We start from the raw sequence: 57,671 nt of genomic DNA, 5'->3' as shown, positions 1-57,671 counted from the left end.
TGATATTTGGTTGGCGAATAAAATCGTACGCGATAAATTATTACAAGCAGATATCGTCATCCAATTTGGCACGCGTTTCGTGAGCAAACGCATTAATCAATTTTTGGCGAGTTTTAAAGGCGAATATTGGGTTGTGGATGAAAGCGATCAACGTTTAGATCCTGAACATCATCAACAGACTCGTTATCATGTAAAACCACATCATTGGTTACGTGCCCATCCGCCATTACGCCAGAAAGCTTGGTTGGTTGAGCCTTTAGCATTATCTAATTTTTGCGCAGGATTTATTGAGCAAGCGGTTGGTGGCGGATTGAATGAAGCCTCATTGGCACATCATATCGATCGTATTTTACCGAAGAATTGTACGTTATTCTTAGGCAATAGCTTATTTGTTCGTTTGGTGGATGCTTTAGCCAAATTAACCAATAATTATCCTGTTTATACCAATCGTGGTGCTAGTGGCATTGATGGACTGTTAGCTACGGCTGCTGGCGTGGGTATTGGTTCAAATCAACCTATGGCGATTTTATTAGGGGATTTATCTGCGCTTTATGATATTAATTCGTTGGCATTATTTAAGAAAGTCTCTCAACCAACCATTATTTTTGTGATTAATAATAATGGCGGGGCGATTTTTGATATGCTACCAGTCGATAACCAAGTGAAAAATGCTTTCTATCGATTACCTCATCAAGCAGAATTTTCACAGGCAGCAGCCATGTTTGATTTGAAATATGCGAGACCTTATACATGGGCGGATCTTAGTTCGGTACTAAAACAAGCCTATTCTCGTAAAGAAACGACGGTTATTGAGATAAAAGTCAGTCCAAATGATGGGAGCAATTTGTATAAATATTTACTCGAACAAATTCGAGATGCAATGATTGGTACCAATTCTTGATTCGTGTTGAATAAAAAAGTGCGGTGGAAAATACCGCACTTTTTTGTTATTTTTACATCCAAGCATTGTTGCGGATAATACCTACTGCAATGCCTTCAACTTCAAATACTTCTTCACGTAAATTCACAACGATAGGTTCAAACTCTTCATTCTCTGCATGGAGATAAACAATATCGCCTTTGCGTTCTAAACGTTTTACGGTAACCTCATCTTCAATTCTTGCCACAATGACTTGTCCATTACGCACATCTTTGGTGCTGTGTACCGCAAGTAAATCGCCATCCAGAATACCAATATCTTTCATTGATTGGCCATCAACTTTTAATAAGAAATCAGCCTGTGGTTTAAACATTTCAGGATCCACTTTATAGGTGCCTTCAATATGTTGCTCTGCCAAAATTGGTTCACCCGCAGCAACGCGACCAATAAGTGGTAAACCTTCATATTCCTCTTCTTGTTCTGGTGAGGATAATAATAAGCGAATACCTCGAGACATACCAGGCACCATCTCAATTGCCCCTTTACGCGCAAGGGCTTTTAAATGTTCTTCCGCGGCATTAGGAGAACGAAATCCTAATTCTTGGGAAATTTCAGCTCGAGTCGGGGGAACGCCTGCGGTTTCAATATGATGTTTAAGAAAATCATATACTTGCTGTTGACGAGCGGTTAAGCTCTTACTCAATACTTTCATCGGTATTCCTCTTTTTTATTTGTTTTTCTGTACAGTTTGTATATGAAATTATATACAGACTGTTGAAAGTTGCAATAAAAAAGTGGATAAACATTGTCATTTATACAGTTATAGATGATTTTTACTGAAATATGAATAAATCTTTGTTAAAATTTACTCAAATTTTTAGTTATTGATAGAGGAAATATTATGTCTGTTTTAGGGCGTATTCACTCATTTGAGTCCTGCGGTACCGTTGATGGTCCAGGGATTCGTTTTATCCTATTTATGCAAGGCTGTTTAATGCGTTGTAAATATTGCCATAACCGCGATACTTGGGATCTTGATGGTGGTCGAGAAATCAGTGTTGATGAATTAATGAAAGAAGTGGTGACTTACAAGCATTTTATGAACGCGACTGGTGGCGGTGTAACAGCGTCGGGTGGAGAAGCGATTTTGCAAGCTGAATTTGTGCGTGATTGGTTCAGATCTTGTAAAGCGGAAGGTATTAATACTTGTTTAGATACCAATGGTTTTGTGCGTGCTTATACGCCAGTTATTGATGAATTATTAGATGTCACAGATTTAGTGTTGTTGGATTTAAAACAATTAAATGACAAAATCCATCAGAATTTAATTGGGGTACCTAATAAGCGTACACTTGAATTTGCTAAATATTTACATAAACGTAATCAACGCACGTGGATTCGCTATGTTGTTGTTCCAGGTCATACTGACGCGGATGAAGATATTCATTTGTTAGGCAAATTTATTGAAGGTATGACGAATATCGAAAAAGTGGAATTATTACCTTATCATCGTTTAGGTGCACATAAATGGAAAACCTTAGGTTTAGATTATGAGCTAGAAGATGTGGCACCACCAACTAGAGAAAGCTTAGAACATATTAAGCAAATTTTAGAAAGTTATGGTCATGATATAAAATTCTAATCGAAAAATACCGAGTTTATACTCGGTATTTTATTTTTCGATAAAACTAGAATTTTGTTTGAATACATCAAGGAATAGCCCTAATGGTGGACGCTCAGAAGATATTTTCTGATAACTGTGATCATATTTTTGATAATTCCCTTTGTTATCAATATGATACTGGGTTCCATTTGGTGTAATGATTACATTCCAACGGTGGTTGGAGGCCAATACCCATTCTGTCGCTCGTTCTTGTGAGAGCAGATTATGCCCTTGGCTATAATCAGTTTCCGCATTTTGAATGCCAAATAGCTGACTCATTAAAGTTGGTATAACATCAGCATGGCTGGTCAATCTATTTTCAACCTGAGGCTTGAGGTCTTTCCAATGAATGATCATCGGCACTTTTACCATTTCAGGCGCAAAATAATTCTCTAATTCCTTATCCTTGATATCAAAGGAATAGCCTTGTTCGCCTGTGATAATAAATAATGTATTGTCTAGGCTATTTGTTTCAGTTAGTGTATTGATAACATCCTTTAATAATTTGTCTAACTTGGTAACTTTTTGTAAATAAATGTTTTTTTCTTCATCAGATGATGAATTCTTCTCTACTAGGTTTTCTGTTGCATCTAAGTTTAGGTAACTGAACCAAGGTTGATGAGTTGGCTTTTGCTTAAACCAAACTTGCCATTTTTGCACCGCACTTTCATTGCCTAACGTTTGTTTATTAAGCTTGAATGGCTTGAATAATGCCTGCTTAAAAATACTTTCTTTAAAATTATTGGCAGAGAATAAACCAAATTGGTAGCTTTCTTGGCGTAATTTATCAATGAGAACAGAGGTTTTCTTATTATTTAATAAGCTATCGCTGTAATTTGCATTTAACCCATAGAATAAGCCAGTAATTGCGGCTTTAGTTGTATTTCCCGTTGTGTAATGGTTAGTAAATTGTGTAGATTGCTGAGCAAATTGGCTGAGCAATGGCATTGTTTCTGTTTGAACAGCATCTTGACGTAAACCTGATACGGTAATAATGAAAATATTGGTTAAATTATCCATTTTCATATAGCTAAGCGATTGTTTCGGATAATTAATAATCGGGGTTTCAGGACGTCCTTCTTGATTTAATTTATTAGCATATTCTTCTTTATCCAATAATCCATGTTTTTCTAAGAAGGTGCGCGCCGTCATTGGATAGGACAACGGAAAATTTGATTTTTGCATAGTGATAGGACGATAAATATAAGCATCCGCCCATGCATAAACTAAGTGGGTTGCCACAAATAAACAAGTAAACAAAATCCCTACTGGGCGTAACCATTTTTGGCGCTCTAGGCTACGTAATTTATACCAAGACCAGCGTGAAAACAGCATTTGTGCCAATAGCATCAACGGCATTGGAGCAAAGAAAATTTGCCAATCTCTTGATAACTCACCATTTTCTGGATTCACTAACAAATTCCATACGACACTGGAGAGATGTAAATTAAAGCGGGAGAAAACTTCTGTATCGACTAATAATAAGGTGCTACCAATAGTTGCAATAATCACAGTTACGCCACGAAAAGTGCGTTCATTTTTAATGATAAAACTCAGTGGGAAAATTAATAGTAAATAGGCAGCAAAACAGATGAAACTGAAATGGCCAAGTAGGCTGACGAAGAAATAGGATCTGCCTAATAGAGTATGAGGCCAATCAATTAAGAAAGCGTATCGAGAGCCAATGATGATTGCCCATAGAATATTAAAAAAAGCAAACCAATGCCCCCACGAAATTTTTTGCGAGGTCTGTTCTCGATATTGTCTGCCATTTTTAATCCAAAACATAATGCAGTCTTATTTTTCCACTGAATCCATTAACGCATCCGAAAATGCTTGAGCTAAAGCGATTTGTTGACTCTTGCCAACACTGCTGATCAGTAAATTTGACACCATATTTCCTAAAACAATCAGCGAAAGTTCGGTTGATGCTTGATGTTTTTCTAAAACGGCGATGATGTCGTTAGAAATGACATCAATTTGTTTATCTTGATATTTTGAATTGCTAGCCATAGATGAGAATAGTTTTGTATTTAATTTTTGAATACTACCACATTTTTACTTAAAGTGCGGTTATAATTAACCAGATTTTAAATTTTTGAAAATAGATGTGTAGAAAAAATGAGCATTACTGTTAATCAAGTTGTATTACACCAATTAATTAAACAAACAGATGAAGAAAATAACGTGCGATTAAGCACATTGTTGCGTGAAAATTTGCTAGAAATTAGCAATGATGTGGAACAATTGATGTTGGAATTACATCAAGCTTATCAAACAAAAGCCAAAGGCTATGGCATATTTCAAGAGCATTCCCTTTTTGCTCAGAATTTGAATCGTCTATTAGAAAATGAAACAGAATTTTTGCCGTTTAGTTATGATTCAGCGAAGTTATTGGCAACAGAGTTAGGCAAATATCCTTTTGCCGACAGTGGCACATTTGTTTTGTGTAAATATAATTTTCTGGCGACAGATTATTTGTTTATTTCGTTATTGGATAATCGTGCCAGCATGTTAGTGGATGAAAAATTAGAGATTCAACGTACCCAGTATTTGAATATTAATCAATTTGACATTGCTGCGCGTATCAATTTGACGGAATTACAACTTAACGCAAACTCAAATCGCTATTTGACTTTTATTAAGGGCAGAGTAGGACGCAAAATTGGTGATTTCTTTATGGATTTCTTAGGTGCTGAAGAAGGGTTAAACCCTCGAGTACAGAATCAATGTTTATTGCAAGCGGTGAGTGATTATTGTGATCAAGGCGAATTAGATCAAGTTCAAACCCAAGCAGTGAAAAAGCAAGTGTTTGAATATTGCAAAGGGCAAATTAATCAAGGTGAAGAGATAGCCTTGACGGAACTTTCTGCCGAATTACCTACTCTAAACGAAAGTCCTTTTATTGATTTTGTGCAACAACAAGATTATGCGTTGGAAGACAGTATTCCTCCCGTTAGCACAACATTAAAATCCTTGACGAAATTTTCCGGTTCTGGAAAAGGGGTAACCATTAGTTTTGATGCAGAATTGTTGAATCAGCGTATTATATGGGATGAAAATTCTGACAGTTTGATCATTAAAGGGTTACCTGCAAATTTACGTGACCAATTACAGCGTAATACAAAAAATCAGAATTAATTTGGAAATTTGTTCAACTTTAGGTATTATCACAACAGTTTCGACAGAATAGAAAGGTAGAAAAATGCAATTAAAACCTGTTATGGCAGTAATCGCACTTGCGTTAAGTGTGTCAGCTTGTTCTAGTGTGAACAAAATTGTTTATCGTATTGATGTGCCTCAGGGTAACTATTTGGAAGCCGCTAGCGTACAAAAAGTACAACCAGGTATGAATCATCAGCAAGTACAATATTTATTAGGTACGCCTGTATTAATTGATCCTTTTAGCAGACAAACTTGGTACTATGTGTATTTACAACAACATGCGTACGAAGATCCTGTACAACATACTTTCATTGTTAATTTTGATAACAATGGAATTGTGACTAGTACGGATTTAGATAAACCGCTGCCAGATGTAGAAAAACAAGAAGTCAACAATGCCATTATTGAGGCACCAGAAGCAACAAAATCTTGGTGGAAATTCTGGTAAAACAAATCATAAAAATACCCTGATGATTCAGGGTATTTTTCATTATTCACTTTTAATTTTTTCTAAGGCTTGATGTAATGAGGCCATTCTTTCGTCGGCGATAGCAAATCTTTCATTGCTATATTTTTCATTTACAATAAAGGTTCTCACATTTGCTGCTTTGGCGGCGATTAATCCCGTTACACTATCCTCGATAATAATACATTCTTTAGGAGTCGCTTTTAAGGCTTTGATCGCACTTAAATAAACCGCTGGATGCGGTTTAGCTAATTCTTCATCAGCAGCAGAGCATTGAATTGGGAAATAATCCCAGAGATTTAATCGATCAAATACCGCTTTAATCACTTGTCTATTGGAAGAGGTTGCTAGTGCGGTTGAAATTTGCTGAGTTTTTAGAAAATCGAGCAACTCAAATAAGCCTGGCATAGCTTGGCCTTGCTGACTGATCTTAGTGCAAACATTTTCTAAAATTTGCTGTTTTAATATCGCATTATCAACATCAATTTGGAACATATCGATCCAAATTTGCACCAATTCTTCTATTCTTGTTCCTCTGGTGTATTTTTCACAATCCGGCTCAGTGATGCTGACGCCATATTGCGCTAAACTTTCTATTTGAGCAGCAGCCCAAAAAGGCTCACTATCAATGAGAACGCCATCCATATCAAAAATAACGTTTTTTATTGCCATATCTTAATCCTTCTTCATTAAACTAAAATAATAATGCCAGTCAAAATATTGACCGGGATCGATTTTCCTGCCTGGTGATATATCTGAATGTCCAACAATATTGGCTAAAGTGATGGCAGGATATTCAGCCCTAATTTGATCTGTTACTTTGGCTAAAGTTTCATATTGTAATAGGGTAAAAGGTTTATTATTACTGCCTTCTAATTCAATGCCAATAGAAAAATCATTGCATTTTTCGCGTCCTTGAAAGCAAGATAAACCCGCATGCCAAGCACGATCATTGAAATTAACATATTGTGTAATTTCGCCATTTCGATTGATTAAACAATGGGCGGAAACACGAAGGTGTTGAATCTCTTGGAAATAAGGGTGCGCATTAGGATCTAATTTTCCTAAGAAAAAATCATCAATAAAATGTTGTCCAAACTGTTCGGGCGGCAAGCTAATGTAGTGAATTACTAATAGCGATATATCTTGCACATCAGGGCGCTGATCATAATGAGGTGAAGGGCATATTCGAGCCTGCTCGAGCCATCCAGAAGGTTTTTGGGTTGATGATTTTGTCATAAAAAATCTGTGTTTTGTGATGTTAATTCCAAAAATAAATGCATATTTTTGACGCTATAAGTTTCTTCCCACAAAGTAATCACAGTTTTTACTACTTGAGGAAAATAGGATGAAATTTAACCGCACTTCTTTATCTATTGTTGTTCAAAAAGGTTTCACTTTAATTGAACTGATGATTGTGATTGCCATCATTGCTATTTTAGCAACCATTGCCATTCCGTCTTATCAAAATTATACCAAAAAGGCTGCTGTATCAGAATTACTGCAAGCGTCCGCACCTTATCGTTCCGATGTGGAACTTTGTGTTTATAATCTTGGTGCTGTTACTGATTGTACGGCAGGTCAAAATGGGATTCAAGGAAATATCACTAGCCAAACGGGTAAATATGTGAAGTCAGTTAATGTGGCTTCTGGTGTAATTACCGTACAGGGTGCTGGTGCATTAGATGGCGTAAGTTATACCTTAACTGCATCAGGCACTGCGAAAACGGGGGTAACTTGGGCAGCGGCTTGTGGAACAAATGCGGATTTATTCCCTGCGGGTTTTTGTAGTGCTAGTAAGTAATTATGATGTCAGAGCAGAACTACTCAGTGGTTGCTGTTGATGGAAAAGTCTTTGAAATTCCACCGCACTTATGGTTGCAAAATCAACAGCAGCAAGCCTTATTACTGCGTTATTTAGCTTGTCCTTTGCAAGAAAATGAGCAGCAGTTATGGCTAGGTATTGATAATCTCAACAATTTGGCAGCCTGTGAAACCTTCTCTTTTTTAACTGGAAAAGTGATTGAGCCCATATTGTTGCAAACGGAAGCGTTGAAATCCTTATTGCAGCAATTATCTCCACAAGCGAATCAAATTGAAGAAAATGCCTTTATGTATTCAAGGTTGCCACATACGGAGAATACACAGGATACGGATATTGCCCAAAAAAGTGATGAGCCCATTATTCAATTGCTTGATAATATTTTTGAACAAGCATTAGTTTTAAAAGCCTCTGATATTCACTTTGAACCTCAGCCACAATGCTTGCAAGTGCGTTTTCGCATTGATGGTGTGTTACAAGTACAGCCATCAATTTCCTCTCGCTTTGCTAATCGGGTAGTTTCTCGTTTGAAACTCTTAGCTAAATTGGATATTAGCGAAACGCGTTTGCCTCAAGATGGGCGATTTCATTTTAAGACCACTTTTTCGGATCTATTAGATCTTCGTCTTTCAACCTTACCCACACCTTTGGGCGAAAAAGCGGTATTGCGTGTGCAACAAAATAAGCCCGTACAATTTTCTTTTGCCGAGTTGGGTATGAATGAGCGACAACTGCATCATTTTGAAAATGCCCTTAATCAACCGCAAGGATTAATTCTGGTTACAGGTCCAACGGGGAGTGGAAAAAGTATCTCACTTTACACCGCACTTTCTTATTTAAATCGCCCTGAAAAGCACATTATGACCGCAGAAGATCCTATCGAAATTGAATTGTCCGGCATTATTCAAACGCAAATTAATCCTCATATTGGCTTAGACTTCAGTCGTTTATTAAGAACATTTTTACGACAAGATCCCGATATTATTATGCTCGGCGAAATTCGTGATGAAGAGAGTGCCGAAATGGCACTACGCGCAGCACAAACAGGACATTTGGTGCTTTCAACTCTACATACCAATGATGCGCCTTCTGCAATTTCACGTTTATTGCAATTAGGCATCAAGCAACATGAAATTGATCATTCCTTATTATTAGTGATAGCTCAACGTTTAGTGCGGAAATGTTGCACTAAGTGCGGTGCAAAAAACGAGAGTTTTTGTGATTGTTATCAAGGTTATCGGGGACGGATTGGTTTATATCAATTCTTACGTCCAATAAAACAGGATGAAACTTGGCATTATGAATTGGACTTTCAAACCTTACACCAAGCGGGTTTAGAAAAAGTGCGGCAGGGGATAACAGATTTAGAAGAAGTGGAACGTGTATTGGGGCGGGAGGAATAATGACATTGAAAATGTATCGCTGGAAAGGTGTTAATTCATTCCAACAAGCTCAAAAAGGCATTTTAATTGGTGAAAATGAACATATTGTTAGACAACAATTGCTACAAAAAGGAATAAAACAACTTAAAATTCAACAGAATTGGCAATTGTCAACCAGGCCTCGTTCTAAGGAAATCTATGAGTTGTTATTACAGCTTTCTATTTTGCTCAAATCCTCACTTCCATTAAAGAATAGTTTATTAATATTATTAGAGAATTGTCATAATTTACAATTAAATCAATGGATAAGGAATTTATTACAAAGCATAGAAGCAGGGTTGTCTTTGTCTCAGGCTACGGAGCATTACCCGCAATTTTTGTCTTTTCAGGAAAGACAATTGATTTATGTGGGTGAGTTGAGTGGGAAACTAGTTGATGTGATGGCACAGATCGCGGCAAATCGTCAAAAGAGCATTGAGTTACAACAAAAGCTACAAAAAATTATGCTTTATCCCGCTATGGTGCTAGTCGTTTCTTTGTCGTTAACAGTGTTGCTATTGATTTTCGTGGTACCACAATTTGCCGAAATGTATGCCAATAATCAAGCAGAATTGCCATTTTTTACTCAAGTTTTATTAACTGCTTCTGATATTTTACGCCATTATTTTATTTTTATGTTTTTCTGCGTATTCATTTTTTTCATTGGCTTGAAATATCTGATGAATTCTTCTCCATGGCTCTATAAACAAAAAATTAAATTAAGCCAGCGTATGCCTGTATTAGGAAATGTAGTGTTTTTAGCAAGATTAGTGAATTTTAGTCGTGGATTACATGTCATGTTGTATTCTGGGGTTCCTTTAAATCAGGCATTGCAATCCTTTATTCCGCAAAAGAAAAGTTGGCAAAAGAAAACGAAGCAACAAGGCGATCCCGTATTAATTCAAGAAGTTCAGCAAATGCTACATTGGCTTACGCAAGGTTATCCTTTTTCTGTTGCAGTGGGCGCGACTTTATTTCCTGTACAAGCTCAACAAATGTTGCAAGTTGGCGAACAATCTGGGCAACTGACACAAATGCTCAAATACATTGAAGAAACTTATCAGCAACAGCTAGAGCATAAAATTGACTTACTTTCCCAAATGCTTGAGCCAATGTTAATGGTTATTATCGGTGGATTAATTGGCTTAATTATGCTTGGGATGTATATGCCAATTTTTAATATGGGAGCAGTGATTCAATGATTTGGGTGCTTGGGGCTATTTTGTCAGGTATTGGAGCGGTTGCTATTCGTTTCTATTTATTGCATTTTTCAAAAAATCTTGAGCAACAGGTTTATCACAATTTCTGTGAAATTTTCCCTCAAAATGCACCGCACTTTGCGCAGCTTCAATCCAGTTTGCAGCCTATAAAGTGCGGTCATTTTTCTTATTATTTTGTTGCTGGCGCATTTTATACGCTGCTTTGTTGTTATCTCATTGCTGATCCCACACTATTATTTTATTGGCTTTTGGTTAGTGGATTATTATTAGTTATTGCGAAAATCGACTGGCATTATCAACTGATTCCAATGGAATGTTGTCAGCTACTCTGCGCTTGTGGTGTTGCAAGCGCCTATTTCCAACTTTCTTCTCTTTCCTTGCCACAAAGTTTACAAAGTGCTTGCTGCGGTTTTATTGTCTTTTGGTTGATTTTTCAATTAGCAAAATATTATTACCGGCAAGAAGCGTTGGGGCGTGGCGATTATTGGCTAGTAGGCGCATTAGCCAGTTTTCATCCTTGGCAACGTTTGCCCTTAATGATTTTTTTAGCTTGTTTAAGTGCGCTAATTTTTACTTCCTTTCAGTATAAGAACAAACCTAAAATGTTGCCATTTGGCCCTTTTTTAATTATCGGACATATTTCGACTTTTATGTTAAACGTGCTAGCATAACGCCATAACCCATAGAATGAAGATAAATTATGACTTATGTTGTCGGTTTAACTGGTGGAATTGGCAGTGGTAAAAGCACAGTTGCCAATTTATTTGCCGAATTAGGCGTGCCTATTGTTGATGCGGATCTTGTCGCGCGTGAAGTGGTTGAAAAAGGTTCGCCATTACTTGAAAAAATCGCCGAACATTTTGGCAAGCAGATATTGAATGAAAGCGGAGAATTAAATCGAGCAGCCTTACGAGAAAAAGTGTTTAATCAAAAAGAAGAGAAAGCTTGGTTAGACGCTTTGCTCCATCCAGCCATTCGCGAAAGAATGTTAGCGCAACTTCATAAACAAACTGCACCTTACACTTTATTTGTCGTTCCCTTACTTATTGAAAACAACCTCACCACACTTTGTGATCGCATTTTGGTGGTGGATGTTTTACCAAAAACTCAATTATTACGTGCTAGTCAGCGTGATAGTAATAAAATTGAATTAATTCAACAGATTATGAATAACCAAGTGAGTCGAGAGCAACGTTTAGCTGCTGCGGATGATGTTATTAATAATGATCAAGATTTTAGTCAAAATTTAGTTGAACTGCGTGAAAAAGTGTTAAAATTGCACCGCACTTATTTAATGCTGAGTGAGAAAAAATATGAGTGAAATTTTTAGTGTTGCTTGCCCAACTTGCCAAAAAACAGTGGTTTGGTCGCCAGAAAGTCCATTTCGTCCTTTTTGTTGTGAACGCTGTAAATTAATTGATCTAGGCGAATGGGCAGCTGAAGAAAAAGCCATTCCTTGTGAAACTGCCGATTTTGCACAGGATCCTTTATTAGCAGAAGATTGGAGCCGTTAACATCATGAATATTCAACATCAACAAGATGAACATCAAGGTGAATTTTTTATTTTGGATGAAACAGGTAATAAAATTGCCAAATTAACCTACTTTTTTGTGGATGAAAATACCATTAATGCCAATCATACCTATGTTTCTGAAACTCTGAGAGGTCAAGGCGTGGCGGATAAACTGTATCAAGCCCTAGTTGAGTTAATTAAACAGCATAATCTCAAACTTATTCCAAGTTGTAGCTATATTGAAAGAAAATGGCAACGTAGTGGCATGTAATATATTAAAAAGTGCGGTTGAATTTTCATAAAACTTTGTTAAAATTGACCGCACTTTTTATCTGTATTTTATTATAAAAAGTCAAGTTCGGTTGAAGCTAGTTGGAGAATGGGGAATTGACTCCATACCGACGAGGTAAAATCTTTCAGGTGCAGAGCTAATCTGCGAGGACTGCTAGTGGACGAACCCTTGGAGAGATCCAATACATCATGTAATTGGACGCCGAAGGCGAAAGAGCGAGAAATTCGCTTCAAACGCTCAGGCAAAAGGACAGGGGCAGGGAGCATATTCGGTTTACGCTTTTGGCGTATTTTTCTTTTTTCCGTAACTCTTTTCGCCTCCTTGTAAATTTTATGTATTACGAGGAATCAATATGTCATTAACGGCAATTTTATCATCAATCGATTCGTTTATTTGGGGCCCGCCACTTCTTATTTTGTTATCGGGAACTGGATTATATTTAACTATTCGTCTTGGATTTATTCAATTTGCGCATTTGCCTTTGGCGTTACGCTATATGTTCAAACGTGAACAAAGCAATGGTCAAATGGGCGATGTATCAGCTTTTGCAGCACTTTGTACCGCACTTTCCGCAACCATTGGTACGGGGAATATTGTTGGGGTGGCGACAGCTATTCAAGCAGGCGGTCCTGGAGCGATGTTCTGGATGTGGCTTGTTGCGTTATTAGGAATGGCGACCAAATATGCTGAAGGCTTGCTTGCGGTCAAATACCGCGTTCGCGATAAAAACGGCTTTATGGCTGGTGGGCCAATGTACTATATCGAGCGAGGTTTAGGCATTAAATGGCTAGCCAAATTATTTGCTATCTTTGGTATTTTAGTGGCTTTCTTTGGTATTGGTACCTTTCCACAAATTAACGCTATTACGCAAGCTATGCACGATACATTCAATGTGCCAGTAATGATTTCTGCAGCAGTGGTCACCATTTTAGTAGCAGCGATTGTATTGGGTGGTGTAAAACGTATTGCGACGGTGTCCACATTTATTGTGCCTTTCATGGCTGTGTTATATGTGCTTACTTCTGCCATTATTTTATTATTAAATTTCGACAAAGTGCCTGCCGCGGTGGTGTTGATTGTGCATAGTGCTTTTGATCCGCAAGCCGCATTAGGTGGTGCTTTGGGGATTGGTGTGATGAAAGCCATTCAATCAGGTGTCGCTCGAGGCATTTTCTCTAATGAATCAGGTTTGGGTTCAGCGCCAATCGCAGCGGCTGCTGCACAAACGAAAGAGCCTGTTCGCCAAGGTTTAATCTCAATGACGGGGACGTTCCTAGATACTATTATCGTTTGTTCTATGACGGGATTAGTGCTTGTGATTACAGGCGTTTGGAGCGGTCCAGAAACGGGTGCTGCCGCAACAAACTTAGCATTTTCGCAAGGTTTAGGCACTAGCTTAGGGGCAACCATTGTTACCGTTGGGTTATTATTTTTCGCGTTTACCACCATTTTAGGTTGGTGCTATTATGGCGAGCGTTGTTTTGTTTACCTCTTTGATATTCGTGGCATTAAATTATACCGTAGCATTTTCATTCTGCTTGTCGCTTGTGGATCTTTCTTAAAATTAGATTTAATTTGGATTTTAGCGGATATTGTGAATGGTTTAATGGCTTTCCCAAATCTCGTTGCCTTAGTGGGATTACGTCACATTATTCTTAATGAAACGCGCGATTATTTCGCTCGTTTACGCAATGGCGAATTAGATGCTGACGAGGCAGAACATCGTCAAAGTGCGGTGAAATAATCATTAATTTTTACCTTAAACCACGCTATGATAGGCGTGGTTTTTTTATGGAGTGTATATGCCTATTTTGATTTTTTTACATGGCTTGCTAGGTACAAAAAATGATTGGCTAAAAGTCATGGAAAAATTACCGCACTTTAATTGTGTGGCGATTGATTTACCTTTTCATGGCGAAAATAAAGCGCTTTCAGTAGAGGATTTTTCGCAGACGACGCAATATCTGTCGCAAAAAATAGCAGAAATTACTAATGATAATCCCTATATTTTGATTGGCTATTCGCTGGGTGGGCGTTTGGCTTTGCACTATGCATTATCGCAACATGTGCGCAAAGGCAAGCTACAACGCCTGATTTTAGAAGGAGCCAATTTAGGATTGCAAACCGAGCAAGAACGACAACAGCGTTGGCAGAATGATTTACAATGGGCGCAGCGTTTTGCTAATGAAGATATTGAAAATGTGTTGCAAGATTGGTATCGCCAGCCGGTATTCTCTCATCTTTCACAACAACAAACAGCTGAGATCATTGCTCAACGTTCGTTAAATAGTGGGGAAAGTGTGGCTAAAATGTTGCTGGCCACTTCTTTAGCAAAACAACCTGATTTCCGCCCGTTGCTTGCACAGAATAAAGTGCCGATTGATTATGTCGTGGGCGAAAAAGATAAAAAATTTACCGCAATGGCAAAGCAATCCGCACTGAATTTTTACCAAATCGCTAACGCAGGGCATAATGCGCATAATGAAAACCCTGAGTCATTTGCCGAACTATTGGCGCAGATTTGTGTTTAAAAGTGGGAAAGCGCAAAAACTTTCGTTATAATGACCGCACTTTTTGCTTATTTGAAGGAATTTATCATGCAAAATCCAAAAGATGATGTACTTTATGCCCCAGTTGAATGGGCAGATCATAGCGCAGGCTATACGGATATTCTTTACCATAAATCTGCTGACGGCATTGCTAAAATTACCATTAACCGTCCAGAAGTGAGAAATGCCTTCCGTCCACAAACGGTAAAAGAAATGATCCAAGCTTTTTCAGATGCGCGTTTTGATGAAAAAATCGGCGTGATCGTGCTAACAGGACAAGGTGAAAAAGCCTTCTGTTCAGGTGGTGACCAAAAAGTGCGCGGTGATTACGGTGGCTATAAAGATGAAAGCGGTGTTCATCACTTAAATGTATTGGATTTCCAACGTGATATTCGCAGCTGTCCAAAACCTGTAGTGGCAATGGTGGCAGGTTATGCGATTGGTGGTGGTCATGTTCTTCATATGTTATGTGACTTAACCATTGCGGCAGAAAATGCGATTTTTGGTCAAACAGGTCCAAAAGTAGGCTCATTTGATGGTGGCTGGGGCGCAAGCTACATGGCTCGTATTGTTGGTCAGAAAAAAGCGCGCGAAATTTGGTTCCTATGTCGCCAATATGATGCTAAAGAAGCATTAGAAATGGGCTTAGTGAATACAGTTGTGCCTTATGCAGATTTAGAAAAAGAAACGGTACGTTGGTGTCGTGAAATGTTACGCAACAGTCCAATTGCATTACGTTGTTTGAAAGCAGCGTTAAATGCGGATTGTGATGGCCAAGCGGGTTTGCAAGAACTTGCAGGTAACGCGACCATGTTGTTCTATATGACAGAGGAAGGGCAGGAAGGTCGCAATGCGTTCAACGAAAAACGCGCACCAGACTTCAGCAAATTTAAGCGTAACCCTTAATTAATCAATTAAAGTGCGGTTAAAATCATAAAAGTTTTCACCGCACTTTTCATTTCTATAAGGACATTGTGATGATATCTTGGAAAAAGGGATTTATGGGTTTTCTGATGGTTTTACTGCTCATCACATTAATTTTATGTGCCGCTGTCTTTTTTATTTTTGATGCCAAAGATACCTGTTTAGATTATGGTGGCAGCTATAATGAAATCACCCAACAATGTGAAAAATAGCGATGACAATAAGAACCTTTCATTTATATCAATATAGTATTCCTGTCGATAGCCAATTGATTTTGCGTAATCGTTTTTTGAAAAAACGAGAAGGTCTTTTGGTGCAAATTCGTTGTGGTGAATCTGAAGGTTGGGGCGAAATTGCCCCTTTACCTGAGTTTAGTCAAGAAACCCTAGAACAAGCGAAAGAACAAGCAATAGCGTGGCTACAACAATGGGATGTGACACGCGCGCAAAATAAAAAGCTCAGTTTAGATGGGCTTTATCCATCTGTTGCTTTTGGTTTAAGTTGTGCTTTTGCTGAAATGAAAGGATTACTTGGAGAACAAGGTAATTATCAAGTTGCGCCCTTGTGTTATGGCGATCCTGATGAACTTTATGAGCCTTTAAGCCAAATGCAAGGCGAAAAAGTGGCCAAAATTAAAGTAGGCATGTACGAAGCTAATCGTGATGGCCTGATTGCTGATATGCTATTAGAAGCCATTCCTGATTTGCAGTTACGTCTTGACGCAAACCGTAGTTGGTCGCTTGAAAAAGCAGCTATGTTTGCTAAATATGTGAAACCAGAACATCGCGCTCGAATTCAATTTTTAGAAGAACCTTGCAAAACACCAGAACAAAGCTTGCAGTTTGCACAAGAAACCGAAATTGCAATTGCTTGGGATGAAACTGTTAGAGATGCGGGTTTTCAAGTTCAGCAACAACCGCATTTAGCAGCAATTGTCATTAAGCCAACACTAGTGGGCTCATTAGAAAAATGTGTGGATTTAATTCAGCAAGCCCATCAACTTGGTTTGAAGGCGGTGATTAGTTCTTCTATTGAAAGTAGTTTTGGACTGACACAATTAGCGCGTATTGCTCAACAATATACGCCGAATACGGTGCCAGGTTTGGATACCTTAGATTTGATGGATTATCAGGTTGTTCGTGCTTGGCAAGGTTCCTCATTGCCAATTGCGGAGTTAGATTCTGAATTTATTCAGCAAATTCGTTAATGGTTAGACCACCCATAAATTTAAAATACCGCATAATAGCGAGCCAAAAGGATAGCCTATGAAAATATTGCTTTTGAATGGTCCAAATCTCAATATGCTTGGCGCTCGTGAGCCTAAGCATTATGGCAGTTTGACCTTAGCAGAAATTGAGAAAAATTTAACCGCACTTGCAAGCCAAAAAGGGATAAAGTTAACTTGTTTCCAATCCAATAGCGAAGAAAAATTAATTGATAAAATTCATCAAAGTTTTCAACAAGTTGATTTTATTATTATCAATCCCGGAGCATTCACACATACGAGTGTCGCTTTGCGCGATGCTTTGCTTGCTGTGGCGATTCCCTTTGTTGAAGTGCATTTGTCTAATGTGCATAAACGTGAGCCATTTCGTCACCATTCGTATTTTAGTGATGTTGCTGAAGGGGTAATTTGTGGTTTTGGTGCAAAAGGCTATGAATATGCGTTAGATTTTGCACAACAATATTTAGCTAAATAGACGAAAAAGCATAAATTTGTATCAATTTTGCATAAAATTATCGCCAAAACACTGTTTTTCGGGTAATCTTGTGCAAACTTAAAAAATCCATTTTTTTAACCGCACTTTTGTGTAAATTTGTCGTCTAATAAAGTGTGATCTCATCTTTACTATTTAGGAAAACCAAATTATGGCAATGGATATTCGTAAAATTAAAAAACTTATCGAATTAGTTGAAGAATCAGGCATTATGGAATTAGAAATTTCTGAAGGAGAAGAGTCTGTTCGCATTAGTCGTGGTTCTGCAGCACCTAGTTCTGTTCAATATAATATTCCAGCAGCACCTGCGCCAGTTCAAGTTGCTGCTCCAGTTGCAACACCAGCAGCTGCGCCTGCTGCTCCTGCGCCAGCAGCTGATGATTTATCGGGACATGTGATTCGTTCGCCAATGGTTGGTACGTTCTACCGTAGTCCAAGCCCTGATGCAAAAGCGTTCGTTGAAGTTGGCCAATCCGTTAAAGTAGGCGATGCCCTTTGTATTGTTGAAGCAATGAAAATGATGAACCGCATTGAAGCAGATAAAGCTGGCGTTGTTAAAGCAATTTTAATCAACGATGGTAATGCGGTAGAGTTTGATGAACCATTAATTATCATCGAATAATTTGTTTCTATTTTGTAGTGGGGAATTTTCCCCACTCTTTCTATCTTATTAAATTGCAAAAAATTGGAATAATCTTATGTTAGAAAAAGTGGTTATTGCTAACCGAGGCGAAATTGCATTGCGTATTTTACGCGCTTGTAAAGAGCTTGGCATTAAAACCGTTGCCGTACATTCCACCGCAGATCGTGAATTGAAACACGTTTTATTAGCGGATGAAACCATTTGTATTGGTCCTGCACCTTCCGCAAAAAGTTATTTAAACATCCCTGCTATTATTGCAGCTGCAGAAGTAACTGGTGCTGATGCTATTCATCCTGGTTATGGCTTTTTATCTGAAAATGCAGATTTTGCGGAGCAAGTTGAACGTTCAGGTTTTATCTTTATTGGGCCTACTGCTGATGTTATTCGTTTAATGGGTGATAAAGTTTCAGCAATCCATGCAATGAAGAAAGCGGGAGTACCCTGTGTACCAGGTTCTGATGGTCCATTGGGCTCAGATATGGCGAAAAATAAAGAAATCGCAAAACGCATCGGTTTCCCTGTATTAATTAAAGCTTCAGGCGGCGGCGGTGGTCGTGGTATGCGTGTTGTGCGTAATGTTGAGACTTTAGAAGATAGCATTGCGATGACAAAAGCCGAAGCAAAAGCTGCTTTTAATAATGATATGGTGTATATGGAAAAATATTTGGAGAATCCACGTCATGTGGAGATCCAAGTATTAGCGGATACGCATGGTAATGCAGTTTATCTAGCAGAGCGTGATTGTTCTATGCAACGTCGTCACCAAAAAGTTGTCGAGGAAGCGCCTGCACCGGGAATTACTGAAGAAGTGCGTCGTGATATCGGTGAACGCTGTGCCAAAGCCTGTGTAGAAATTGGTTATCGTGGCGCGGGTACATTTGAATTCCTCTATGAAAATGGTGAATTCTACTTTATTGAAATGAATACACGTATTCAAGTTGAACACCCAATCACAGAAATGATTACAGGTGTTGACTTAGTAAAAGAGCAGTTACGTATTGCAGCGGGTTTACCGCTTTCAATTAAACAAGAAGATATTAAAGTGAAAGGTCATGCTATTGAATGTCGTATTAACGCAGAAGATCCTAAAACTTTCTTACCTTCTCCTGGAAAAGTGAGTCATTTACATTCTCCGGGTGGGTTAGGTGTTCGTTGGGATTCCCATGTTTACGCGGGCTATACAGTACCTCCACATTATGATTCTATGATTGCGAAATTAATTACCTATGCTGACAATCGTGAAGGGGCTATTCGTCGTATGCAAAATGCATTATCTGAGACGATTATTGATGGCATTAAGACCAACATACCATTGCATAATCTGATCTTGGAAGACGAAAATTTCCAAAAAGGCGGAACCAATATCCATTATTTAGAGAAAAAATTGGGTATCAGTTAATAGCCAAAAATCAAAATTTAAAGTGGATGATTATAATCCACTTTTTTTATAACTTTACTCGGAGGCTTATATGAACTTACAACAACGCTATAAACAAGCGACGAAAGAAGCGCGCTGGGCTTTGGGACTTACCATTCTATATATGCTCGGCTGGGCGATCTGCGCTTATTTACCAAAAGACAGCGTGGGTCCACTCGGTTTCCCACTTTGGTTTGAACTATCTTGTATTTATTTGCCAATCCTTTTTATCGTGGTGGCTTATTGGCTTATAAAAATTGTTTTTCAGGATATTGATTTGAATACAAAGTAGGAGTTGTAACATGAACCTTGGTATTTTAGTTCCCTTAGTTATTTATTTAGTCTTTGTTTTTGGTGCTGCTTTTTATGCCTACACTAAACGTCAAAAAGGTGATTTCCTCACTGAATACTATGTAGGTAATCGCTCAATGACGGGGTTTGTGCTAGCAATGACAACGGCAGCAACCTATGCTAGTGCTAGCTCTTTTGTGGGCGGTCCTGGTGCTGCTTATAAATTTGGATTAGGCTGGGTATTGTTAGCCATGATCCAAGTGCCAGCAGTTTGGTTAGCATTAGGGGCGTTAGGTAAAAAATTCGCCTTGCTTTCTCGTGAAAGTAAAGCTTTAACTATCAATGATTTATTGTTACATCGTTACAAAAATAAATATTTGGTTTGGATCGCCAGTATCGCATTATTAATCGCCTTTTTTGCCGCCATGATGACACAATTTATTGGTGGCGCGCGTTTATTAGAAACCACCATTGGCATTTCTTATACCAAAGCCTTATTAATTTTTGCAGTAACCGTAGGAATTTACACCTTCATCGGAGGCTTCAGAGCAGTGGTCTTGACAGATACCATCCAAGGAACTGTTATGATGATTGGTACGGTAATCCTACTAGGTGGCGTTATTTATGCGGCTGGCGGTGTTGAAAGTGCGGTGCAAAAACTCACAGAAATTGATCCGCACTTAGTGAGTCCGTACGGTCCTAATGATATGTTAGGTTTTCAATTTATGGCATCTTTCTGGGTGTTGGTTTGTTTTGGCGTAGTTGGTTTGCCGCACACCGCAGTACGTTGCATGGCATTCAAAGATACCAAAGCGCTGCATAGAGGTATGTTAATCGGTACGGTTATTTTAACAGTTGTTATGCTTGGCATGCATTTATCTGGTGCTTTAGGTCGCGCCATTTTACCAACCTTAACGGTACCAGATCAGGTCATTCCAACCTTAATGTTACAAGTGCTACCGCCAATTGTTGCAGGGATTTTCTTAGCTGCACCAATGTCAGCGATTATGTCGACTATCGATGCGCAGCTCATTCAATCTTCCTCTATTTTTGTGAAAGATTTGTACTTGTCAGTCAAACCAGAAATGGCAGATAACCAAAAGAAAATTAGTCTATTTTCATCCTTAATTACCCTGATTATTACTGTACTTTTAATTTGGGCAGCATTGAATCCACCGGATATGATCATTTGGCTTAATCTATTTGCTTTTGGTGGTTTAGAAGCGGCTTTCCTTTGGGTCATTGTGTTGGGTATTTATTGGGATAAAGCCAATGCTTATGGTGCAATCAGCTCAATGCTCGTTGGTTTAGGCTGCTATATTTTCCTTGTACAAATGAAAGGCGTTGATTTAAATACCTTAGCGCAACCGCTCAATTATTTGGTACAAACAGTTAAATTATTTAGCAAATTCCATGAAATTGTACCTTCATTAGTATGGGGATTAATCGCCTTTTTAGTCGGAAATAAATTTGGCGAAAAGGCGTAATTGAAGTCTTGTCTTAATATAAAAAGTGCGGTGAAAAATACCGCACTTTTTTTGCATTGAATTTGCTACGCAAACGTTTTCGTTTTCTGCTGATTTCCTTTATAATAAGCGCATTCATTTTCCCTATTTTTATTAAACAAGGTAGAATTCAATGTTACAAACTTTCCGTGGCTCACCTGCCCTTTCTGACTTCCGTTTATCTCAATTTCAACAAAAATTCGAACAAAATCAATTACCTGTTAAATCAGTCTATGCCGAATATGTGCATTTTATTGACCTAAACGCGGCTCTTTCAGCCGATCAAGAAAGCAAATTAAAAGAGCTTTTACATTATGGTCCAACCCTTGCGGAACACGATCCAGTGGGCTTTTGCTTAATAGTCACACCACGCCTTGGCACCATTTCTTCTTGGTCATCTAAAGCGACAGACATCGCCCACAACTGCGGTTTGAACGAAGTGAACCGCATTGAGCGTGGTTTGGCGTATTACTTTGAGTTTTCTGCCGAATTAACCGCTGAGCAATTAGCGACACTCAAAGGCTTATTGCACGACAGAATGTTAGAAACCGTATTAGATAATGCGGAGCAAGCCGATAAATTATTCGCTCAACAGGATCCGAAAGAATTTACCGTGGTGGACGTACTAGGTGGCGGTCGTAAAGCGTTAGAAGTCGCAAACGTGGAGTTAGGCTTGGCATTGGCGGAAGATGAAATCGACTATTTGGTGGAAAATTTCACCGCACTTGGTCGCAATCCGCACGATATTGAGTTGTATATGTTCGCCCAAGCGAACTCAGAACACTGTCGTCATAAAATTTTCAACGCCGACTGGACGATTGATGGCGAAAAACAGGACAAATCCTTGTTTAAAATGATCAAAAACACCTTCGAGAAAACCCCTGATTACGTGCTTTCTGCTTATAAAGATAATGCAGCGGTAATGGTGGGGTCTGAAGTGGGGCGTTTCTTCCCAGACCAAGACGGGCAATATCGCTATCACCAAGAAGATGCCCACATTTTAATGAAAGTGGAAACCCACAACCACCCGACTGCCATTTCGCCATTCCCTGGGGCGGCAACGGGTTCAGGCGGTGAAATCCGTGACGAAGGGGCAACAGGACGTGGGGCAAAACCAAAAGCAGGTTTAACGGGCTTTTCCGTGTCGAACTTGGTGATTCCGAACTTTGAACAGCCTTGGGAAAATCCACTTTCTAAGCCAAACCGTATTGCCTCGGCGTTAGATATTATGATTGAAGGCCCTCTCGGCGGTGCAGCGTTTAATAACGAATTTGGTCGCCCTGCGTTGTTGGGTTATTTCCGTACTTATGAAGAAAAAGTAAACAGTTTTGCAGGCGTCGAGACCCGTGGTTACCACAAACCGATTATGTTGGCAGGCGGTATCGGTAACATTCGTGGCGAACACGTGCAAAAAGGCGAAATTCCAGTGGGAGCTAAGTTGATCGTGCTGGGTGGCCCTGCGATGAACATCGGTTTGGGGGGCGGTGCGGCATCGTCAATGGCATCAGGCAAATCGAAAGAAGATTTGGATTTTGCCTCCGTTCAACGTGAAAACCCAGAAATGGAACGCCGTTGCCAAGAAGTGATCGACCGTTGCTGGCAGTTGGGCGAAGAGAACCCAATTTTATTTATTCACGACGTGGGGGCTGGCGGTTTATCGAACGCAATGCCTGAATTGGTACACGACGGTGACCGTGGCGGTAAGTTCGATTTGCGTTCGATTTTGTGCGATGAAAAAGGAATGTCCCCCCTTGAGATTTGGTGTAACGAATCGCAAGAGCGTTATGTGTTAGCGGTTGCACCTGAAAAACTCGAATTATTCACCGCACTTTGTGAGCGTGAGCGCGCACCGTTTGCGGTAATCGGTGAAGCCACCGAAGAGAAACATTTAACCTTGCACGACAGCCATTTCGACAATAACCCAATCGACTTGCCGATGAACGTGTTGCTCGGCAAAACCCCGAAAATGAGTCGCAATGCGGTGTCAAAAACCGTACAAAACCCACCGCTTGCCCAAGACGGCATTGAGTTAAAAGAAGCCTTGCACCGTGTGCTTCGCTTGCCAGCGGTTGCAGAAAAAACCTTCTTAATTACCATTGGCGACCGCTCGGTAACCGCAATGGTGGCGCGTGATCAAATGGTCGGCCCGTGGCAAATTCCTGTGGCTGACTGTGCGGTGACCACTGCAAGTTTAGACAGCTACCACGGCGAAGCGATGTCAATGGGCGAACGCACCCCAACTGCGTTATTAGATTTCGGGGCATCTGCTCGCTTGGCTGTTGCCGAAGCCATTACCAACATCGCCGCCACCGACATCGGCGACATCAAACGCATTAAACTGTCTGCCAACTGGATGTCCGCAGCCGGTCACGAAGGCGAAGACGCAGGCTTGTACGAAGCGGTGAAAGCCGTGGGCGAAGAACTCTGCCCAGCCTTAGGTATCACCATTCCAGTGGGCAAAGACTCAATGTCAATGAAAACCACTTGGGACGAAAATGGCGAACAAAAAACCGTTACCGCACCGCTTTCCTTGATTATTTCAGCCTTTGCTCGTGTGGAAGATGTTCGCAAAACCGTGACCCCACAACTTCGCACCGACAAAGGTCACTCACGCTTATTGCTTATCGACTTAGGCGAAGGCAAAAATCGCTTGGGGGCAACCGCACTGGCTCAAGTTTACAAACAACTGGGCGACAAACCAGCAGACGTTGTAAACGTTGAACAGTTGAAAAATTTCTTCAACGCAATGCAAGCCCTTGTTTCACAAGGAAAATTGTTGGCGTACCACGACCGTTCAGACGGTGGTTTAATCACGACCTTGGCGGAAATGGCGTTTGCAGGAAACTGTGGCGTGAACGTGGACATCAGTGCCTTGGGCGACAACGATTTAGCGGTGTTGTTCAACGAAGAATTGGGTGCAGTGATCCAAGTTGCCGACAGCGATTTCAACCAAGTGCGTGACATCTTAAACGCTCACGGCTTGCTCGGCTTAACCAAAGAACTTGGCTCTGTGGTGGACGGCGATTTATTTGAAATCAGCCGTGGCACACGCAAATTGCTCAGCGAAAAACGCTCTGAATTGCGTGGTATTTGGGCAGAACTCACACATCAAATCCAACGTTTGCGTGACAACCCAGCCTGTGCCGATCAAGAGTTTGAAACTAAAAAAGATCCAAATAACAAAGGCTTATCGGTTCATTTAACTTACGACATCAACGAAGACATCGCCGCACCGTTCATCAACAAAGGCGTGAAACCGAGTGTTGCTATCTTGCGTGAACAAGGCGTAAACAGCCATTACGAAATGGCGGCAGCCTTCGACCGTGCAGGCTTCAACGCCATTGACGTGCATATGAGTGATTTAATGTCAGGTCGCAGAAACTTGAAAGATTTCAATGCCTTAGTGGCGTGTGGCGGCTTCTCTTACGGTGACGTATTAGGTGCAGGCGGCGGCTGGGCGAAATCGATCCTATTCAACCCAATGTTGCGTGATCAATTCAGCCAATTCTTCGCCAACCCGAATACTCTCGCCCTTGGTGTGTGTAACGGTTGCCAAATGGTCTCTAACTTAGCGGAAATTATCCCAGGCACTGAAAACTGGCCTCGTTTCGTTCGCAACAAATCCGAACGCTTTGAAGCCCGTGTAGGCTTGGTGAAAATCAACGACACCAACAACCACTGGTTCGCTGGAATGGCAGGCTCTCATATGCCGATTGCCGTTTCCCACGGCGAAGGACAAGCGGAGTTCAAGGGGGCAGATCAGCTCCAAAATCTGCAAAATCAGAATTTGGTGATTGTTCAATACATCGACAACAACCTGCAACCAACGGAAGTCTACCCAGCCAACCCGAACGGCTCCCCATTTGGCATCACAGCTATCGGCAACGCCGACGGACGTGTGGCGATTATGATGCCACACCCAGAGCGTGTATTCCGAGCTGTCAGCAACTCGTGGTATCCAGAAGAGTGGCAAGAAGACGGCGCTTGGATGAGAATGTTTAGGAATGCACGTGTTACGTTGAAATAATTTAATACTCGCTTTAACTAAAGGCACTTGTATGAACACAAGTGCCTTTCTCATATCTCATTCAGTAAAGTGCTCATCATAGATGAGAGCTATCCTTTATTTTGGTTCTTAAAATTTTTATTTTTGTGAACTGTATCGAGAAATAAAATAAGATAACTATACAACTCAATATTTTTTGCTAAAGCCTCTTTATTTTCAGGCAAGAGAAATAAGATGAGCTGAAAATATAAAATGAATAATCTTGGTGGTGCTTATTTTGTGAGCTTTACAACGGTTTACTGGATAGATGTTTTTACACAAGAAATCTATTTTGAATCAATAATTCAATCTTTAGCATTTTGTCGTAAAGAAAAAGGAAAGGCAGGTATAGGGGGATATTATATTAATAGCGTCAATCCTTGACATATATTTAAATCACTCCAGAATTAAACGTGAATTCGCTATACCTGCGCAGTCAGTCTATAAAATAGATAAATATTTTTCAAGTTATTTAGATATTGAAGATATTTACCTTTAGTCCAATATTCCTATTTCTCTTAGAAGATAAAACCAGATCAACTTTGGTCTGAAATAAGGGCTGTATTTAACTATAAAAAAATCTGCTCCCCAATGAGTTGGTTGTTTAGTCCAACTTTGGGGTGGCAGATCACAGATAAGACTTTTTATTTGTTAAATGTTATGAACGTTTCATCACTTCAAAAAATTCTTCATTGGTTTTCGCAACCATTAATTTATCAATGAGGAATTCCATGGCTTCCACTTCGCCCATTGGGTTGAGGATTTTACGTAAAATCCACATTTTCTGTAGCTCGTCTGGCGTGGTGAGTAAGTCTTCTTTACGTGTACCAGAACGGTTAAAGTCAATGGCTGGGAACACGCGGCGTTCTGCAATTTTACGTGAAAGATGAAGTTCCATATTACCGGTACCTTTGAATTCCTCAAAAATAACTTCATCCATTTTTGATCCCGTATCCACAAGGGCTGTGGCGATGATGGTTAAGCTACCGCCTTCTTCTACGTTACGGGCTGCACCGAAGAAGCGTTTTGGACGATGTAATGCATTGGCGTCCACACCACCAGAAAGAATTTTACCTGAGGCAGGTGTCACCGTATTGTAAGCACGTGCTAAACGCGTAATAGAATCTAATAAAATCACGACGTCTTTTTTGTGTTCTACTAAACGTTTTGCTTTTTCAATAACCATTTCTGCCACTTGAACATGGCGTGTTGCTGGCTCATCAAATGTAGAAGCAATTACTTCGCCACGTACGGTACGTTGCATTTCCGTTACTTCTTCAGGGCGTTCATCAATTAAGAGAACAATGAGTTCACATTCTGGATAGTTATAAGTAATGCTTTGTGCAATATTTTGTAATAAAACCGTTTTCCCCGCTTTTGGTGGTGCGACGATCAAACCACGCTGTCCTTTACCAATTGGTGAGGCTAAATCAAGAATACGTGCAGTTAAATCTTCGGTTGAGCCATTGCCACGTTCCATACGTAAACGAGAGTTGGCATGTAATGGAGTTAAGTTTTCGAAAAGAATTTTACTGCGGGAAACTTCAGGACGGTCGTCATTGACTTGATCTACTTTTAATAAAGCAAAATAGCGTTCGCCTTCTTTTGGTGGTCGAATCTTGCCTTCTACTTTGTCCCCTGTTTGTAAGTTAAAACGACGAATTTGGCTTGGTGAAACATAAATATCGTCAGGGCCGGCTAAATAAGAACTATCTGCGGAACGTAAGAAGCCGAAACCATCAGGTAGAATTTCTAATACGCCGCCGCCGAAAATGTCTTCACCGCTTTTGGCGTGCTGTTTAAGAATAGCAAATACAATGTCTTGTTTACGCAAACGAGCAAGATTTTCTAAGCCCATTTGACCTTCGCCAAGCTCAACTAAGGTTGATACAGGCGTGTTTTTCAGTTCTGTTAAATGCATAGTTTATTTAGATTGGATAAATGAATTGTTAGACGTTGACTTGTGGTCTTTAGAATGGGCGTAAAGTTACCATTAATCCAAGGCTTTGTCTAGTTTTTGCTTGAAAAACCTTATAAAGTGCGGTGGATTTTTGGAAATTTTTCAGATTATGGTATGCTAAGCTGAATTTTATTAATAATGATCAATATATGAGCAATAACCATTTATCTCAGCAACGTTTTGCTGATCTTCCGCTTAATCCCAAAGTTTTATCTGCCTTACAAAGCAAAGGCTTTGAATATTGCACGCCGATTCAAGCGCTTTCCTTACCTATTTCTTTGCAAGGAAAAGATGTAGCGGGGCAAGCGCAAACTGGCACAGGGAAAACGATGGCGTTTTTAACGGCAACTTTTCATCATTTATTAGAGTATCCTCGTCCATTTGCCCATAATCAACCGCGCGCCTTAATTTTAGCGCCTACGCGAGAACTGGCGGTGCAAATTGCAAAAGATGCGGACATGCTCGTAAAAACAACGGGATTACGCACCGCACTTGCTTATGGTGGCGATGGTTATGATAAACAAATTAAAGCTATTGAGGCGGGTGTTGATATTCTTATTGGCACCACAGGGCGTGTGATTGATTATGTTAAGCAAAATGTGATTAATTTAAATGCGATTCAAGTTGTGGTGTTAGACGAAGCGGATCGCATGTTTGATTTAGGCTTTATCAAGGATATTCGTTATTTACTACGCAAATCGCCAAGTCCACAACAGCGCTTAACTATGCTATTTTCCGCTACTTTATCTTATAAAGTGCGAGAGCTTGCTTTTGAGGATATGAATGATCCTGAATATGTGGAAATTGAGCCTTTGCAAAAAACAGGGCACCGCATTAAAGAAGAATTATTTTACCCCTCCAATCAAGATAAAATGGCATTATTGCTGACATTATTGGAAGAAGAATGGCCAGAACGTTGCATTGTATTTGCTAATACGAAACATAAATGCGAAGAAATTTGGGGATATTTAGCTGCAGATGGACATCGTGTCGGCTTATTGACTGGCGATGTGGCTCAGAAAAAACGTCTTGCGTTATTGAAGCAATTCACTGATGGTGATCTTGATATTTTGGTTGCTACGGATGTTGCGGCACGAGGGTTACATATCTCAGACGTAACACATGTTTTTAACTATGATTTACCGGATGATCGTGAAGACTATGTACATCGTATTGGACGTACAGGGCGAGCTGGCGAAAGTGGTGTTTCCATTAGCTTTGCTTGTGAGCAATACGCGATGAATTTACCTGCTATTGAAGAATATATTGGTCATAGTATTCCGGTAAGCCAATATGATCCGAATGCATTAATAGATGAATTACCGAAACCAATGCGATTAAAAAACACCAATTTACACGCACAACGAACAACGCGTAAACCTTTTAAAAAAGCATATTAATTCAATTATCGAGGCGCAATTTGCGCCTTTAATTTTTTCTGCGTAGCGCCAGAATACAGCCTAAAACTACAATGATTGCGCCAATAGCTTGGCTGAAATTGATGGTTTCGCCTAATGTAAAATAGCCAATAACTGCGGTGGATAATGGCACAATTAATTGAATCAAATTAAACACAACAACGCCCTGTTTTTGCACAATATAGAACGCCATTAACATTCCCGTTAACATACCGTAAATACCCGCTAATGCTAAGCCAAAGAGTAAATTCAATTCAATATGTTGAAGTTGTGTGATTTTCCCTGTATAGCAAGCCAAGCTTAAATAGAGAATCCCAGATAGAGTAGCTGTAGAAGCACTAATCACAATGGCGTGCAATTTTTGTGCCACTTTTTTAACGATAAGATTTTGAATCGATTGGATAAAAATAGCGATAAATAAGAAAAAGGCACCTATTAAAAAATGGTCACTACCACTTGACTTATCACTATATAAAACGAACATTAAGGAACCAATAATCGCTAATAAACTGCCTAGGTAGAAATGTTTTTGTGTCGCTTTTGCTCTTTCATCAGGGAAGAAAATCGCCGCCATAATAACAGCCAGAGGCATAGCTAATATGCCAAAAATACTGCCAGCAAGTGCCGAAGTATATTGTAATCCCTTGATAAAGAAGTACATATTTACTGTCATAAATATGGCAAGGACAAGTAAATAAACCAGAAGCTGAGGCTCTGCGATAATTTTTTGTACTTCTGTTCTATATTTAATGGCACAAATTAAAATAAATAACAAACCTCCAGAAATAAAACGCACTGCATTATTATTTAGCGTTTCAAAGTGTAAACTCATAAAACGCATAATAGGAAATCCAAATCCCATCAATAATACATAGAGAATACGCGTGATTAATTCATTGTTCATTTCTATCGAAGAAAAGGTTGGTTAGCATTCAATAATGATACAAGAACTGTGATGAAAAGGAATAAAAAGTTGAAAAACTAAGGATGGCGGTGAGAGGGGGATTCGAACCCCCGATGCAGTTTCCCACATACACGCTTTCCAGGCGTGCTCCTTCAACCACTCGGACATCTCACCAACTTGATAAATGTATTGTACAATTTATCGACAATTGCTTTCCAGTTTGGAAAGTGGGCGTGATTATAAGAATTAACTTGCTTTTCGTCTAGTCTTTTTTCTATTTAATTGCGAAAACGCAAAGTATTTTGCCAAAATTCTATTTAAAATAACCGCACTTTTGTTTTCTAAGATCGATTTGAGTTATTGATATGTTAAATAAATGGTTTTTGACCAAACATGCTTTACTTGCTGTAAAACCTTTTAGCGCGTTGAAAGACAGTTTCCGTTTAGGTTATAGCAAGCAGCATTTGTTAAAAGATATTATTTCTGGTTTAACCGTTGGGATGATTGCCATTCCGCTTTCTATGGCTTTGGCCATTGCAAGTGGTGTTGCGCCCCAACATGGTTTATATACTGCGATTATTGCGGGCATTGTGATTGCATTGACGGGCGGTTCTCGTTTTAATATTTCAGGACCAACTGCCGCTTTTGTGGTGATTTTATATCCCGTTACCCAGCAGTTTGGTTTAAGCGGTTTGTTGATGGCGACCTTATTATCAGGATTGATCTTGGTTTTAATGGCGTTTTGCCGTTTAGGTCGTTTGATTGAATACATTCCTTTGCCCGTAACGCTAGGCTTCACTTGCGGTATTGGCATTACGATTGCTACTTTGCAGATTAAAGATTTCTTCGGCTTGCAAATTGAACAAATGCCAGCGCATTTCCTCGACAAAATTCAAGTGATTTTCACTGCACTTCCGACTGCAAACTGGGCTGATACCTTAGTTGGTGTAGTGACTTTAGTTGTGTTGTCGCAATGGTATCGTTTACGTTTGCCTTTTCCGGGTCATTTACCTGCGGTGATGATAGGCACTTTGCTTTCTTTATTGTTAATTCAGTTCGACTATTCAGTGCAGACAATTGGTTCTGCCTTTCAATATGCATTGCCTGATGGAAGTATAGGTCAGGGGATTCCCAATATTTTGCCTGAATTTGTGTTGCCTTGGACTTTGCTTGATGCCCAAGGGCATACATTGTCGTGGGATTTTGAAACCTTACGCGCGCTATTGCCAGCGGCTTTTTCTATGGCAATGTTAGGCGCAATTGAATCTTTATTATGTGCGGTGGTGTTGGATAATATGACTAACACAAAGCACCATTCAAATAATGAATTATTAGCACAAGGTTTAGGGAATATTATTGCACCGTTCTTTGGGGGGATTACCGCGACAGCAGCGATTGCACGTTCTGCAGCGAATGTTAAATCAGGGGCAGTTTCGCCTATTTCAAGTGTGGTGCATGGTCTTTTAGTGCTTTGTGCCTTGCTTTTCTTTGCAGGAATTTTGTCCTATTTGCCTCTTGCTTCCATGGCAGCATTGCTCTTTATGGTGGCATGGAATATGCTTGATTTACATAACATTATTTCCCTTGTGCGTCGTTCGGGTAAAAATGAAATCGCGGTGTTAATTACCTGTATTTTATTAACAGTGATTTTTGATATGGTGATTGCTATTACCGTTGGTGTGTTATTAGCGAGTTTGTTGTTTATCCGAACAATTGCGGAAATGACCAAGTCTATTGAACAATCTCATCCGGCAGATTTAGATGATGTCTTAGTGTATCGCATTAGCGGACCGCTATTCTTTGCTGCGGCAGATAATGTGTTTGCGGAGCTGCATGATAAAACTGTGCATACAGATCATGAAATTAAACATATTGTCTTACAATGCGATACGGTCACTGTGTTAGACACTGGGGGAATTCATGCTTTAACGCGTTTTGTACAGCATATGTTGCCTCATCAACAACTCTATATGTGCAATATGCAATTTCAGCCTTTGCGCATGATTGTCAAATCAAATGCTGTACCAGAATTGAAAAAAATTAATTTTAGTTCTGATCTTGAAGATGTTTATCACAAAATTCGCCATTTCCAACAGGTTTCAACCAATTAATAGTTGAATTTTAATCATTTTATTGCTAAAAAGTAAACGATTGCCTAGGTAAATGCCTAGGCAAAGTTTTCAGAATCTCGCCCAAAATCCACCGCACTTTTTTCGCAATGGAGATGATTATGCAACCAACCCTTTTTATCGACCGTGACGGCACTTTAATTGACGAACCGAAGACGGATTTTCAAATCGACAGCTTAGAAAAATTGCAATTTGAACCGAATGTGATCCCCGCATTGTTGAAACTCAAACCCTTTTACCGCTTTGTGATGGTCAGTAACCAAGATGGCTTGGGCACGCCATCTTTTCCGCAAGAAGATTTTGACAAACCGCACAATGCGATGATGGCATTATTTAAGTCACAGGGCATTGAGTTTGACGAAGTGTTAATTTGCCCACACAAACCCGAAGACGAGTGCGATTGCCGTAAGCCGAAAATCAAATTATTGAAAAAATACATTGATAAAAAATTGTTCGATCCTGACACCAGTTTTGTGATTGGCGATCGTGCCACTGATGTGCAACTGGCAGAAAATCTCGGCATTCGAGCCTTGCAATACGACCGAGAAAAACTTAACTGGGATCTGATTGCGGAAAAATTATTGCCAAAACAGACCGCACTTTTAGACCGTAAACCACGCTATGCGGAAGTGGTTCGCACCACCAAAGAAACGGACATTAAAGTGCAAGTGTGGCTAGACGAAACAGGGATGAATGACATCAAAACGGGGGTGGGCTTTTTCGATCATATGCTCGATCAAATCGCTACCCACGGCGGTTTTAGAATGAATGTGTACTGCAAAGGCGATTTGTGGATCGACGAACACCACACCGTGGAAGACACCGCCCTTGCCCTCGGCACTGCATTAAAACAAGCCCTCGGCGACAAACGGGGCATTCAACGCTTCGGCTTTGTGTTGCCGATGGACGAGTGCAAAGCAGAATGCACAATGGATTTATCGGGTCGCCCCTATTTCAAATTCAAAGCCAAATTTAAACGTGAAAAAGTGGGCGATTTCAGCACCGAAATGACGGAGCATTTTTTCCAATCACTCGCCTACACGCTCATGGCAACGCTACACCTGAAAACTAAAGGCGACAACGACCACCACAAAATCGAAAGCCTGTTTAAAGTGTTTGGACGGACGTTGAGACAGTGTATTAAAGTGGAAGGGAATGAATTGCCGAGTTCGAAAGGGGTGTTGTAACGATTATGTTTACATAACAAAGAGCGGTTGGATTTTGCTATTTTTTTGCGAAATGTAACCGATTGAAAATAAGGAGATAAAGAATGCAGATTTTCCATAAAAATAAAACGCATTTAACGAGTTTAACTGAAATTCCATTTAAATTAGAGCGAGATATACAACGTTTATTGGAAAATAATCTCACACTTACCACGGGATTAGTGTTGGTGAAATCTGAATTTTCCGTACAAAATCAACGAATTGATACGCTGGCGTTTGATCCTGAAAATAATGCCTTTGTGATTATTGAATATAAACGAAATCATAATTACAGTGTATTTGATCAAGGCGTGAGTTATTTAAATACGCTATTAAAACATAAAGCAGATTTTGTGCTGGAATATAATGAACAATTAGGTCGAAACCTGAGAAAGAACGAGGTGGATTGGTCTCAAAGCAAAGTGGTGTTTGTTGCACCTGTTTTTAACCAAACACAGAAACAAGCCGTTGATTTTAAAGATCTGAATATTGAACTTTGGGAAATAAAACAATTTGAAAAAGACATTATTGTGATCAACGGATTAAAAAAATCTGCTTATCAACCAAGTATTAAATATGCAGATGAAAAACAGAATGAAAATTTATCTGAAATCACCAAAATAATTAAAACCTACAGTGAAGAAGATCATTTAGCAGGTAAATCTGACGAAATCATAGAGCTTTATCAAGCCTTTAAATTGGCATTGTTAAACTTAAGCCCAGAAATTAGTTGTACTGCTAAAAAATTATATGTTTCATTTAAATTAAATCGCACAATTGCGGATATTGAAATTCAGAAATCAGGTTTGAAAATTGGGATCAATTTAAGAAAAGGACAACTTGATGATCCTAAAAATTTAACGAAAGATGTTTCTCAATTAGGGCATTGGGGAAATGGGGATTATCAAATTATTGTGAAAGATACTCAACATTTGGAATATATAATGAGCCTGATTAAACAAGCCCTATAAATAGGAAAATAAATGACCAACTTAATCATCATCAACACAGGCTGTGCAAACCTGTCATCTGTAAAATTTGCATTCGACCGTTTGGGCGTTCAGGCGGAAATTAGCCGTGATTTAGACCAAATTCAGTCCGCCGATAAGCTGATTTTACCCGGTGTGGGTACAGCGAGTGCGGCGATGAAAAATCTGGCGGAGTTAGGGTTAATCGACACCATTCGTAACCTGAAACAGCCTGTGTTAGGCATCTGTTTGGGTATGCAGCTGATGACTGAGTATTCCGAAGAAGGCAATGTGGAGCTACTGAAATTGATGTCGGGCAGAACAGAAAAACTGCCTGTGTGCGATTTGCCGTTGCCACATATGGGCTGGAATAAGGTGCATTATGCCGCCGATCACCCGTTATTTTCAGGCATTGAGCAAGATAGCTATTTCTATTTTGTGCATAGCTACGGTGTATTGCCCAATCCGCACACCGTCGCCACCTGCGATTACGGCGTGCCATTTTCCGCAGTCATTCAGCATAACAACTTCTACGGCGTACAATTCCACCCCGAGCGTTCTGGCAAGGCTGGAGAAAAGTTGTTGCGGAATTTTGTGGAGAATATTTAGTGCAGGCTGAAATTTTAGTGATCAAAATCGGCGGAATTGAAACTTTAACCTTTAACGACGGATCTATGTTAGAAACTGCCATACGCAAAAAGCCGGTGCCAATGGTAAAAGTGAATCAACTTGGTGCTGAAGGTAATGACGTGAGCTTAAAAGCGCATCATGGTGGCATAGATAAGGCATTATTTTTTATGTCCGATAAATCTTTCCAAAAATTAACCGCACTTATTGGCAAAGAATTTGATTATCAAGGCATTGCTACTTATGGGGAAAATTTTATTGTGTCTGGTTGGGATGAAAATAATGTTTGCGTAGGAGATCGTTATCAAATTGGCACTGCAATTGTGGAAGTTTCCCAGCCTCGTAAGCCTTGCGATCGCTTATCGAAAAATACAGGCAATAAAGATACCCATCATATTGTGCGACATTCAGGGTTATCTGGCTGGTATGTGCGAGTCATCAAAGAAGGGGTGATTCACGTTAAAGATTCAGTGCAACGGATTCAATGCCCTTATCCACAATTAACGATTCATCATTTAAATAGGCTACTTGCGAGTTCTGCAGAAGATCTCACGCAAGAGGTATTAGAAGCTGCAATCTGCTGTGATGCCTTAGCAGAGGCATTTAAACGCAGTTTGCGAAGTCAGTTACAACGGATTGCGAAAGTGCAAAAACCGTGATTTTTAACCGCACTTTTAACATAAATAATAGGAAACACTATGCAAACCTCTCAAATTATCCCTGCCCTTGATCTGATTGACGGTCAAGTGGTGCGTCTTTATCAAGGCGATTACGGCCAGAAAACCCTTTATTCCGACAACCCCATTGCACAATTTCAAGAGTATGTGGCACAGGGGGCGAAGCAGTTACACTTGGTGGATCTCACGGGGGCGAAAGATCCGAATAAACGCCAAACCCAACTGATTGGGGAGATGATTCGTGGGGTGAATTGCCCAGTTCAAGTGGGCGGTGGCATTCGTTGCGAGCAAGATGTGGCGGATTTATTGGCGGTGGGGGCAAATCGTGTGGTGATTGGTTCCACTGCGGTCAAACAGCCTGAAATGCTGAAAGGTTGGTTTAACAAATACGGTGCGGAAAAATTTGTGCTGGCATTAGATGTGAATATCAATGCACAAGGTGAAAAACACATTGCCATCAGTGGCTGGCAAGAAACTAGCTCCGTGACTTTAGAGCAAGTACTACAATCTTTCGAAACCGTCGGCTTACAACACGTTTTATGTACCGACATTTCCAAAGACGGCACTTTACAAGGCTCGAATGTGGCGTTGTATCAAGAAATATGCATCCAATTCCCAACCATTCAGTTCCAATCATCAGGCGGCATCGGCTCGCTTTCGGATATTCAAGCCTTAAAAGGCTCTGGCGTGGCTGGCGTGATTGTGGGGCGAGCATTGTTAGAAGGCAAATTTAACGTAGCGGAGGCGATCGAATGTTGGCAAAACGGATAATTCCTTGCTTAGACGTGCGAGACGGACAAGTAGTTAAAGGCGTGCAATTTCGCAATCACGAAATTATCGGCGACATCGTACCGCTTGCGGCACGTTATGCCCAAGAGGGGGCGGATGAACTGGTGTTCTACGATATTACGGCGTCCTCTGACGGCAGAACCATTGATAAAAGCTGGGTGGAACGTGTAGCACAAGTGATCGATATTCCATTCTGTGTGGCAGGCGGCATTAAAAGCGTGGAAGATGCGGAAAAATTGTTCGCTTTTGGGGCAGATAAAATCTCGATCAATTCCCCTGCCCTTGCGGATCCGAATTTAATCAATCGCTTAGCAGATCGCTTTGGCGTGCAAGCTATCGTGGTGGGCATAGATAGTTGGTTTGAAAAAGAAACAGGCAAATATTGGGTCAATCAATATACAGGCGATGAAAGCCGCACTCGCCAAACCAACTGGCAATTACTTGACTGGGTGGAAGAAGTGCAACGTCGTGGTGCGGGCGAAATTGTTCTGAATATGATGAACCAAGACGGCGTTCGTCAAGGCTACGACATCGCCCAATTAAAGCTCGTGCGTGAAGTGTGCAAGTTACCATTGATTGCCTCGGGTGGCGCAGGAGAAATGGTGCATTTCAGAGATGCTTTTGCTGAAGCTAATGTGGATGGCGCGTTAGCTGCTAGCGTGTTCCATAAACGGATCATTGATATTGGTGAATTAAAAGTCTACTTAAAACAAGAAAATATTGAGGTGAGATTGTGATACAACTAACCCAAATCAACTGGCAAAAAGTGGATAATTTACTGCCTGTGATTATTCAAAATGCAAGTACTTGCGAAGTGTTAATGCTGGGTTATATGAACCAAGAAGCCCTTGAAAAAACCGTAGCGGAAAAACGTGTGACCTTTTTTTCTCGCACCAAAAAACGCTTGTGGACGAAAGGCGAAACGTCGGGACATTTTTTAAACGTGGTGGATATGAGTCTGGATTGCGATAATGACACTTTGCTTATTTTAGCGAATCCCATTGGTGAAACTTGTCATACGGGAGCAGAAAGCTGTTTTCATCAATTTGAATATAATACTGAGCCTGATTGGATTTTCTTTAGTAAATTAGAACGCTTGATTGCAAATCGTAAAGGTGCAGATCCACAAAGTTCTTACACTGCAAAATTGTATGCTCAGGGAACAAAACGTATTGCACAAAAAGTGGGAGAAGAAGGGGTAGAAACAGTTTTAGCTGCAATGGCAAAGGATTCAGAAGAATTAGTTTCGGAGGCTGCTGACTTACTTTATCATTTAGGTGTGCTATTGCATGATGCGGATTTAGGTTGGTCTGACGTCATCGAAAAATTAAAGTTACGTCATCAAGGCATTGGGTTGCATCCAGAGGGTTCCAATAAGAAGTAATAGATATAAAAAAGTGCGGTGAAATTCACCGCACTTTTTTTACTGTTCCGTTTTCTTAAATAATAAGGCTAGGATATAACCTAATACTAACCCACCCAGAGCGAATGGCGCCCATTCCATTGAATAATCTTTTAATGGTAGGCCTGACATCGATTCTAAACCTAACACAGACAGAATGGATACAACGGTTACTAATGCTACTGAAATGCGTTGAGCAAGTAGTGGTAGTTTGACAAATAAATTCACTAATAAAAGGAAAATAATCGTCATTGAAATTGGATAAAGGACTAATAAAACAGGAACTGATTTACTGATTACCGCCCCTAAACCTTGGTTTGCGATCGCAAAACTAATGATGATAAATAAGAATACATAAGTTTTGTACGCAATTTTAGGGAAAATTTCATTGAAATATTCGCTGACAGATACGGCAAGACCAACAGTAGTGGTTAGACAAGCTAAGGATACGATTAAGCCTAATACAATGCGACCAGCTTCACCAAAGAATTGGCGTGTTGCATCGTTTAGAATGTAAGTACCGATATTTTGTCCTTTTGCATTGAGGTCTGCTAGTGTTTCAGGTGTAATCGGTAAATTATTACCAATCCAACCTAATGCAACATAGATCAGCCCTAATGCAATAGCTGCTACGAATCCAGCAAGGATGGTTTCTTTGATTAACGCAGATTGTTGTTTTACTTTGGATTTGATCGCATTTAACACAATAACTGAGAATGCAAGAGAGGCGAGAGCATCCATGGTTAAATAACCTTCCAAGATACCATTCACAAAGTAGTTTTTACTTGTATCAATTTGTTGATGAACTGGATTATCTGAGAGTGTGAAGTAAGCTGAAATAACCAATGCCGCAATAGCGATTAGCAATGCAGGTGTGAGAATTGAGCCAATACGGTCAACCATTTTGGACGGATTTAAGCTTAACCATAGTGCGATAGAAAAATAAATAGCAGTGAAAATTAATAAAGATAAGCTACTTGATTCATCTAAAAACGGTACGATTGCCATTTCATAAGCGGTTGCGCCTGTACGTGGACCCGCAAAGAAAGGACCGATAGCAAGATAAATCACCATTAAAAAGATCACAGAAAACCAAGGATGAATACGATTTAATGCCTGTTTATAACCGCCTTCATAGAAAGAGGCGACGATAATACCTAATAATGGCAATCCAACGCCGGTAACCACAAAGCCTGAAATTGCAGACCAGAATTCTGTTCCACTGTCTAAGCCTAATTTCGGTGGGAAAATGAGGTTTCCTGCGCCAAAAAAGATAGCAAATAGCATAAAGCCAACAATAAAAGTGTTTTTATTCATTATTATTTTTTTCCTTGATGAAATAAAAAGTTAAAGTTTATTTGAGTAAGTCTTCATTTTTAGCATGATTCCATTTGCCACGTTTTTTATCCATATATTGAAAATATTCATTTGTGAAGGAGCCTTGAATACAAGTGAGTTTATCTGATCTTGTATTTACCGTTTTGCCTTCAAGGGCTCTATTTAAACAAACAGGGCCTGTTAATGTGAATACTCCTTGATCAACCCGACGTTGTTCAATGTTATCAATGATGATATCTAATGTATCCTGTAGAAATTGATTGCCTTTTTCCGAGGCTAAGAAGAAGTTGGTATATAAATTGCGACGAGTAATAACGACTTCGCTATCTTCAGGTTGAATAATATGAGATAAATTCCATACGATATGCCCGTCAATATCAAGGTAAACACCGCCTTCATTATATAGGGTGAAAATGCGCCAAAAATCTGCTTGTGCAGCACCATCTGTTAATTGGCTGTAGGCTTTGAATGTACGTTCATCCGCATGTGTTTTGATATATTCTTCGCGTTGTTCTGTACTGACATAACGATAATTATATTCAGGGGAAAGCAGTCTATTGACTAAGTAATTACAGTACACAGGCAAGGTAACAAGATTACTATAATTAGTTTGCCAAATAGTGCGGTTAATTTTTTGATTGTTTTGGGCTACTTTCCTTGCTGGACTAAATTCAGGAATAACAAAGCGCTTTTTAGGGAAAATAGCATGGAATGGGTAACTTAAGGTTTTGACGATATTGCCAGTCAAACGTAATAAAATGACAGATAGTTTAATAAGTATTGGACTATTCATAATAAATTTTTACAAAAATGAAAACCGGACATACTCTACCATTTTATTTGTTAAGAATAAAATAGAATTAATCATTTAATTGATGAAAGTGGTGGGCGATACCGGTCTCGAACCAGTGACCCCCTCCTTGTAAGGGAGGTGCTCTCCCAACTGAGCTAATCGCCCTACGATACAGTATTAACTGTTTGTAGATTGGGTTGTTTAAGTGGTGGGCGATACCGGTCTCGAACCAGTGACCCCCTCCTTGTAAGGGAGGTGCTCTCCCAACTGAGCTAATCGCCCACTTAAACAATAGGAGAACACATAAACGAGGACAAGATACTTATCAATGTTGAAAAGTGGTGGGCGATACCGGTCTCGAACCAGTGACCCCCTCCTTGTAAGGGAGGTGCTCTCCCAACTGAGCTAATCGCCCTTGTCATCGCTGTTTGCGTTGTGGAGTGCATTATAATTATTCTTCTCTTTCAGTCAACTTATTTTTGCAAAAATAAACTTGATTGGTCTAAAAATAAGCATAAAAAGGAAAATTTAGTTAAGAAAAAGCAGAAAAAAAGGTACAATGGAGCACAATTTTTTGTGATAGAGAAAAGGTTATCCGATGAAAATCGATGCATTATTTAATTTAGATCCTAATGTTAAAGTTCGTACGCGTTTTGCACCTAGCCCAACAGGTTATTTACATGTGGGAGGCGCGAGAACAGCCTTATATTCTTGGTTATATGCAAAACATAATCAAGGCGAATTTGTGTTACGTATTGAAGATACAGATTTAGAACGTTCCACGCCAGAAGCGACACAAGCTATTTTAGAAGGAATGGAATGGTTAAATTTAGCTTGGGAACATGGCCCTTATTTCCAAACCAAACGTTTCGATCGTTATAATCAAGTGATTGATCAAATGATTGAGCAAGGTTTGGCTTATCGTTGTTATTGTTCAAAAGAACGCTTAGAAGAACTACGTCATACACAAGAACAAAATAAAGAAAAACCACGCTATGATCGCCATTGTTTACATCATCATGATCATACGCCAGACCAACCTCATGTTGTACGTTTTAAAAATCCAACAGAAGGTTCAGTTGTATTTGATGATGCGGTGCGTGGTCGAATTGAAATCAGTAATAGCGAATTAGATGATTTAATTATTCGCCGTACAGATGGTTCTCCTACTTATAATTTCTGTGTAGTGGTGGATGACTGGGATATGGGCATTACGCATGTGGTGCGTGGCGAAGATCACATTAATAACACTCCTCGTCAAATTAATATCTTAAAAGCACTTGGTGCGCCGATTCCTGAATATGCTCATGTGTCTATGATTAATGGTGATGATGGTCAGAAATTATCTAAACGTCATGGTGCAGTAAGTGTGATGCAATATCGTGATGATGGTTATTTACCTGAAGCATTAATTAATTATTTAGTGCGTCTAGGCTGGGGGCATGGCGACCAAGAAATTTTCTCACGTGAAGAAATGATTGAATTATTTGATATTCATTCAGTAAGTAAGTCAGCGAGTGCATTTAATACGGATAAATTGCAATGGTTGAACCAACATTATATCCGTACGTTGCCAGCAAGCCATGTAGCCAAATATCTTGACTGGCATATGAAAGACCAAGGCATTGATTATAGCCAAGGGCCTTCATTAGAAGAGATTATTCCTGTTTTAGGTGAACGAGCTAAAACCTTGAAAGAACTTGCGGCTCAAAGTCGTTATTTTTATGAAGAATTTAGTGGTTACGATGAAAAAGCGGCAGCTAAAAATTTCAAAGTGGAAGCGGCTGAACCATTAGCAAAATTATTAGAAAAATTAACCGCACTTTCTGATTGGTCTGTGGAAAATATTCATGATGCGATGAATCAAACTGCCGCTGATCTTGAAATTGGTATGGGTAAAGTGGGCATGCCTTTCCGTTTGGCTGTCACTGGTTCAGGGCAATCACCATCAATGGATATTACTGCTAAATTAGTGGGTAAAACACGCACTTTAGCACGTATTGAAAAAGCCATTGCATTTATTAAAGCGCAAGCCTAAGCAAAAGTGCGGTAATTTTCACCGCACTTTTATGTCGGCTAAATAATTACTTGACAGCTAATTTTGCTGAATTTATTATAGCCAACGCAAACGGGGATATAGCTCAGTTGGGAGAGCGCTTGAATGGCATTCAAGAGGTCGTCGGTTCGATCCCGATTATCTCCACCAAATTTATTAGCCTTATCAATCAGTTAGTGATTGGTAAGGCTTTCTTGTTTTTGGTGTTGTGCCAATTTTGTGCCAAATAATTGCACATTGTCAGCATAAGTTTTGAGGTGTTTAGATGATAAGTGAGCATATTTGCGGACGGTGTCTGCCTTGCTCCATCCTCCAAGCTCTTGTAACACATATAAAGGCGTGTCAGACATTACGTGTCTTGTAGCCCAAGTGTGCCGCAAGTCGTGAAAGCGGAAGTTTTCAATTCCGGCTCTTTTTAATGCCGATCTAAATTCCCTTTTTGTTTTCTTAGATTGGATTAATCTAATTAAATTCTGATCTATCTCAATTAATTTCTTATCACCAAGATATTTACCCAGTCAATGTAGGCCATATATCATCACAAAATAAAAGCTGATGCTCTATCCTTATAAATTTATCATCCATAGTAAACGAAGCAAAAAATTCACAAACTCAGTTTGCTTAAAATTGAGAAGGAAGTATTATTTAAATCAAATATTCAATTTTGCATACTTGAGCGTAAATAGGTGAACAATGAAATCCACATTACGATGGAGGAAATTTAAAATGCCAGATCTTATAAACCCTTATGCAGATCTAGGGAGACCACTAACTAAGATAGAGGTTGTTGAAGGGTGGTTATGGGAACTGAAACATAATCCTGCAACTGAAGCTGTAATGTATCGAATCAGAAAACGTTACGGTCAAGATTGCACAACAAAGGAACAAGGTCTTGCCAAACTTGAACAAGAACTTGAAAAACTTAAAAAAGAGGAATAAGGAACCCAAAAATGACAATGCGATACGATCGCCTTGAATTTAAGGCAAAGAAAGATCAAAACGGGTTTATTCGTGATACCCCTGTTCTAACAAGAACGGGGGTTTTTATTTATCAGCAACCTGATGGCACATCAAGACGTGAATATCGTCCACCTGATGAGGTGTTTAAAGCGGACAGTTTGAATGCGTTTAAGGGCATTCCGATTACCGATGAACATCATGGCAAAATTAGTGGTAATACAACCCAAACCATTATATTTAATGGCTCAAATCAAAAAGAATGAAGAGGTAGGTGGTTGTATTTTATAGTTTTTGAAAAATCCATCAAATATAGCATTCAAGAGGTCGTCGGTTCGATCCCGATTATCTCCACCAAATCTTCTTTTAAGCTCCAAAATTTGGAGCTTTATTTTTTATATAAAAAATAAAGCTTTTCATTGTATTTTATTTAAATATAGCAAAATTATTTGTGTTTTCTTTTATAAAATATTGTGAAAAGCTGGCTGTTTATCTATTATTTCTGACCTAATTTAAACATTTGATGTATTCATGGAGAATTGCAATGCAATTTAGAGAAATTAATCCTTCCCCTCGTTTATTAATGTGTCCTGGTCCAACAGATGCTGATCCGCGCGTATTACGTGCGATGTCTGCTCCAATTTTAGGACAGTTTGATCCTGAGTTTACTTCTTTAATGAATGAAACCATGGAAATGGAACGTCGCTTATTCCAAACTAAAAATGAGCAAACCTATATTGTTGATACGACTTCTCGTGGTGGTATTGAAACTGTTTTAACTGCGGCAATTTGCCCTGGTGATAAAGTACTTATTCCTGCTTTTGGTCGTTTTGGTTATTTATTAAATGAAATTCTATCTCGTAGTGGTGCAGAAATTGTGTTACTTGAGAGAGAATGGGGAACTGTTTTTGAGCCAGAAGAAATCGAAGCGGAATTGAAAAAAGGTGGCTATAAAGCCGTTGCGATTATTCATGGTGAAACCTCAACATCAATGATGCAGCCATTAGATGAAATTGGCAAAATCTGTAAACAATATGATGCGATGTTGTTAGTGGATACTGTTGCAACACTTGGTGGTGTTGATATTCGTGTTGATGAGTGGGGAATTGATGCTTGTATCGCTGGTACACAAAAATGTATTTCTGCGCCTTCAGGCTCAGCCTTAATTACTTATAATAAACGCATTGAAGATATTATTGCCAAACGTAAACGCGTAGAGAAAGGTATTCGTGCAGAGTCTGATGTAGATGGTTTATTACCACCAATTCCAAGTAACTATTTGGATTTAGCCCAGTTACAAGACTATTGGAGTCCACGTCGTTTAAATCACCATACAGAAGCTACAAGCAACCAATATGGTGTGCACGAAGCATTACGTTGCATCCTTATGGAAGGATTAGAAAATCGTTTTGCTCGTCATATTTTGAACGATAAAGCGCTTTGTGCTGGTTTAGAAGCAATGGGACTATCTATTTTTGGTGATAGAAAACATAAAGCGCCAGTTGTGACTGCATTTAATATTCCACAAGGCGTATCAGGCCCTGCATTAAGAAGTGATTTATTAAATGACTTTGGTATTGAATTGGCAACTTCATTTGGTCCGTTAGATGGTAAAGTTATCCGTATTGGTAATATGGGTTATTCAAGTCAGAAACGTAACGTGTTGTTAACCTTAGGTGCATTAGAAGCCGTATTATTACAACATGGCGTCAAATTACCTGCCGGTGATGCGGTTGCAGCTGCATTAGCTGTTTATAAAGAAGCGGGTAAATAATTTATTCCATATAAATAAAAAAACTGCGGTAGAAAATGCCGCAGTTTTTTTATTATGTGCTATTTATTCATCTAATAATGCTTCAGCAAGTTCCAATTGTAATACGGCTGCTTTGGCAAAATAATGATATTCTGTAAATTCTACTGGCGTATGGCTGCGTCCATCTTTACTTGGTACGAAAATCATCACGGTTGGAATTTTCTGACCAATTTCTAATGAGTCATGACCTGCGCCACTTGGTAAACGTTTATAGCTGAAATGATGTGTTTTTGTTGAGTTTTCTAAAATGTTTAGCATTTTTTCAGAAAGCGCAACAGGTTGAATAATCAACTTGGTTTCTTTATCAAATTTAGAGCCAATTTTACTGGTTTCTTCAATGAGCGCCGCTTCAATTTTTGCAGCAATATCTTCAATGTTTGCCATATTTAATGAACGCACATCAACACTGAATTCGACTTTTTCTGCCACGATATTAATGCCACCTGGTTCCACATTCATAAAGCCTACAGTAGCAACGGTACCATCGCCTTTTTCACGTGCCCAATCTGGAATTTTTGAAATTACTTTGGTTGCAGCATCCACTGCGTCTAAACGCATATCCATTGGTGTTGTACCCGCGTGATCTGCACGGCCATAAACGGTAAACATATAACGGTGTAAACCAACAATACCAGTGACTAAGCCAATTTCAAGGCCTAAAGTATCTAACACTGGACCTTGCTCAATATGTGTTTCAATGAAGTGACCAATTGAGCCGTCAGCCCATTTTGCATTTTCAATTTTTTCTGGATTTAATCCATAAGATTTCATTGCATCGTAGATCGAAATATTGTCTTTATCTTTGAATTTACGGCAATATTCAGGTGTACGCAGACCTAACATTGCGCCTGAACCGAAATAACCAGTGCCAAAACGCATTCCTTCTTCATCATTGAAACCAGCTACAACAAAGTTGCGTTTAAATTTTTTGCCAGTTTGTTTTAATAAACGTGCAGTTTCTAAAGCAACGATAACGCCAGCGATACCATCGTAGTTACCACCATGTAGCACGCTGTCGTAATGTGAACCTGACATTACGCAAGGTAAGTTGGCATCTTCACCAGCTAAGGTACCAAAAATATTACCCGCTTCATCTTCATGTACAGTTAAACCTGCTTCAACCATTAAATCTCTTAAATAATTCACCGCACTTCTTGCTTCTTTAGAGAACGGAAGGCGAGTGCAACCATTGCCGGGCGTAGCGGTAAATTGTTTTAAATGTTCTAAATTTTGCGTAATGCGTTGTGTAATTTTTTCCATGATTATGTCCTATTTTTTCTTTTTACTTAGGATAAATACATCAATTGGTGAATAGAGCATTGCGGCAACCATTAATGTAAAACCAATATAAATTAAACCATTGCTCACTTGTGATATGCCGAGCATGATACAAGCAAAAGCAATCATAATTACAATAAAAGCAAGCGTCATTTTTCCAGCTTTTGTTTTAAAAAAAGAATTTTCCATTCGCTCACCTTATAACGAAGCAAAGTAAGAAACAATACCAATTAATAGGGTTGGTAAAAGAGTAATGAAAATAATGGTTTTTAATACATCCCCTTCTTTACCTAAAATATTGGCGGTTGTTGTACCTAAAATGATTTTACTTGGGCTAATAGCGCTACCAATTGCACCACCTGTTGTTTGTGCGCCAAGGATAGCTGCCGAGTTCGCATTGAGTAATTTAGCGGTTGTCATTTGGAAGTCACCAAATAGAATATTCGAACTCATGTTGCTCCCCGTCATAAATGATCCTAGCAAACCAATAAATGGCGCTAAAATTACATAGGTTTTGCCAAGAACAGCGGCCATGCCATCAGCAAGAACTGCGGTTTGTCCTGTTCCGCCCATGATTTTGGACATAATGACTAATCCCACAACCGCAATGCCTGAAGGCATGGTCATGGCTATTGATTTTGCAAAAATGGTTTTGGTGCCACCTTTTGCGATCCAACCTTTGCTTTGGTAGTAGAATAAGCCAATGATCGAAGAAATGAACAAGAACATGCTTGCATGTGTAAAGAGCGCGATAGGGGAGTAAGAGCTATAAGCTTTATTGACAAATCCATATCCAGTCACAGTTTCAGGGAAAGCAAAACCAATCTTAAATTGTGATAAGAACTGATTGACTGGGGAGATGACAAGAATTCCCAAAGTCAACACTGATAAAACAATATAAGGAATGAAAGCTTGAAGTAAACTCATATTTGGTAAGCTTTCATTGCTTGAGGTCGTTTTACTTCTATCCATAATTGGACTATCTTCAATTCGCCAAACATCCTTATACATTTTCATTTTGCTCATAAAGATGATAGCAATAATTGAAATACAAGCAGGAATAAAGGCGGCAATGGTTGTATTAATTTGGCTAAGGATTAGCTCGCCACCACCTTGAATAGTCGCAATGATGAGGGTAGCGATAAGCCCTTTTTTCAATGCTTTACCTCGACCATAGAACCAAGAGATCGCTAGGCCTGTTACCACAATCCACATCCAAAGGAATGCTGAAGTCCAAAGTGCGGTTAAAAAATAATGAGAACTGCCCACTTCAATGCCTGCTGATCCTGCAAGTGCATCCCAAGCTGCCGCCAGAGTACCAAATGTGTTCCCCCAAGCTTGTCCTAATAAAGGTAATACGACGGCCCATAATGGACGAACACCGATTCCGATCAACAACGGGGCGCCTACGGCAACGGGCACACCAAAACCAGTGATCCCTTGTAGGAAACTTTCAAAAATCCATCCCATTGTCATGACAAGTAATAATTCATTTGGGAATAATTTACTCATGCCTTCGCGGATCACTAAGAATGCGCGAGCGCCTTCACTCACTTGGTACATTAATACTGCGGTCCAAACAATGAGTAAAATCACAATTGCATACCAAATACCTTTAGCAGATTCAATTGCGATCAAAGAAATGTCGGCTTTATAGAAAAATAAGCCGGTAAATATAGCGATAAGCAATCCAACTGGTGCGGCTTCTGTTGCACCCCATTTGAATTTCACCATCAAAATGACTAATGCGATAATTGGCAAAAATGCCATGATCCACATGAAAAAATTAACTGGAATTTCCATTTTTACACCTTAAGAAAGCCGAAAACAGAGAATAGAACGAGATTTCTCTTCTGACCCTTAAATTGATTATAAGGTAGAAGTGGGCTTTATAGCCCACTTTTAACCCAAACTAAGAGTGAATGACAGTACCGGTTTCCCCTGCAATACCTTCTGCTGCTTTATCCAATAACGTAATTAATGCTTTGCGCCCTTTGCCGCTTTCTGCAAATCGCAATGCTGCCTCAACTTTTGGTAACATTGAGCCTTTGGCAAATTGTTCTTCGGCAATATATTGACGAGCTTGTTCTGTACTTAAATCTGATAACCATTCTTGGTTTGGTTTACCAAAATTAATGGCGACTTTTTCCACCGCAGTTAAGATGACTAGATAATCAGCATTTAATTTTTCAGCCAATAATGCACTAGCATTATCTTTATCGATAACCGCATTAGTACCCACTAAGCGACCTTGCTCATCAGAAATAACAGGGATACCGCCACCACCACAAGTGATCACGATATGACCCGCATTAACAAGAGTTCTAATGGTTTCTAATTCGCGAATACGTTTTGGTTTTGGAGATGGAACCACGATACGATAACCACGTCCTGCATCTTCCATGCAACGAATACCTTTTGCTTCCAACACACCAGCTTCTTCTTTCGTCATAAAACGACCAATTGGTTTGTCTGGATTTTGGAAAGCTTGATCGGCAGGATCGACTTCAACTTGCGATAAGATGGTGCTGACTTTTTGATCAACGAGACCGCGTTTTACTAATTCGTATTTGATCGCATTTTGTAAATCAATGCCAATGTATCCTTGGCTCATCGCTACACTAGTAGGTAAAGGGATTTCATCGCCAGTACTTTTTGCAAAGTCATCCATTGCACGTTGAATCATACCTACTTGAGGGCCATTACCATGGGTAATAACAATATTTTTACCCTGTAATAAAATATCAACAATCACCTGTGCAGTTTTAGCAACAGCTTCACGTTGTTCTTTTAAATTGTTGCCAAGGGCGTTTCCACCCAAGGCAAGTACAATAGTTTCTTTTGTCATTTATTTCAATCCTTATTATGCGTCAAAACCTAATTTCTTCGCATAAGCGAGAATCGCTTTCTCAAAACAAGCAGCAGGTGGACGAACTGTACCTGCACCAATTTGACCAAAGCCAGCCACTTTATGTGCAATACCTGTGTTGATTACTGGTGTAATACCTTTTTCAACAACAAGGCGAGCGTCGATACCCAAACAAGCACCTTGGAAGTTCCAGTTTGGCACAATGTAATTTGGGTTACGATCGATACAGATTTCCATCATATCGTTACTGGTACGTAATGCATCTTCATAACCACCCGCACCAACAAAACGTGTTACCGCTGGTGCGGCAATCATTGCCATACCACCAACGCCCATGGTTTCTGTAATTGCTGAGTCACCAATATCAGGGCAAGCGTCTTCACCGTCATAACCTGTGAAGTATAAACCTTGAGGGGTATTAACAGGACCTACAAACCACTCATCGCCCATACCTGCAATACGGATACCAAAATGTACACCATTACGACACATAGCTGTAACAATGGTACCCTCTGTTAATGTTCTGGCGCCATCCATGATTGCTTTACCTGTTGCCATCATGATATTTAGGAAGAACTGATCGGTATCAGCTAAGAATTTCATGACAGAATAACGATCTTCTTCGCTGAGATCTTTCATGTCTGTAATAATTGGAGCGACTTCTTTAAAGAACGCTAAAGAAGCAGCGATATTACGTTGGTGGAATTCATCGCCCATTGCGATTGCTTTAGCAACTAAAGGATTAACCGCTAAACCATTTTCCATTGAACGAATGGCTTTACCTAATGTTGGACCTAATACATCACGCATCCATTCAAGGCGTTTCACTACTTCATCAGAGTAGGCACCGAAGCGTAATACCTTACCGATACCTTCATTCATTGTACAGTAAGCAAAATTACCATCAGTTGCATTTTCAACCACCCAAACTGGCATATTAGCCGTTGTGATACCACCCATTGGACCCACTGCACGTACATGGTGGCAAGGAATGAATTTGATTTCGCCTGATTCCAATAATTGACGCGCTGAAGCTTCATCTTCGGCCCATTTTTCAAATAACACTGCACCTACACAAGAGCCTTGTACGGTATTTGGCATATCTTTATATTGAATTGGTGGTCCCGCGTGTAAAATGACTTTGCCTTCATTTAATTCTTTAATAACAGTTTTTGCAGGCACATTATCACGAATGATAGGTGCAGCAGCCACAACTTTAGCAATCACTTTACGGTTTGCTTCATCAATATCAAAGCCTTCGTAATTTCTTAAGAAGTTTAATACTTTGATTAACTGTACGTTTCCTCCAGCAGGTGGTGTCCAGTCATATTGCACCACATCGCAGCCAAATTTTTCAGCCACTTCAGCAAAACTTTTCAAACCAATATTGATGATGGTTGGTTTTTCTGACAGTAAACGAAGTAATTGTGCTGAAGGTTGATGTTTTTCTGTTGGTAAAACAGTTTTCGCTTTTACCGGTTTAACTTGTTCTACAAAATCTAAACCAATGGCGTTCATTGCAACTTTTACGGCGATTTTGTTTGTTTCACAGACAATCACACCCGCATCAGTTAATTTCTGTACTGCAGCATCATAGCTTTGGAAATCTTTGCGTGTGCCACATACTGTTGCTACAAAGAATACTTTACGATTTTCTGCTTCGGCTTTTGCTTTTAATGTGTTAATGGTTGGAATGAGCGCGCTTGCCATATCTTCATGTGAGCCATAACCTAATACCACATCAAATAAGATCGCACCAGTTGTGGCATCATCAACAGCTTCTTGCATACATTCAATACGTTTTGCAGGGTCGATCATTGGGTGAGGTTTACCCTGTGTATACACGTCGTCCCCTAAGTCCACTACAATATGGCCATCTTGTTTGAACATAAATCCATCTGCTTTGGCGCCTGAACCACTAATTGCTAATCCATCTTTTAATAGCATTGCCGCTTCGCCAGCTAAGGTTCCGCCAGAGTAGTAAGCTTTTAAGGTTTTGCCATCTGCTTTGTTGTAGAATTGGCTTGCGTCAACAGAAAAGTGCGGTACATTTTCTAATGATTTTTCGATATTTTCACCACGAACAAGTGCCACAGCTAAACGCGCAGCTTCATCTAATGTATAAGCATGGTAGAACCCTTCTTCATGGAATTCAGGTTTTTCGCCTAAGAACAAGGTAATCACAGGTTTGCTGAAATTACTTAAACGTGCTGAAATTTTCTCGCGTACTGCTTTTGCTGGTGGTTTAGAAATAACAATTAATACTTTCACGTTGTCATTTTGTTCCATGCCTTCAATGGCATCCAACATGGTCACGCCGCCGATATCTTCATAAAGGTCACGACCACCCGTACCAATTGCATTTTCTACACCTTCGCCTAAACGGTCGATGATTGTAGTTAGTTCTTGAATACCTGTACCTGAAGCACCGATAATACCGATTGAACCTGGGGTTACACTATTGGTGAAAGCTACTGGTACACCTTGGATAATGCCCGTACCGCAGTCAGGACCCATCACAACTAAGCCTTTTTCATGTGCTTTTTGTTTTAAGTGACATTCATCTTCAACACTCACGTTATCACTAAACATAAAGACGTTTAAGCCTTCATCTAAGGCACGTTCTGCTTCTAATGCAGCATAAGCACCAGGAATAGAGATAACAGCTAGGTTTGCTTCTGGTAATTTTGTTAATGCTTTATCCCAAGATTTTACGGATTCTGCACCAGCTTTAGCTGAGCTTGCTTGTGCTTTTTGTTTGAGGAATTTTTCGACTTCTTCCATAATCACATCAAGCAATTCTTCTTTTTCAATATCTGCAACCACCACCATATCATTGGCACTTGCTTCTAATAATTCAGGTGTGTCTAATCCACTTTGTGCAAAAATATCTTTATTCGCTGGTGTTGCCATCATAATAGACACTTTTTTCACGCCTTCTAAGCCTGAAATGGCGTTAGTTAATAGCATGAGAACAACGGAATCATGATAGCTTCCTTTTTTTACAACAGTCTTCAACATATTGTTCTTTTCCTTGTATTAATAGAGGGTGTATTTGGTACACCCTTTAATGAGATTATGTAGTTGATTAGTCTGCAAATCGGTTTTTGTGATCATAACGATCAAAGTGAATATCATCGCTAATTAAATATTCATAAACTGAATCTGCAATATCAATACCGCCTGTTGCATATTGTTCTTCTTTACGAATTTCTGCTCGTTCACCTGGATAGTAAACACGATCAAAACCATCGGCTGGTTTCATACCAACTAATTCATTAATTGATTGTGTCATATTTTTACGGAATTCTTCAGTACCACAGAAACGAGCTGGATCAATAACAATATGCATTTGGCCTAATCGACGACCTTCAGATAAATCGTGATACATTGATGAAACATGTTTACCAAATGGGACACCTAATAAAATACCAGAGAAAACATCCACCATCATCATTAAACCGTAACCTTTAGCACCAGAAATTGGTACTAATGCATTTACTTTATGCGGATCTGTCACTGGGTTACCATTCACATCTACAGCCCAAGTGTCAGGAATACTTTGACCACGAGAACGTTTATCTAAAATTTTGCCCCAAGCTTGAACTGTTGTAGCCATATCAAATACCACATTGCGTTCATCTGCTGGTGCGGCGAAAGAAATTGGGTTTGTACCATAATAAGGTTCAGAACCGCCGTATGGTACAGCCATTGGGTCAGATTGACAGAATGAAATAGCTAATAAGCCTTTTTGTGCAGCCATTTCTGTGTAGTAGCCAATTGCACCACTGTGAGAAATGTTGCGGATACCTACAACGGCAATACCTGATTTTTGTGCCATTTCAATGGCTTTTTCCATCGCTTCTGTTGCAGCGACATAACCACAACCGTTATCGCCTTCAAAAATAGCTGAAGCAGGGCCAGTTTCTTTCCACTCAAATTTAGGATCGTGTGTGATACCACCTTTAAAGATACGCTCACAGTAGTATTCCATACGAACTGCACCATGAGAATGGTAACCGCGTTCATCAGACCAAGTTAAAATTTCTGCCGTAATGTCAGCATGTTTTTCATTTAAACCTGCTTTCATTAATTTATTCTTCATTAAACCTTTTAGTTCTTCTCTTGTTAATTTCATTCGTTTTCTCCTTTTTTATAATTAAAGTTCAATATCGCGATTACATTCTTTTGAATAAATGTAAACAAAATCTTCGTCGCCAACAGCATAACAAGCTTGTGGGCAATAAGAATCCATAAAGACGTAGTCGTCTTTTTTCACTGGAATCCATTCATCATCTAAACGGTACATACCTTTACCTGATAAGAATAACATACCATGTTCTTGGAAATGGGTTTCAATGTAACCATGAGATGCACCTGGTTTGAAAAGCAAAATGTGCATATTCATATCAAAACCAAAGTCTTGTGCAGCAGGTAATAAATCTTTGATTAAGCAAGTTTCCATACCTTCATATTGAACATATTCAATCTCATTTACATTACCCACAACTGTTTTGGCTTTTTGATCTTTAAGTGGGGTGTAACGGCGACGATGAATATAAATTTTTGTATCTTCAGATGAATTATTCACAAAACTTAAAACTTGATCTGCAGTTGAGAAAATATAGCCGCCAGTCGTTAATTCCGCTTGTGTTTCTTGGTTTTTAACGGAAAGTTGACCTTTTACACAATACACAAACACTTCAATGCCATCGCCACCTACTTGCGTGCAACCGCCTGTAGGATGAACAACAGCAATATAATCAGCAAAAGATGCGCCTAAAGCTGGTGACGATAAAAAGCTAATATCACAATTATGGTAATAAGGAATACTATTTCTTACTAAACCATCAGTTTCTAAGATAACAAAATTATTTTTACGGATGACAGAACGAGTTGTGAGCAAATCTTCTCTATAACCCAACTGTCCATTTAAATAACCCATAATAACCTCCATAGTGACATGAATTTGTATTTATACGATTAGGCTTTATAATGAGCCTCTTTTTTAATTCTTAATAAGTTGGTGATATGTTACAAACAACCCATATTTTAATTGATACGATACAAGTTGTGAACTCAACATTACCGATTTACGCAACCCATTATATTGACGATAAAGTGCCACCTAAAGCCACCTTGGTTTATTTACATGGCGGTGGTTTGTTGTGCGGCTCTCGCCAAGATTTACCTGACTTGCATAAAACTTTTTTTACCCAAGCAGGTATTCAAATTATTGCATTAGATTATCCACTGGCACCTCATGCTCAAGTGGAGCAAATTTTATCAACAGTGGTTCATTCCCTAAAACTATTAAAAAAACAACCGCACTTTAAGGATTTGCCTTATTTTTTATGGGGCAGATCTGCGGGCGCGTATTTGGCTTTATTAACTGCCTCAATCATTAAAGCAGATGAAACATTGCCTCAGCCAAAAGGCGTATTGTCTTTTTATGGTTATGGTTTTCTTACTGATGATTGGTATGATAAGCCGAGTGCCTATTATACCAAATTACCAATCGTTGATGAATGCACATTCCGTCAACTGACTGAACAACCCATGGTAACGGCTGAAAGTCAATATTTTGGCGTGTATATTTATGCTCGCCAAACAGGATTGTGGAAATCATTAATTTATCAAGGACGAGATAAATTCTTTTACCTTGATTATAGCTTGCGAGCGAAAGACTTAACCTTGCCTTTATTTTTCGCGCATTCTACGGGAGATTCTGATGTGCCTTTCGCTGAGTTCAATGCCCTTTGTGCAAAATATCCAGCGGAACGTTTTGTTGCTGCGATTGATGCACATGATTTTGACCGCGATGAACAATCTAATACAACCCAAGAATTATTACATGCCAGTCTTAACTTTATTCAAAAAGTTAATGATTAATCAATCGAAAGTGCGGTGTAAAAATCCTTCGTTTTTCACCGCGCTTTTTGCGATTATTTGTCTTCTAAAATAGTTCCTTCTCTGAAGCGTTTGCTTGAAGGTAAGAATTTCATACCAAAATAGTAAACCAAACCAGTTGGAATGGTTGCAGTTAAGAATGAAATATCGGCGTTGAATAAACCGATGATCGCACCCACTACAATCGCAAGGATCGCCGCCCAGTTCACACCGTTGCGATTACCTTTCTCATCATATAATTCGTCCACATTGATTTTTTGTTTACGTAAAATGTAGTAATCAACCACTAACACCGCAAAGATTGGACCGAAGAATACAGTGTAAATTAGCACGAATAAGTCAACGCCAGCAGAAGATTCATCTGAAGTGATTAACCATGGGCAAGTAGCAATGGCAACAAGACCGATTAATACGACCGCTGTTTTATGCTTGATTTTGAAAGCATCCATTAAAGCATAAGCTGGTGGTACCACATTACTTGCAAGGTTTGTTGTCATTTGTGCAAATAAGATGAAGATTAATGTGATGATCACTAAGAATTGGTTGTCAGCCGCTTGTGCGAACGCATTGATTGGGTTGGCGATGCCTGTTGCAGAAGAAATCATTAAGCCGATTAAACCCATGAATACCGTTGTTGGCACCATTGCTAAGAAGTAAACCACACTGCGTTTTGCGGTAGAATAGCCCGGTTTTAATTCACGTACATAGTCGCCCACGTTAAGCATAACTAATACGTTTACGCCAAAGAATGCCACGATTGCACTAATAAATGGCACGCCCCAAGTTCCTTCCTTGTCGATTAAGTTGGTGTGAATTTCACCACCAAATTTTGTCATACAAATATAGAACATATATACAAGAGAAGCCATGATGACACAGGCACCGATATTTTCTAACCATTTTAAGCCATGGAAACCTGTGGTTGAGATCCAAATTTGTAATGCTTGGAATAATAAGAAGAAGAGTACCGTATTGCTATAATCGAATAATGAAATTGAAATTTGGTTAATCGCCGAACCACCTAACCAACTTTGTACACCGTACCATACAATCGCTGGCAACCCACGCAACATGGCAGGTAAAATGTTACCTTTTGTACCGAATGCACTTTTTAGTTGTACGGCATAAGGGATACCCGTTTTATAGCTAAGTTGGTCATTGATACCTAGACATAAAATAAGTAGTAAGGAACCAATTACCATGGCTGTAAAAGCTTGAGTGAGGTTTAAGCCTTTTTCTAATTGACCAGATCCCAAGGCGAATGTACCGATAGATACGCAGCCGCCAAGCCACAAGAATAAATATGAGGTTAATCCCATAATCCGTTTATTTTCTGGGATAGGTTGTAAGTTTGTTTTTTCAGACATATGGTTCTCCTATGTTGAGAATTTTATTATTGTTTTTAGTAAATTGTTTAAGGTTTTACTGGACGAATAAAGGCACCGTGTCCCACCGCATCTTGTTTATACATACCATTTTCAGCCACTAAACGACCACGTATAAAGGTATGTGTTGGTGCCCCTTTTCCTTCTAGTCCATTAAAACAAGTAACATGACCTTTGGTAAATAATTTTTCTTGTTCCACTTTCCAAGGTTTATTTGGATCAACAATGACAATATCTGCATCAAATCCAATTTCAAATGCCCCTTTGCGTCCATATAAACCAAATAATTTCGCTGGATTAATGCCCATTACTTTCGCAATCAGGCTTGGGCTGAGATTACGTTGATGAACAACCATGTTGAACATCATCGGGAAGAAAAATTGAATACAGTTTAAACCACCCCAAGCTTCCCAAATATCTTTTGTTTGGTTATCTTTTTCATGATCAGCCGCAGGCGAGTGGTCACTACCTACACAAGAAAGAGTACCGTCAAGGACATAATCCCATAATTTTTCCATGTCTTCTTTTTTACGTAGTGGTGGTGTGCATTTTGCTGGACCACCTTTTTCAAACACGAAATCTTCTGTAAAACCTAAATAATGCGCACAGGTTTCACCAGATACAGGCAAACCTTCATAAATCGCGTCTTTTACCAATTGTGCAACCATTGGGTGCGTAACATGACAAATATGCACTCGACCACCAGTTGCGCGAGACATATCAATCATATTTTTAGTTGCAACATATTCAACCCATACATCGTGCGCATCTAAGAATTCACGAATTTTTTGTTGATTGGTTAACCCTGTTTTTGCTTTTGCTTCTTTTACACGTTCTTTTACTTGACCATATTCTTCACAATGGAAACCTGAAAGGGCGTTATATGGTTTGAGAATTTCTAATGCTTTACGCACATTGCCTAAATTAACGGTTGGGAATAGTTCACCATTTGGACAAGTAAAGCCTTTGAACGCAGCAACGCCACATTCTTGTAATCCCACTAATTCATTGGAATTGGATTTAATTGAATCAAGACTGTCATCGTAATCTCCAACAATACCGCCCCATAGCGCAAAGTCCACATAAGAATGTTGGCTGATACGATCATGTTTTAAGTTGAAAATTTCTTTGTTAATGAGTGACGGATCATTATTCAATGGCATATCAATAAGGGTTGTACAACCTGCCACAACTGCTGCTCTTGAACCTGTTTCAAAGTCTTCTCGGTAATCGAAACCTGGTTCATTTAAATGCGCATGGCAGTCAATAATGCCTGGAAAAATAAGATGACCTTTAGCGTCCACTATTTCTTTTGCTTCAGCTTCTGCTTCAGGCGATAAAAATGCGGCAAATTTGCCATCTTTTACCGCAACCGTTGCAGGATAGATACGATCAGGAGTCACTAACTGTCCATTTTTTACAATTAAATCATACATAGAAATACTCTCTTATTGACAGATAACGGAACTAAATGGAAAAATTCGATCTTGGATGAAAAGGGAATTTTTCCTTAAATTCTAATACATAGTTACTTTTAAGTAAAAAGATAACTAGGATAAATAACACTTCTTATAGGTGATAGATTCATGAAAATATCGCTAGTTGGGACATCGGACTATGTTACAACATTTTTAAATTCGCCTACAATAGCTCAAGTA

The 57,671-nt window shown here is 39.4% G+C and carries 56 protein-coding genes, 5 tRNA genes and 1 riboswitch (1 of these 62 only partly in view); of the genes, 38 read left to right on the top strand and 23 right to left on the bottom strand.

What is annotated here, in order from left to right; genetic code table 11:
- Positions 1 to 901: the 3' portion of a 2-succinyl-5-enolpyruvyl-6-hydroxy-3-cyclohexene-1-carboxylic-acid synthase gene (gene menD / locus ACT2CV_RS07705; RefSeq protein ID WP_464972946.1), read on the top strand. The gene continues 815 nt to the left of window position 1, outside the view; the window shows 901 of its 1,716 coding nt (coding positions 816–1,716); its start codon lies beyond the left edge, outside the window; it ends in the stop codon at positions 899 to 901.
- A gap of 52 nt (positions 902 to 953) precedes the next feature.
- On the opposite strand, the gene lexA is transcribed toward menD, so the two are convergent.
- The gene (gene lexA, locus ACT2CV_RS07700) at positions 954 to 1,592 is read right to left on the bottom strand and encodes a transcriptional repressor LexA (protein ID WP_464972945.1); all 639 of its coding nucleotides are present in this window, start codon (positions 1,590 to 1,592) and stop codon (positions 954 to 956) included.
- A gap of 189 nt (positions 1,593 to 1,781) precedes the next feature.
- Here lexA and pflA point away from each other — a divergent pair, with 189 nt between their 5' ends.
- Entirely contained in the window at positions 1,782 to 2,522 is a 741-nt protein-coding gene (gene pflA / locus ACT2CV_RS07695; RefSeq protein ID WP_464972944.1) for a pyruvate formate lyase 1-activating protein, read from the top strand.
- A gap of 30 nt (positions 2,523 to 2,552) precedes the next feature.
- Here pflA and ACT2CV_RS07690 read toward each other — a convergent pair whose 3' ends face one another.
- Both ACT2CV_RS07690 and ACT2CV_RS07685 read right to left on the bottom strand, forming a co-directional pair.
- Entirely contained in the window at positions 2,553 to 4,331 is a 1,779-nt protein-coding gene (locus ACT2CV_RS07690; protein WP_464972943.1) for a DUF3413 domain-containing protein, read from the bottom strand.
- Positions 4,332 to 4,340: 9 nt separating this feature from the next.
- Positions 4,341 to 4,556 carry a DUF1414 domain-containing protein gene (locus ACT2CV_RS07685; protein ID WP_464972942.1) on the bottom strand — a complete coding sequence of 72 codons (216 nt, stop codon included), beginning with the start codon at positions 4,554 to 4,556 and terminating at the stop codon, positions 4,341 to 4,343.
- A 108-nt stretch (positions 4,557 to 4,664) separates the two neighbouring features.
- On the opposite strand from ACT2CV_RS07685, the gene yejK reads away from it, so the two are divergent.
- Positions 4,665 to 5,684, top strand: a complete 1,020-nt coding sequence (gene yejK / locus ACT2CV_RS07680; protein ID WP_464972941.1) for a nucleoid-associated protein YejK — start codon at positions 4,665 to 4,667, stop codon at positions 5,682 to 5,684.
- Positions 5,685 to 5,748: 64 nt separating this feature from the next.
- On the top strand, positions 5,749 to 6,156 hold the full coding sequence (bamE, locus tag ACT2CV_RS07675) for an outer membrane protein assembly factor BamE (RefSeq protein WP_464972940.1): 408 nt from the start codon (positions 5,749 to 5,751) through the stop codon (positions 6,154 to 6,156).
- Positions 6,157 to 6,198: 42 nt separating this feature from the next.
- Here bamE and hxpB read toward each other — a convergent pair whose 3' ends face one another.
- Both hxpB and ampD read right to left on the bottom strand, forming a co-directional pair.
- On the bottom strand, positions 6,199 to 6,846 hold the full coding sequence (hxpB, locus tag ACT2CV_RS07670; RefSeq protein ID WP_464972939.1) for a hexitol phosphatase HxpB: 648 nt from the start codon (positions 6,844 to 6,846) through the stop codon (positions 6,199 to 6,201).
- 3 nt (positions 6,847 to 6,849) lie between these two features.
- Positions 6,850 to 7,413 carry a 1,6-anhydro-N-acetylmuramyl-L-alanine amidase AmpD gene (gene ampD, locus ACT2CV_RS07665; RefSeq protein ID WP_464972938.1) on the bottom strand — a complete coding sequence of 188 codons (564 nt, stop codon included), beginning with the start codon at positions 7,411 to 7,413 and terminating at the stop codon, positions 6,850 to 6,852.
- 109 nt (positions 7,414 to 7,522) lie between these two features.
- Between ampD and ppdD the strand changes: the two genes are divergently transcribed.
- From ppdD to ACT2CV_RS07570, 19 genes are all read left to right on the top strand, one after another.
- A complete protein-coding gene (gene ppdD / locus ACT2CV_RS07660; RefSeq protein ID WP_464972937.1) occupies positions 7,523 to 7,978 on the top strand; it encodes a prepilin peptidase-dependent pilin in 456 nt (151 codons plus the stop codon).
- 2 nt (positions 7,979 to 7,980) lie between these two features.
- On the top strand, positions 7,981 to 9,399 hold the full coding sequence (locus ACT2CV_RS07655; RefSeq protein WP_464972936.1) for a GspE/PulE family protein: 1,419 nt from the start codon (positions 7,981 to 7,983) through the stop codon (positions 9,397 to 9,399).
- Positions 9,399 to 10,619 (top strand): type II secretion system F family protein, encoded by a 1,221-nt coding sequence (locus tag ACT2CV_RS07650; protein WP_464972935.1) that lies wholly within the window; start codon positions 9,399 to 9,401, stop codon positions 10,617 to 10,619. Before ACT2CV_RS07655 ends, ACT2CV_RS07650 begins: the two co-directional genes overlap by 1 nt.
- On the top strand, positions 10,616 to 11,308 hold the full coding sequence (locus tag ACT2CV_RS07645) for a prepilin peptidase (RefSeq protein ID WP_464972934.1): 693 nt from the start codon (positions 10,616 to 10,618) through the stop codon (positions 11,306 to 11,308). Before ACT2CV_RS07650 ends, ACT2CV_RS07645 begins: the two co-directional genes overlap by 4 nt.
- A gap of 29 nt (positions 11,309 to 11,337) precedes the next feature.
- The gene (gene coaE / locus ACT2CV_RS07640; protein ID WP_464972933.1) at positions 11,338 to 11,958 is read left to right on the top strand and encodes a dephospho-CoA kinase; all 621 of its coding nucleotides are present in this window, start codon (positions 11,338 to 11,340) and stop codon (positions 11,956 to 11,958) included.
- Positions 11,951 to 12,151, top strand: a complete 201-nt coding sequence (yacG, locus tag ACT2CV_RS07635; RefSeq protein ID WP_464972932.1) for a DNA gyrase inhibitor YacG — start codon at positions 11,951 to 11,953, stop codon at positions 12,149 to 12,151. The genes coaE and yacG overlap by 8 nt, the downstream gene beginning before the upstream one ends.
- A 4-nt stretch (positions 12,152 to 12,155) precedes the next feature.
- The gene (locus ACT2CV_RS07630; protein WP_464972931.1) at positions 12,156 to 12,422 is read left to right on the top strand and encodes a GNAT family N-acetyltransferase; all 267 of its coding nucleotides are present in this window, start codon (positions 12,156 to 12,158) and stop codon (positions 12,420 to 12,422) included.
- Positions 12,423 to 12,601: 179 nt separating this feature from the next.
- A riboswitch (glycine riboswitch) is annotated at positions 12,602 to 12,706 on the top strand.
- An 89-nt stretch (positions 12,707 to 12,795) separates the two neighbouring features.
- Complete coding sequence (locus ACT2CV_RS07625) at positions 12,796 to 14,187, top strand: alanine/glycine:cation symporter family protein (RefSeq protein WP_464972930.1); 1,392 nt, start codon at positions 12,796 to 12,798, stop codon at positions 14,185 to 14,187.
- A gap of 58 nt (positions 14,188 to 14,245) precedes the next feature.
- Complete coding sequence (gene menH / locus ACT2CV_RS07620; protein WP_464972929.1) at positions 14,246 to 14,974, top strand: 2-succinyl-6-hydroxy-2,4-cyclohexadiene-1-carboxylate synthase; 729 nt, start codon at positions 14,246 to 14,248, stop codon at positions 14,972 to 14,974.
- 66 nt (positions 14,975 to 15,040) lie between these two features.
- Entirely contained in the window at positions 15,041 to 15,898 is an 858-nt protein-coding gene (gene menB / locus ACT2CV_RS07615) for a 1,4-dihydroxy-2-naphthoyl-CoA synthase (RefSeq protein ID WP_464972928.1), read from the top strand.
- 95 nt (positions 15,899 to 15,993) lie between these two features.
- Entirely contained in the window at positions 15,994 to 16,128 is a 135-nt protein-coding gene (locus tag ACT2CV_RS07610; protein WP_464974057.1) for a hypothetical protein, read from the top strand.
- A 2-nt stretch (positions 16,129 to 16,130) separates the two neighbouring features.
- The gene (gene menC / locus ACT2CV_RS07605) at positions 16,131 to 17,123 is read left to right on the top strand and encodes an o-succinylbenzoate synthase (RefSeq protein ID WP_464972926.1); all 993 of its coding nucleotides are present in this window, start codon (positions 16,131 to 16,133) and stop codon (positions 17,121 to 17,123) included.
- 58 nt (positions 17,124 to 17,181) lie between these two features.
- Positions 17,182 to 17,616, top strand: a complete 435-nt coding sequence (aroQ, locus tag ACT2CV_RS07600; protein WP_464972925.1) for a type II 3-dehydroquinate dehydratase — start codon at positions 17,182 to 17,184, stop codon at positions 17,614 to 17,616.
- Between the two features lie 175 nt (positions 17,617 to 17,791).
- Complete coding sequence (gene accB, locus ACT2CV_RS07595) at positions 17,792 to 18,256, top strand: acetyl-CoA carboxylase biotin carboxyl carrier protein (RefSeq protein ID WP_464974029.1); 465 nt, start codon at positions 17,792 to 17,794, stop codon at positions 18,254 to 18,256.
- Positions 18,257 to 18,332: 76 nt separating this feature from the next.
- Positions 18,333 to 19,676 (top strand): acetyl-CoA carboxylase biotin carboxylase subunit, encoded by a 1,344-nt coding sequence (accC, locus tag ACT2CV_RS07590; RefSeq protein WP_464972924.1) that lies wholly within the window; start codon positions 18,333 to 18,335, stop codon positions 19,674 to 19,676.
- A 70-nt stretch (positions 19,677 to 19,746) separates the two neighbouring features.
- Positions 19,747 to 19,986: a YhdT family protein gene (locus tag ACT2CV_RS07585; protein ID WP_464972923.1), complete on the top strand. Its 240-nt coding sequence runs from the start codon at positions 19,747 to 19,749 to the stop codon at positions 19,984 to 19,986.
- A gap of 10 nt (positions 19,987 to 19,996) precedes the next feature.
- A complete protein-coding gene (gene panF, locus ACT2CV_RS07580; RefSeq protein ID WP_464972922.1) occupies positions 19,997 to 21,472 on the top strand; it encodes a sodium/pantothenate symporter in 1,476 nt (491 codons plus the stop codon).
- 151 nt (positions 21,473 to 21,623) lie between these two features.
- The gene (purL, locus tag ACT2CV_RS07575; protein ID WP_464972921.1) at positions 21,624 to 25,517 is read left to right on the top strand and encodes a phosphoribosylformylglycinamidine synthase; all 3,894 of its coding nucleotides are present in this window, start codon (positions 21,624 to 21,626) and stop codon (positions 25,515 to 25,517) included.
- Between the two features lie 231 nt (positions 25,518 to 25,748).
- The gene (locus ACT2CV_RS07570) at positions 25,749 to 25,919 is read left to right on the top strand and encodes a hypothetical protein (RefSeq protein ID WP_464972920.1); all 171 of its coding nucleotides are present in this window, start codon (positions 25,749 to 25,751) and stop codon (positions 25,917 to 25,919) included.
- A gap of 274 nt (positions 25,920 to 26,193) precedes the next feature.
- On the opposite strand, the gene rho is transcribed toward ACT2CV_RS07570, so the two are convergent.
- Positions 26,194 to 27,456, bottom strand: coding sequence for a transcription termination factor Rho (gene rho, locus ACT2CV_RS07565; protein WP_464972919.1), 1,263 nt, complete (start codon positions 27,454 to 27,456; stop codon positions 26,194 to 26,196).
- Between the two features lie 188 nt (positions 27,457 to 27,644).
- Here rho and rhlB point away from each other — a divergent pair, with 188 nt between their 5' ends.
- A complete protein-coding gene (rhlB, locus tag ACT2CV_RS07560) occupies positions 27,645 to 28,895 on the top strand; it encodes an ATP-dependent RNA helicase RhlB (RefSeq protein ID WP_464972918.1) in 1,251 nt (416 codons plus the stop codon).
- Between the two features lie 28 nt (positions 28,896 to 28,923).
- Here the strand turns inward: rhlB and ACT2CV_RS07555 are convergent, their stop codons facing one another.
- Positions 28,924 to 29,817: a DMT family transporter gene (locus tag ACT2CV_RS07555; RefSeq protein ID WP_464972917.1), complete on the bottom strand. Its 894-nt coding sequence runs from the start codon at positions 29,815 to 29,817 to the stop codon at positions 28,924 to 28,926.
- Between the two features lie 84 nt (positions 29,818 to 29,901).
- A tRNA-Ser gene (locus ACT2CV_RS07550) sits at positions 29,902 to 29,991 on the bottom strand.
- Between the two features lie 191 nt (positions 29,992 to 30,182).
- Here ACT2CV_RS07550 and dauA point away from each other — a divergent pair.
- The 8 genes from dauA to hisIE all read left to right on the top strand — a co-directional run bounded on the left by dauA (position 30,183) and on the right by hisIE (position 37,596).
- Positions 30,183 to 31,928, top strand: coding sequence for a C4-dicarboxylic acid transporter DauA (gene dauA / locus ACT2CV_RS07545; RefSeq protein WP_464972916.1), 1,746 nt, complete (start codon positions 30,183 to 30,185; stop codon positions 31,926 to 31,928).
- Between the two features lie 113 nt (positions 31,929 to 32,041).
- Positions 32,042 to 33,133 carry a bifunctional histidinol-phosphatase/imidazoleglycerol-phosphate dehydratase HisB gene (gene hisB / locus ACT2CV_RS07540; RefSeq protein WP_464972915.1) on the top strand — a complete coding sequence of 364 codons (1,092 nt, stop codon included), beginning with the start codon at positions 32,042 to 32,044 and terminating at the stop codon, positions 33,131 to 33,133.
- A gap of 83 nt (positions 33,134 to 33,216) precedes the next feature.
- A complete protein-coding gene (locus tag ACT2CV_RS07535) occupies positions 33,217 to 34,122 on the top strand; it encodes a DUF5655 domain-containing protein (protein ID WP_464972914.1) in 906 nt (301 codons plus the stop codon).
- A gap of 12 nt (positions 34,123 to 34,134) precedes the next feature.
- Positions 34,135 to 34,728 carry an imidazole glycerol phosphate synthase subunit HisH gene (gene hisH / locus ACT2CV_RS07530; protein ID WP_464972913.1) on the top strand — a complete coding sequence of 198 codons (594 nt, stop codon included), beginning with the start codon at positions 34,135 to 34,137 and terminating at the stop codon, positions 34,726 to 34,728.
- Positions 34,728 to 35,405, top strand: coding sequence for an MOSC domain-containing protein (locus ACT2CV_RS07525; RefSeq protein WP_464972912.1), 678 nt, complete (start codon positions 34,728 to 34,730; stop codon positions 35,403 to 35,405). The genes hisH and ACT2CV_RS07525 overlap by 1 nt, the downstream gene beginning before the upstream one ends.
- A gap of 39 nt (positions 35,406 to 35,444) precedes the next feature.
- Positions 35,445 to 36,194 carry a 1-(5-phosphoribosyl)-5-[(5-phosphoribosylamino)methylideneamino]imidazole-4-carboxamide isomerase gene (gene hisA / locus ACT2CV_RS07520; RefSeq protein ID WP_464972911.1) on the top strand — a complete coding sequence of 250 codons (750 nt, stop codon included), beginning with the start codon at positions 35,445 to 35,447 and terminating at the stop codon, positions 36,192 to 36,194.
- A complete protein-coding gene (gene hisF, locus ACT2CV_RS07515) occupies positions 36,176 to 36,949 on the top strand; it encodes an imidazole glycerol phosphate synthase subunit HisF (RefSeq protein WP_464972910.1) in 774 nt (257 codons plus the stop codon). Before hisA ends, hisF begins: the two co-directional genes overlap by 19 nt.
- The gene (gene hisIE / locus ACT2CV_RS07510; RefSeq protein ID WP_464972909.1) at positions 36,946 to 37,596 is read left to right on the top strand and encodes a bifunctional phosphoribosyl-AMP cyclohydrolase/phosphoribosyl-ATP diphosphatase HisIE; all 651 of its coding nucleotides are present in this window, start codon (positions 36,946 to 36,948) and stop codon (positions 37,594 to 37,596) included. Before hisF ends, hisIE begins: the two co-directional genes overlap by 4 nt.
- Before the next feature lie 39 nt (positions 37,597 to 37,635).
- Here hisIE and brnQ read toward each other — a convergent pair whose 3' ends face one another.
- The 5 genes from brnQ to ACT2CV_RS07485 all read right to left on the bottom strand — a co-directional run bounded on the left by brnQ (position 37,636) and on the right by ACT2CV_RS07485 (position 40,160).
- Complete coding sequence (gene brnQ, locus ACT2CV_RS07505; RefSeq protein WP_464972908.1) at positions 37,636 to 38,931, bottom strand: branched-chain amino acid transport system II carrier protein; 1,296 nt, start codon at positions 38,929 to 38,931, stop codon at positions 37,636 to 37,638.
- Positions 38,932 to 38,968: 37 nt separating this feature from the next.
- Complete coding sequence (locus ACT2CV_RS07500; protein WP_464972907.1) at positions 38,969 to 39,745, bottom strand: glycosyltransferase family 32 protein; 777 nt, start codon at positions 39,743 to 39,745, stop codon at positions 38,969 to 38,971.
- A gap of 89 nt (positions 39,746 to 39,834) precedes the next feature.
- Positions 39,835 to 39,910: transfer RNA gene (locus ACT2CV_RS07495), tRNA-Val, on the bottom strand.
- Positions 39,911 to 39,951: 41 nt separating this feature from the next.
- Positions 39,952 to 40,027: transfer RNA gene (locus ACT2CV_RS07490), tRNA-Val, on the bottom strand.
- Between the two features lie 57 nt (positions 40,028 to 40,084).
- Positions 40,085 to 40,160: transfer RNA gene (locus ACT2CV_RS07485), tRNA-Val, on the bottom strand.
- Between the two features lie 183 nt (positions 40,161 to 40,343).
- On the opposite strand from ACT2CV_RS07485, the gene gltX reads away from it, so the two are divergent.
- A complete protein-coding gene (gltX, locus tag ACT2CV_RS07480; RefSeq protein WP_464972906.1) occupies positions 40,344 to 41,783 on the top strand; it encodes a glutamate--tRNA ligase in 1,440 nt (479 codons plus the stop codon).
- Between the two features lie 92 nt (positions 41,784 to 41,875).
- A tRNA-Ala gene (locus ACT2CV_RS07475) sits at positions 41,876 to 41,951 on the top strand.
- Between the two features lie 23 nt (positions 41,952 to 41,974).
- On the opposite strand, the gene ACT2CV_RS07470 is transcribed toward ACT2CV_RS07475, so the two are convergent.
- Positions 41,975 to 42,259 carry a tyrosine-type recombinase/integrase gene (locus ACT2CV_RS07470; protein ID WP_464974058.1) on the bottom strand — a complete coding sequence of 95 codons (285 nt, stop codon included), beginning with the start codon at positions 42,257 to 42,259 and terminating at the stop codon, positions 41,975 to 41,977.
- Between the two features lie 268 nt (positions 42,260 to 42,527).
- Between ACT2CV_RS07470 and ACT2CV_RS07465 the strand changes: the two genes are divergently transcribed.
- The 3 genes from ACT2CV_RS07465 (at position 42,528) to ACT2CV_RS07455 (ending at position 44,532) form a co-directional block, all read left to right on the top strand.
- Entirely contained in the window at positions 42,528 to 42,740 is a 213-nt protein-coding gene (locus tag ACT2CV_RS07465; protein ID WP_464972905.1) for a hypothetical protein, read from the top strand.
- Positions 42,741 to 42,751: 11 nt separating this feature from the next.
- The gene (locus ACT2CV_RS07460; protein ID WP_464972904.1) at positions 42,752 to 43,024 is read left to right on the top strand and encodes a DUF2213 domain-containing protein; all 273 of its coding nucleotides are present in this window, start codon (positions 42,752 to 42,754) and stop codon (positions 43,022 to 43,024) included.
- A 278-nt stretch (positions 43,025 to 43,302) separates the two neighbouring features.
- Entirely contained in the window at positions 43,303 to 44,532 is a 1,230-nt protein-coding gene (locus ACT2CV_RS07455) for a pyridoxal-phosphate-dependent aminotransferase family protein (protein WP_464972903.1), read from the top strand.
- 63 nt (positions 44,533 to 44,595) lie between these two features.
- Here the strand turns inward: ACT2CV_RS07455 and ACT2CV_RS07450 are convergent, their stop codons facing one another.
- The 7 genes from ACT2CV_RS07450 to allE form a co-directional block, all read right to left on the bottom strand.
- Positions 44,596 to 45,831 (bottom strand): M20 family metallo-hydrolase, encoded by a 1,236-nt coding sequence (locus ACT2CV_RS07450; RefSeq protein WP_464972902.1) that lies wholly within the window; start codon positions 45,829 to 45,831, stop codon positions 44,596 to 44,598.
- Positions 45,832 to 45,840: 9 nt separating this feature from the next.
- Complete coding sequence (locus ACT2CV_RS07445) at positions 45,841 to 46,038, bottom strand: hypothetical protein (protein WP_464972901.1); 198 nt, start codon at positions 46,036 to 46,038, stop codon at positions 45,841 to 45,843.
- A 9-nt stretch (positions 46,039 to 46,047) separates the two neighbouring features.
- The gene (locus ACT2CV_RS07440; RefSeq protein WP_464972900.1) at positions 46,048 to 47,652 is read right to left on the bottom strand and encodes an L-lactate permease; all 1,605 of its coding nucleotides are present in this window, start codon (positions 47,650 to 47,652) and stop codon (positions 46,048 to 46,050) included.
- 109 nt (positions 47,653 to 47,761) lie between these two features.
- Entirely contained in the window at positions 47,762 to 48,697 is a 936-nt protein-coding gene (arcC, locus tag ACT2CV_RS07435; protein ID WP_464972899.1) for a carbamate kinase, read from the bottom strand.
- Positions 48,698 to 48,712: 15 nt separating this feature from the next.
- Positions 48,713 to 51,739, bottom strand: a complete 3,027-nt coding sequence (locus tag ACT2CV_RS07430) for a bifunctional FdrA/YlbE family protein (protein WP_464972898.1) — start codon at positions 51,737 to 51,739, stop codon at positions 48,713 to 48,715.
- A 67-nt stretch (positions 51,740 to 51,806) separates the two neighbouring features.
- The gene (allD, locus tag ACT2CV_RS07425; RefSeq protein ID WP_464972897.1) at positions 51,807 to 52,856 is read right to left on the bottom strand and encodes an ureidoglycolate dehydrogenase; all 1,050 of its coding nucleotides are present in this window, start codon (positions 52,854 to 52,856) and stop codon (positions 51,807 to 51,809) included.
- A 21-nt stretch (positions 52,857 to 52,877) separates the two neighbouring features.
- Positions 52,878 to 53,663, bottom strand: a complete 786-nt coding sequence (gene allE, locus ACT2CV_RS07420; protein WP_464972896.1) for a (S)-ureidoglycine aminohydrolase — start codon at positions 53,661 to 53,663, stop codon at positions 52,878 to 52,880.
- Between the two features lie 86 nt (positions 53,664 to 53,749).
- Here allE and ACT2CV_RS07415 point away from each other — a divergent pair, with 86 nt between their 5' ends.
- Positions 53,750 to 54,610: an alpha/beta hydrolase fold domain-containing protein gene (locus ACT2CV_RS07415; protein WP_464972895.1), complete on the top strand. Its 861-nt coding sequence runs from the start codon at positions 53,750 to 53,752 to the stop codon at positions 54,608 to 54,610.
- A 53-nt stretch (positions 54,611 to 54,663) separates the two neighbouring features.
- Here the strand turns inward: ACT2CV_RS07415 and ACT2CV_RS07410 are convergent, their stop codons facing one another.
- Together ACT2CV_RS07410 and allB are read right to left on the bottom strand one after the other, a co-directional pair.
- Positions 54,664 to 55,995, bottom strand: a complete 1,332-nt coding sequence (locus ACT2CV_RS07410) for an NCS1 family transporter (protein WP_464972894.1) — start codon at positions 55,993 to 55,995, stop codon at positions 54,664 to 54,666.
- 47 nt (positions 55,996 to 56,042) lie between these two features.
- Entirely contained in the window at positions 56,043 to 57,449 is a 1,407-nt protein-coding gene (gene allB, locus ACT2CV_RS07405) for an allantoinase AllB (protein ID WP_464972893.1), read from the bottom strand.
- Positions 57,450 to 57,671 lie beyond the last annotated feature (222 nt).

Source organism: Reella acinonychis, assembly GCF_052384575.1.
GTDB lineage: Bacteria > Pseudomonadota > Gammaproteobacteria > Enterobacterales > Pasteurellaceae > JBQSUQ01.
This window is presented reverse-complemented; position numbering and strand designations above follow the sequence as displayed.

Coding starts and splice junctions, on each gene's coding strand:
- lexA (WP_464972945.1), bottom strand. CDS start 1,592: ATGAAAGTATTGAGTAAGAGCTTAACCGCTCGTCAACAGCAAGTATAT.
- pflA (WP_464972944.1), top strand. CDS start 1,782: ATGTCTGTTTTAGGGCGTATTCACTCATTTGAGTCCTGCGGTACCGTT.
- ACT2CV_RS07690 (WP_464972943.1), bottom strand. CDS start 4,331: ATGTTTTGGATTAAAAATGGCAGACAATATCGAGAACAGACCTCGCAA.
- ACT2CV_RS07685 (WP_464972942.1), bottom strand. CDS start 4,556: ATGGCTAGCAATTCAAAATATCAAGATAAACAAATTGATGTCATTTCT.
- yejK (WP_464972941.1), top strand. CDS start 4,665: ATGAGCATTACTGTTAATCAAGTTGTATTACACCAATTAATTAAACAA.
- bamE (WP_464972940.1), top strand. CDS start 5,749: ATGCAATTAAAACCTGTTATGGCAGTAATCGCACTTGCGTTAAGTGTG.
- hxpB (WP_464972939.1), bottom strand. CDS start 6,846: ATGGCAATAAAAAACGTTATTTTTGATATGGATGGCGTTCTCATTGAT.
- ampD (WP_464972938.1), bottom strand. CDS start 7,413: ATGACAAAATCATCAACCCAAAAACCTTCTGGATGGCTCGAGCAGGCT.
- ppdD (WP_464972937.1), top strand. CDS start 7,523: ATGAAATTTAACCGCACTTCTTTATCTATTGTTGTTCAAAAAGGTTTC.
- ACT2CV_RS07655 (WP_464972936.1), top strand. CDS start 7,981: ATGATGTCAGAGCAGAACTACTCAGTGGTTGCTGTTGATGGAAAAGTC.
- ACT2CV_RS07650 (WP_464972935.1), top strand. CDS start 9,399: ATGACATTGAAAATGTATCGCTGGAAAGGTGTTAATTCATTCCAACAA.
- ACT2CV_RS07645 (WP_464972934.1), top strand. CDS start 10,616: ATGATTTGGGTGCTTGGGGCTATTTTGTCAGGTATTGGAGCGGTTGCT.
- coaE (WP_464972933.1), top strand. CDS start 11,338: ATGACTTATGTTGTCGGTTTAACTGGTGGAATTGGCAGTGGTAAAAGC.
- yacG (WP_464972932.1), top strand. CDS start 11,951: ATGAGTGAAATTTTTAGTGTTGCTTGCCCAACTTGCCAAAAAACAGTG.
- ACT2CV_RS07630 (WP_464972931.1), top strand. CDS start 12,156: ATGAATATTCAACATCAACAAGATGAACATCAAGGTGAATTTTTTATT.
- ACT2CV_RS07625 (WP_464972930.1), top strand. CDS start 12,796: ATGTCATTAACGGCAATTTTATCATCAATCGATTCGTTTATTTGGGGC.
- menH (WP_464972929.1), top strand. CDS start 14,246: ATGCCTATTTTGATTTTTTTACATGGCTTGCTAGGTACAAAAAATGAT.
- menB (WP_464972928.1), top strand. CDS start 15,041: ATGCAAAATCCAAAAGATGATGTACTTTATGCCCCAGTTGAATGGGCA.
- ACT2CV_RS07610 (WP_464974057.1), top strand. CDS start 15,994: ATGGGTTTTCTGATGGTTTTACTGCTCATCACATTAATTTTATGTGCC.
- menC (WP_464972926.1), top strand. CDS start 16,131: ATGACAATAAGAACCTTTCATTTATATCAATATAGTATTCCTGTCGAT.
- aroQ (WP_464972925.1), top strand. CDS start 17,182: ATGAAAATATTGCTTTTGAATGGTCCAAATCTCAATATGCTTGGCGCT.
- accB (WP_464974029.1), top strand. CDS start 17,792: ATGGATATTCGTAAAATTAAAAAACTTATCGAATTAGTTGAAGAATCA.
- accC (WP_464972924.1), top strand. CDS start 18,333: ATGTTAGAAAAAGTGGTTATTGCTAACCGAGGCGAAATTGCATTGCGT.
- ACT2CV_RS07585 (WP_464972923.1), top strand. CDS start 19,747: ATGAACTTACAACAACGCTATAAACAAGCGACGAAAGAAGCGCGCTGG.
- panF (WP_464972922.1), top strand. CDS start 19,997: ATGAACCTTGGTATTTTAGTTCCCTTAGTTATTTATTTAGTCTTTGTT.
- purL (WP_464972921.1), top strand. CDS start 21,624: ATGTTACAAACTTTCCGTGGCTCACCTGCCCTTTCTGACTTCCGTTTA.
- ACT2CV_RS07570 (WP_464972920.1), top strand. CDS start 25,749: ATGAATAATCTTGGTGGTGCTTATTTTGTGAGCTTTACAACGGTTTAC.
- rho (WP_464972919.1), bottom strand. CDS start 27,456: ATGCATTTAACAGAACTGAAAAACACGCCTGTATCAACCTTAGTTGAG.
- rhlB (WP_464972918.1), top strand. CDS start 27,645: ATGAGCAATAACCATTTATCTCAGCAACGTTTTGCTGATCTTCCGCTT.
- ACT2CV_RS07555 (WP_464972917.1), bottom strand. CDS start 29,817: ATGAACAATGAATTAATCACGCGTATTCTCTATGTATTATTGATGGGA.
- dauA (WP_464972916.1), top strand. CDS start 30,183: ATGTTAAATAAATGGTTTTTGACCAAACATGCTTTACTTGCTGTAAAA.
- hisB (WP_464972915.1), top strand. CDS start 32,042: ATGATTATGCAACCAACCCTTTTTATCGACCGTGACGGCACTTTAATT.
- ACT2CV_RS07535 (WP_464972914.1), top strand. CDS start 33,217: ATGCAGATTTTCCATAAAAATAAAACGCATTTAACGAGTTTAACTGAA.
- hisH (WP_464972913.1), top strand. CDS start 34,135: ATGACCAACTTAATCATCATCAACACAGGCTGTGCAAACCTGTCATCT.
- hisA (WP_464972911.1), top strand. CDS start 35,445: ATGCAAACCTCTCAAATTATCCCTGCCCTTGATCTGATTGACGGTCAA.
- hisF (WP_464972910.1), top strand. CDS start 36,176: ATGTTGGCAAAACGGATAATTCCTTGCTTAGACGTGCGAGACGGACAA.
- brnQ (WP_464972908.1), bottom strand. CDS start 38,931: ATGAATAAAAACACTTTTATTGTTGGCTTTATGCTATTTGCTATCTTT.
- ACT2CV_RS07500 (WP_464972907.1), bottom strand. CDS start 39,745: ATGAATAGTCCAATACTTATTAAACTATCTGTCATTTTATTACGTTTG.
- gltX (WP_464972906.1), top strand. CDS start 40,344: ATGAAAATCGATGCATTATTTAATTTAGATCCTAATGTTAAAGTTCGT.
- ACT2CV_RS07465 (WP_464972905.1), top strand. CDS start 42,528: ATGCCAGATCTTATAAACCCTTATGCAGATCTAGGGAGACCACTAACT.
- ACT2CV_RS07460 (WP_464972904.1), top strand. CDS start 42,752: ATGACAATGCGATACGATCGCCTTGAATTTAAGGCAAAGAAAGATCAA.
- ACT2CV_RS07455 (WP_464972903.1), top strand. CDS start 43,303: ATGCAATTTAGAGAAATTAATCCTTCCCCTCGTTTATTAATGTGTCCT.
- ACT2CV_RS07450 (WP_464972902.1), bottom strand. CDS start 45,831: ATGGAAAAAATTACACAACGCATTACGCAAAATTTAGAACATTTAAAA.
- ACT2CV_RS07445 (WP_464972901.1), bottom strand. CDS start 46,038: ATGGAAAATTCTTTTTTTAAAACAAAAGCTGGAAAAATGACGCTTGCT.
- ACT2CV_RS07440 (WP_464972900.1), bottom strand. CDS start 47,652: ATGGAAATTCCAGTTAATTTTTTCATGTGGATCATGGCATTTTTGCCA.
- arcC (WP_464972899.1), bottom strand. CDS start 48,697: ATGACAAAAGAAACTATTGTACTTGCCTTGGGTGGAAACGCCCTTGGC.
- ACT2CV_RS07430 (WP_464972898.1), bottom strand. CDS start 51,739: ATGTTGAAGACTGTTGTAAAAAAAGGAAGCTATCATGATTCCGTTGTT.
- allD (WP_464972897.1), bottom strand. CDS start 52,856: ATGAAATTAACAAGAGAAGAACTAAAAGGTTTAATGAAGAATAAATTA.
- allE (WP_464972896.1), bottom strand. CDS start 53,663: ATGGGTTATTTAAATGGACAGTTGGGTTATAGAGAAGATTTGCTCACA.
- ACT2CV_RS07415 (WP_464972895.1), top strand. CDS start 53,750: ATGTTACAAACAACCCATATTTTAATTGATACGATACAAGTTGTGAAC.
- ACT2CV_RS07410 (WP_464972894.1), bottom strand. CDS start 55,995: ATGTCTGAAAAAACAAACTTACAACCTATCCCAGAAAATAAACGGATT.
- allB (WP_464972893.1), bottom strand. CDS start 57,449: ATGTATGATTTAATTGTAAAAAATGGACAGTTAGTGACTCCTGATCGT.